The organism is Paraburkholderia sp. GAS334, assembly GCF_050436625.1.
In the GTDB taxonomy this organism is placed as follows: domain Bacteria; phylum Pseudomonadota; class Gammaproteobacteria; order Burkholderiales; family Burkholderiaceae; genus Paraburkholderia.
On the sequence record NZ_JBNDMO010000014.1, the window covers coordinates 115343 to 173013 of the forward strand.

Genomic DNA, 57671 nt, shown 5'->3' on the forward strand with positions numbered 1-57671 from the left:
AAGCAGCACCGCATTCAGCGCAATCAGCCCATACGCCTCGACGCCAAGATGGCGCACATACACCGGCACCATGACCATACCGAGCGCGACGGTGACAGTTTGCCCTGCGTAGTTGGCGAGTAAGCTGCGTTTTAGCATCGTCGTGGGTATGGAGGCTGAAAGTTTCGGGCCGCGCTGGCATAAATAAATCGACGGACCGCCGTGAAGCTGCTGCAAAGCAGCATTCCAATCAATTGCTAGGCGTTTTTCGTGCTGCTGCAGCTCACTACCCAACTTGTCGTCGTACCTGACGCCACCTTTCCGGCACGCCCTGTTCCGCGCGCCGCCTGCCAGTCGCACAGGGCCACTCAGGCATTCGTCATACGGAACAGGTCTGCCGATTTTCGACGTACAGCGGTCCTGCGGGTGCACTGCGGCACGACGTGTTGCAATGCATCCATCAGGATCACTGTAGTCGGCACTAAACATGAGCAATGTACGGAGCCGAACACACACCCCGCCCAGAAAGCGCTGCGTTCGCGGTATCCTTGCCGTCGAGACCGGCGAAACGGGATAGGGAACGGCCACTTTCACCTGACCGCTCCCGTCGAAAGTGGGCTGACGGGCGTCCGCACCACGGGAGCGCCCGCCCTCCAATTCGCCGAATAGAACCGCGCGCTGACTACTGTTCGGCGAATCGCGAGACAACGCATTGCGTCAGACTCCAGATGCAGGCCTGTCCCCGCTTCCGAACCGTGACTTCTTGCGAAAACCATGTACCTGTTGATCACCTTTGCCATCCTCGAAGTCATCGCTGTCGTCGTCGTCGCGTCGCTGTGCATCGCTGCGCGCCGCGCCGATGAAAGGACGGAGCGCGCTCTGACCCCTGACGAAATCAGCGCAAGGCGAGATGCCGCCGATGTACCGCGACTTGCAACACTGGCCTCCGCGCGCGGGCGCGCGATCGGCCGGTGGTTCAACGCACTGGTGCGCGACAGCCGGCACGACGGCAGCAGAAGCTGATTCCATCCGCGCCCGTCACCCGACTGTCATCTGCCTCTCTCGCGCCCTTCCTTTTCACTCGCATCCTCTCGACGAATTCATCTCTCGTCGCACAGTCCGCGCAACCGCTTCACCGACGGTCTTCATCACGTCAGTTGAGCGCACCGGCGGGCCGACCCTGTCCACTTCGCGACGAACCCCCTTTGGGAAAGCCAAACACTTTCTCCAGCTGAAGTTTCTGCACGACGAAGTACAGAACGAGCGGAACGCCAAGACCGCAGATCACACCGGCAAACAGTTGCACGTAAAGATTGTCGACGTGCAGATGCATCAGCACGATGCGTGCCCCTGAGCCCGCGAGAATGTGGACGAGATAGATCGGCATCGAGGCCTGGCCTAGCGTCGTGAGTACGACCGATTCGCCAAAGCGATCCATCCATAATGCGAACTCGAATACCAGCAGAATGCCCAGCGCGGTGGCTGGCAACGCCCAGACGCTGTTGTATTCGCCGTGCGGACGGGCAAGATAAATGGCGACGCCGAGCGCGACTGCTGTCGCCAGCATCCCGGGCACCGTTGCCAAAGGCGACACCATTGCACGCACATGGCCTGCCAGCAGGACGCCCGCCGCAAAGAAGAGAAAGAACTTCAGTGACAACGCGAGAATCCCGATATCGAAGATGCTTCCGATTGCGTAAGCGACGAGGGCCGCACAAACAAGCCTGATGCGATGGGTCGTCGTCAGAACGATCAGGATGTGACACAGAAATAGTGCGTAGAGAAACCAGAACTGGCTGAAGGGATCCCAGAACATCCTCACAAGATCCGATGGATAGAACGGGTGATTTGTTTCGCCCGATGCGAACAGCAGCACCAGTCCCTGCGCAAGCGACCACAGGAAATACGGATACACGATCGTCTGCAGCTTCGACGCCAGATACCCTGCCGCGCCGCGGCGCAAGCTGCGCTCCACGTGCAGGCCGGAGAGCACAAAGAAGAGCGGCATGTGGAACGTGTAGATCGCGTAATCGGACTGAAGAATCCAGTGATGCGACGGCACCAGGCCCGCACTCACCAGTCCGCGCAGTACATGCCCATACACGACCAGGACGATCCCGGCCGCTCTCGCATAGTCCTCGTAACCTTCTCTCAAGCTGACCTCTCCGGTATCGACGGGCGACGCGTGGCACGCCCGGGTCCGTCTTTACGCCGCCATGTGGTTATGATTCGAATACGCCGACAGGTAGCTATAGCTGCGTCGTTCGCTGCGGCGCAGCGGAACCGCGTTGAAGACTACGCCCACGACCCAGGCGCCTGCGCGCTCCAGCTTCGTGATCGTCTCGGTGATTTCTTCCTCCGTCTGCATGCCGGAGCGCAGGATCAGCACGGTTTTCCCTGCGCCATTCGCGATGATCGCCGCGTCGCTGACAGCGAGCAGTGGCGGCGTATCGATGATCACCAGATCGAAGCGATGGTTGAGGTGTTCGAGCAACTGCCTGAAACGCGGCATCATCAGCAGTTCGGACGGATTGGCGGGATACGCCCCGCACGAAATGAACGACAGCCCCGGTATGCCAACGTCGCGAATCGCATGCTCAAGATCGACCTTGCCCATCAGCAGTTCGGCGAGTCCACCTGAATTCGGCTGGTTAAAGAGCGGCGCAAGGCGCCCGCATCGCATGTCTGCGTCGATCAGCAACACCCGTTTGGTGGTTTCAGCCTCAAGCACGGCAAGATTGGCTGCGACAAAACTCTTGCCCGAACCCGGCGTGGGTCCGGTCAGCACAACCGTCTTGTCCGATGCCTCGCCGACGTTGAACTGGAGCGCCGTGCGAACGCCGCGCAACGCTTCGACCGATGAGTCGTGCGGCCCGCGTCGTGCAAGCAGGTAGTGCGCTTCAGGCGGCAATATCGAGTTCGCGCCGGCGTGGGTTGGATTGGCGCCTGCAAGCAGCATGCCCTCGCCGATATTGCCGGCAAAATTGCGGCGCGGAACCTGCCGGTCCAGCTGCGCCTGATGCGCGCTGTACAACACCGATCCGAGTACCGGCACGCTCATTTCGCGCTCGATGAAATGCGGATCGCTAACGCCCGTCAGCAACCGGCTGCGCGTAAAGACAAGCAGCGCGCCCAGCATGAGCCCCACACCGACGCTCGCGCCCATCACGAGGGGCACATTCGGCGACACAGGATCCGCGGGACGGATCGCGCTATCCACGATCTGCACATTGCCCGTCGTGCCCGCGCGGCGAACCGTCAATTCCTCGGCCTTGTTCACCATCGCCACATAGATCGATTCCGCCACTTTCGCGTTACGCGTGAGATCGACGTTCTTGCGTTCGGACACGGGCATGTTATTGAACCGCGCATCGAACTTGCTCTTTGCTTCGTTCAGCTGGGCCAGCTGCTGGTCGATGTTCGCAACCGGCGGACTGGTCGGCGTGAAATGCTGGAGCAGTTGCGTGCGCTGCAACTGCAACGCGGCAATCTGCCTCTGGAAGTCGATACCGCCCTGCAAATACGACTGCGCTTCGACAGTCGGCTGCAGCGAACCCGCTTCCGACTGGTAGCTGGTCAGCTTTGCCTCCGTCTGGCGAAGTTCTTCGCGCAGACGCGGCAGTTCCTGATTGATGAAGTCGAGCGTCTTGCTATCGTTCATCCGATGGTTCGTGATCGTCGCTGCCACATAACCTTCCGCGATCCCGTTAGCGACATTGGCCGCGAGCATGGGATTGCTGCTGTCGAACGAGATCTGCACGACGCCCGTTTCCTTACCCTTTTCGAGCACCTTCACGTCGTGCGAAAACCGCTTGAGCGCATTGACCTTGTTCCAGGGCGTAACCTCGAATTCGGTGCCCGGCCGCGCGACCAGCCGCGACACCAGCATCGATACATTACCCTCGGACGCCATTACACCGGTCTTGCCCGTCAGCAGCGTCTCTCCATCAGGATCGATCACCTCGTAGCGGTTGCCTTCCAGCGCACGCAGACGTAGCGCTACGTTTTCCAGATCGGGCGGCACGTTCAACGTATCGACATGAATCTGCTCGCCGCCCCACGCATAGGTTTTCAGCCCGAACCAGGCCCGCGACGGACTACCCGCCTTCGCGAACTTGCTTGAGATCAGACCAAGCAGCGGGATCGAGCGAGGCTTGACCGTCAGGTCGTAACCATACTTGTGCAGTACCGGCTCAAGCACCGTGCGACTTTGCATCATTGCCACTTCGGCGGCCGTGGGTGGCGCCGCCTTCTGCATCAGAACCTGTCCCTGCGGAGCAATGCCCAGCGCGTTTGGATCGGGCGCGTCTACACGCACGAGCGCATCCGCCGTATAGACGGGCGTCACGAGGAACACGTATGCCGCTGTGAGCGCCACGACCACCAGGGTCGTGGCGACGATGGTCCATACGTGATCCGACAACATGCGGATCACGTCCCGCGCGTGAAGCGCGCCGTCGTTCGTGGGGCTTAGAAATCTTGCGTCGAGGTTCGGCGTAGTCACGTTGGTGTCCCTATGAAGATGGACCGTAAAAAGTAACTGAGTGCGCGTCTTGTGTATTAGTGACCGACGGAATAGGCGAGGTACAGGCTCGTCACCGTAGGCAGCAACTGTTCGAGCAGACGGTTCAGACGCGCGATTTCCTTCGTGCCCACATAGACCACATCGAGCGGCTGCAGGTCGAACTGGGTCGAAAGCAGAATCGCGTCGACCTGCGTCATGTCGAGCCGGTAAATCAGCGGGCGGGTCGGGTCGTCAGGCGATCGTCGAATGACCAGCACCTGTCGCGGGTCCGCGCTACGCGAATCGAGACTGCTTGCCCCTGATATCGCATCGGCAAGCGTCAGCCTTCCCCTGTCCATGAAAAGCGACTGGGGTTTCCCGATCTCGCCCAGCACAAAAACGCGGCTTGCGTTGTGATCCGGAACGTAGACGATGTCCTCGCTGCGCAGATCGACGTTCTGCGTGATATCACCCCGATCGAGCGCACGCTGCACATCGAGCACATACGATTTGCCGCCACGTGTCAGTTGAACGCGCTGCAGATCGGCGTCGGCGAGCGTGCCGCCCGAGCGCGTAATTGCATCCACCACCGTGAGCCTCATATCGGTGACGGGCAGTGCGCCAGGATTCTTCACCTGCCCGGCCATGTGAACCTGCTGGCTGCGGAACTGCTGGACGCGTACTTCGAGTTGCGGCTTGACGGCATAGGAACTCAGGCCCTGCATCAGCAGACGGCCGATGCCGGCGGTCGTCATGCCTGCCACACGGACACGTCCCAGCACGGGAAAGTAGATCGTGCCGTCAGCGGCGACCTGCAGGCCGTTCGGATCGACCTGTGAGCCCGCACCGCCGGCGAGGGTCTGCGGATTCGCATCCGCGCCCCCGGGTAGCGGCGCTGGCCCGGCGGCGTTGACGGTCAACTCCGGATGTCCCCACACGGTAATGCCCAGAATGTCGCCGGGCCCGACCTTGTAGTCCTCGTATCCCTTCGCCGATTGCTGGGGCAACGGTCGGTTGGTCGCATCGCTCACTCGAACCTGGCTAGCAACAACCTTCGCATTGATCATGTGGACCGGGTATGCCGTTGCCTGCGAATTGTCGACCGGCTCCTCCTGCATTCTCGCCGGATCCAGATAGGGCCCTGGCGCGATCGCGCAGCCGGCAAAACCCGAAAACAGCAGCAAAGCGACTAACCTGCTTTTGATTGTCATGATGTCTCTTCCGGTATCGTTGCCCGCGATGAAACAGGGAGTGCGGTCGAGATCGACGATGTCGACGACCTGCTTCGGGCGGGGTGAAACCTGAGGGCGCGTTAGTCAAATGGGCGTGCCGGCCTGCTGGCCGCCCGTCTCACCGACGCTCTGGTTCAGCACTCGAGCGCGCGCGTATGTCGAATCATTCCGCTCTCCCTCGAGTACGCGGACGAGGATCCCAGGTAGCGCCCTGTGCTGCTTTTTTCTACGGCGCTGGCACCAAGAAGCCGTTCGAATTCCCGCTTGACGATCCCATAGCATTCGCATGCGCGTGCTTCGAGACCTTCGCGGTCCAGGATCGTGATGTGGCCACGACGCTGGCCAATGAGACCTGCTTCCTGCAGCTTGCCCGCAGCCTCCGTCACGCCTTCGCGGCGAACGCCGAGCATCGTCGCGATCAGTTGCTGCGTGACAGCCAGTTCTTCGGACTTCAAACGATCCTGGGTGAGGAGCAACCAGCTGCACACCTGCTTGACGACGTGATGATGCCGGTTGCACAACGCGCTTTGCGCGATCTGCGTCAGGAGCGTCTGGATGTAAAGCAGCATGAGTTGATGGACGAACCGGCTGCGCTCGAACTCGTGCTTGAAGAGCTGCGCGTTCATGGCGTACGCGTAGCCGCCGCTGCGCACCTCGATGCGGTTAGGCATCGTCGCGCCGCCCATCAGGATGGGTACGCCGATCACGCCTTCGTTGCCCACTGCCGCGACCTCGGCAGTCGCGCCGTCGGCCATCAGGTAGATCATCGAGATGATGGCGGTGGTTGGAAAATAGACGTTCTTGATGGATTCGCCCGAATCGGACAACAACTGCCCGGGCCTAAGCCGCTGGAGTTTGAGATTCGGTGCGAGCGCTGCCAGTTCCGGAACGGGGAAGGCAGCTAGCAAATGATTTTCGAGTTGATCGTTTGTCGCGTCGAGCATGATTGTTTCCGCCAGGGTCACCTCGGATACCGGACGGGTAAGCGAGGGGCATCGAAGCTGCAGGCCAGTTTTCAGAACACCTGCCGCGCTGCAGCAGGCCCGATTCTTTCTAGTTCCTGGGACGTGGCTTAAGACGTCCTTCATGCGATGCCCCTCTTAAGCGACTTCTGTGCCATGGACCTCAAACGTTTGATTTACATGACCTTTTTCTTCATATGGTTAACCCTGCAATGATTCAAGTGCGCAGAATGTCTCAGTTATGAACGGTTTATCGAGGAGGAAAAGATTTTGCCGCCGCGGCACACAAAATGCTGCATCGCACGCTTAGCCTTGCTGAATATAGCCCTTAGGTGATTTCCCTACGAACGAGTCAGGTTCGACTCCGGTTGGAGCACGCGCCCGAGGCCATCGGCGACCCCGCTCAACGGGCCGAAACTGTCTCATTTCTGATAAACGGCCGGTGCCGGCACTGATCGTTCGCGCGCGCGTCCATACACGCTTTCATTCCTTAAGCGACGCGTTTCGATATCGATGAACGTCGCGCCGCGACGTCTCATTGCTTAATCGCGATGGTCTCGATGCGCTCGATTGCGACTGTCAATCGGGCAACGCTTAAGCGCGTCTCCGAACAGAGCCGCTTAAAACGCGCACGTACGGTGAACCCATTTCCATTGCCCAATCGAAATGGAGTCGATCAATGCCCACCACACTCGTGCCGTATTCGAAGCACCCATCCTCCAGCGCCGATTCGACACTCGCCATTCAGCCCGTCATCCTTGCAGGCGGCGCCGGAACACGACTATGGCCTCTATCGCGTGAGCAATACCCGAAACAGCTCATCGAACTGCTCGGCGAGGAATCATTGCTGGCCGCTACGGCACGTCGACTCGACGGCCTCGAAAAAGCGTGGCCTTTGACGGACGACCTGCTGCTTGTTTGCGGAGACAACCATCGATACATGAGCGCCGAACAGTTGCGGCAGTGCGGCAAGCCCGCCCGCATCGTGCTCGAACCGTGCGCGCGCAACACTGCGCCCGCGCTGACAGCGGCCGCGCTTGTGACAGTCGCGGACCGCAACGATGCGGTCCTCGTCGTGATGCCGGCAGATCATGCCGTGCCGGATAGCGATGCCTTTCAGGCGGCTGTGCTGCGCGCCGCACGCTATGCGGCGAACGGCGCCGTGGTCACGATCGGCATCGTGCCGCGACGTGCGGAACCGGGATATGGATACATCCGTGTCGGCATGCCGATCGGTCTGGACGGCGGCTTCACGATCGACCGGTTCGTCGAAAAGCCGCATCGCGAACTCGCCGAACAATACGTGCAGTCCGGCGAATACTGGTGGAACAGCGGGATCTTCGTGGTGCGTGCATCCGTGTGGCTATCCGTCGTCAACACGCTCCGACCGGAAATCCACGCAGCCTGCGTCGCCGCGCATCACGACGGCACCACAGCTGACATGTTCATTCGCCTCGACCCGCACGCGTTCGCACTGTGCCCGGACGACTCCATCGACTACTCCGTGATGGAACGCCTCGGCGAATGCGGCAATGTGCCGGGCGTCGTCGTGCCGATGGACGCGTCATGGTCGGACGTCGGCTCGTGGGACGCCATCTGGGAAATCATGCCGAAGGACGCGGGCGGCAACGTTGCGCGCGGCAGAGTCATGTTCGAGGACACGACGAACACCTTCGCACATTCGCAGGGCAGGCTCATTGCGTGCGTCGGACTACGCGACGTGGTGGTGGTCGAGACGCCGGACGCCATCCTCGTCGCGGACCGGCAGAACGCGCAGCAGATCAAGGCGATCGTATCGCGCATTCGCGCGGAACGCGGGCCGGAAGCGGACAACCATCGCAAGGTGCATCGCCCCTGGGGCTACTACGACTCGATCGATTCCGGGGAGCGCTTTCAGGTGAAGCGGATCGTCGTTAAACCGGGCGAGAGCCTGTCGCTACAGATGCATCATCACCGGGCAGAACACTGGGTCGTCGTACGCGGTACTGCACAGGTAACACGCGGAGAAGAGGCCTTCCTGCTGAGCGAGAACCAGTCGACCTACATTCCAATCGGAACCGTGCACCGGCTTAAAAATCCGGGGAAGACGCCGCTCGAAATCATCGAGGTGCAATCGGGTGCCTATCTCGGCGAAGACGATATTGTCCGCTTCGACGACAACTACGGCCGCATGGTTTAGGAGAACATGGTGCACGACCCGCTTCGCGCCTTCGTCAGCGTCCGCTGCTCCGTCTTAGAACGGGACCGGCAAACTCTGTCTCATCGCGCGCGGGTGGCCCGACTGCAGGTGAGCGGCCACCCACCCGCCCCGCGGCGGACGGTAAGTCGACTGCAGACGTGTCGTTCGACCCGGGGCGGTCACGCAACCCGTAATACGCAATCAGCCGGTACAGCGTCGCCCGTGAAATACCGAGTTCGCGGGCTGCGAGATTGGGGCGATCGCAATGCCGCATAAGCGCCATCTCGATCGCATCGCGCTCCGCGGCCTCTCGCACCTGCATGAGTGTGCTGTCCTTCGGAAGCATGTAGAAATCCAGCTCGAGATCGGCCGTGCTCAATACCCGTCCTTCCGCGAGCACGATTGCCCTCCGTATGCGGTTCGAAAGCTCCCGCACATTGCCGGGCCAGGAATGCATGTACATCGCCTTGATCGCGCCGTCGGAAAAGCCGCGTATCTGACGAAAACCTTCCGTTCTGTAACGGTCGAGGATGTAATGCGCGAGCAGTTCGATATCCGTGCCGCGATCCCGGAGCGGCGGTTCCACGATACGAAGAACGCAGAGCCGGTGGTAGAGATCGGAGCGGAACCGGCCCTCGTCCACCGCCCGTTCGAGCGAGACGTTGGTGGCGGAAATGATGCGGACATCGACATCGATAAACTCGTTCGAACCCAGACGCTGGATTTTTTTCTCTTCGAGAAAGCGCAACAGGATGGTCTGACTCTCGAGCGGCAGATCACCGACTTCGTCGAGAAAGAGCGTTCCCCCATGCGCCGCCTCGATGCGCCCTATCCTGCGCTCATCTGCGCCGGTGAATGCACCGCGTTCGTAGCCGAAGAGTCCGGACTGTTCGAGGTTGTGTGGCAGCGCACCGCAGTTGATCGCGACAAACGGACCGTGACGTCGTATCGAACGCCTGTGAATGGCGGCCGCGGTCAGTTCCTTGCCTGTGCCGGATTCGCCGGAGATCAGCACCGGTGCTTCGCTGTTCGCCACCTTGCTGATCGAGCGGAACAGATCCTTCATCGCCGGGCACTCGCCCACGATTTCGTCCAGCGCCGCAGAAGCTGCGGGCGCATCGTGCAGCGCAACCATACCGTGTTCGTGGCCGACGGCTTCGACGACACGGTCCAGCACGCACGGCACGGTAAGAAAGCGGGAAAAATAGTTACGGATGACGGTGCGCAAGCCGTCGTTATCGATCTGATGGCCGGCAAGCATCCCAACCCAGCCAATATCTTTCGAGTTGAAGCACGGCCTGAACGTAGCGATTTCACGCGCCGTGAAGCCGCTGGCGAAATCGAAGATTCCCACGGTCAGTGCATTCTTCAGAAGATGACGCCGCACCGCGTGTGCGGTCTCAAGCGTCACGACCTCCCAGTCGTGACCCTCAAGCAATTTGCACAACTGATGCTCAGGCCTGTGCGAAATATAGACAAGCGATCTGCCAGTTTTTCCGTCCATACGAGCGCCTCATATGGTTAACGTCAAGCCCTTTAACACGGCAATATTTTGAGCACGTATCAAGTGCGGACTGTGACAAAGTTACCGATGTCGTCCGCCTGGAACGACGGCGCCTGAGCGCCGAAGCAGGTGAAACCGGCCACGACCGACGTCGCTGCCCGGGGAAGCGCGAACCCCGGTCGGGTGGCTCACGGTGATGCTGACTGAATTGTCGCATCATGATGTGCAAAAAAATAAGCATTTCTATGTAAGAAATCGTTTGTGTGCTTCCGCACATACGCCATTAAAAATGCATGAAAAAAACGAAAAAGTGAATGCCCGCCTGCTTGCCGCGACGCCGCATCATCCAGCGTCATTCGTTCCATGTTGCATTCGCCTGAACATTAGTTGGCACAGCAAAGGGATTTCGATGACGCCCAATGATCAGACAAAAACCGAGTACGGGGCGCCCCCAGAAACAGCATCAACCCGCAACAGATATGCGTCCTTTGGCAGACCGCGCCCGTCGGCAGCACGGCCCGGCAAACCGCGCGACGGCCGCGATAGCGGCGCGTTCAGAGACCGCCGGCAGACGCCGGCGCGCATACCGACAGTCAGACGCCGCAACGCGCTGATTTATGTTGTGTGCGCGGTGGCCATGATGCTGGGCGTCGTCGTCAAGTCCGCGTTCGACCGTCTGTCGATGCCCGACCTCAACATGGCCAGCTTGACCACAACAATGGAGGCCCCGTTTAAGCTTGCCTTCAACGAACCGCACATTGCGCCGCCAGTCGCGGTACCCAGAAAAACCTCGGCGCTTAAACAACCCATCCCGCCCACTCCGGCCATCCGCAAGGATGGTGCCAGTGCTGACGCAGTCCGCAAGACACCCGTACGCAAGGATTCGCTTGTTACCGATACGGTTCATCATACGAATTCATGCCACACCAGCAGCAAGCGGCACGGATGCCAGAATGCTGGCGCCAGCGACGCAAAGCGTCGCCCACAAGCGAAGCCCGCTGCGTCGCGTGCGGCGCCGGCGCACGCTCCCCGACAGGCCACGCGCGAACCCGCAACAGTTGCGAGCCGTTCAACCTACCCAGAGGAAGAGTACGTACCTCCCGCCGTTCCGCACAAACCTGCGCCAGAGGCCAACGAAGTGGAGATCGTTCACAGCCACCATTGAAACAACCCTATGTCACCGCAAGCGCGTGTGCACTCGCGCCAGATGCACCGCGTTCGCAATGTGAAACCGGTATGGGCGCGAAACGTGCTGCGACGTACCGGACTGTATCCAACACGCCTTGACACGCTGGAACCACGCACCTGAACACGACCTATGATGAGACTTTTGCTCTATCTGACCAATTTTGGTGATCCTTACGTCACCGCGCCGCTTGCCGTGATCGTCGTGGTCTGGCTTGGCACGACGCGTTCATGGCGCCTCCTGCTGACCTGGGTTGCATGCTTTAGCGCAGGCGTATTTGTTGTAGCCGCATGCCGCTTCGCACACCGCGGCTGGGGCATGCAGTTGTCCGCATTACACATCACGATGGTGAGCGGACACACCATGCTGGCGAGCGCGGTGTATCCCACCATTTTCGTTATCTGCGGAAGTCACGCAACGCGCCGCACGACAGCACGTGCGTTTCTCTTTGGCCTTGCGGTCGCACTGGCGATCGGCGTGTCACGCAGACTGATCGGCTTTCATTCGACCGCCGAAGTCGCGACAGGCTGGCTGATCGGGTCACTGATCGCTGGCATGACGTGCTGGCCATTGATGGCGACGCGAAGCAGCGAGCCGCATACCACGCTCAGGCGTTACGATCCGACTCCGTTTGCGGCTATCGCGCTCGCCCTGATCGTGGTGTGTCACGGCAAGATTGCGCCCGTATCGATCTGGATCGATCGCACGGCGCCTGAGTTATCGGAATGGACGAAAGCCCAGGCGGATGAAATGCACTAGACGATGCCACGCGTCGCGCGTGGCATCACACTGACTTCCTCGCGCGGCGCAAGCCCGCCCGCAGACCGGCATCGAAATGCCGCGCACTGTCTCCTGCGTTCACGCCGGTCGAGGTCGTCACACCTTGCCCTTGCGTCGCCCCGGCTGGCGCCTCGTTCATTGCAGTGGTGAAGAACGCCTCATGCAGAAAGGAGTGACACACCGCGATGACATGGTCACGCGCCACCCGGTCGAGCACTTCGTGATCCATGTTGCGAAACACAAGCGCACGTACGCGGGCGAGCTTCCTCAAACGATGCCCGCTGACGCCGAAATGCAGATGCAGCTCGTCGAGACTGTGATCCCGTGGACTGAACAGCATGCGGATATGGACACCGCTTGCGTCCAGCCGCCGGATTGCCTGACGCACGTGATAGCTTTGTGTCGCCGTATCGAAAGCTTCATTGGTCCATGCCGCGATCAGGGCCCGCGCATGCGCGCGCGCGTGACGCCACATGGTGCGCAGCACCGGCGCAAGCCGGACCTGCCCGCGCATGACCTGCGCCCACTTTCCGGCCCGCACCATCGAGCGCAGATGCGCACGCGGCGAGCCCGACTGCAGGTTCGCGGCAGCCCGCATCGAGCAGCCGTCGGGAAATAGAAAGCCGACAGGATTGACGAGGATGAGCGCGCGGATTGTTGGGTTCGATTGCGCCGCACGCAGTGCCGCATAGCCGCCCGCGCAGATACCGAATACCGCAACGTCACGATAGCCGTGCCCGGCGAGCCAGTCGGCCGCTCGCGACAGGTCCGCCGCGATGCCGTCCAGCGGCAGCGATCCTATCGAACGCGGAACAGCCGCGCCCTGGCTGTCGCCGATTCCGTCCGCGTCCATCCGTAGCGACGCGTATCCAAGCAGCGCAAGCTGCCGCGCGAGCTCCACGCTGAAGCGGCCGTCACCGACATGATGCGTGCCCGCCGTGTTGGCGATCAGCAGCACCGGCGTGGTGTTGCGCGGCATCCCTTTCGAGGCGGGTTCACACAGCACGCCGAACAGGCGGCCGTCATCGAACTGAACAGGGCATTCAATCGCGCTGGAGGTCACGATGGACGGGCTGGCGTCGCCGTCCAGCGTCCCCGCATGAGGAAGAAGCGCCGTATCGGCGGCGAGCCAGTCCGTAGCGCTCTTCAGCACCGTTTTCGGCAACTCCGTCTGCCATCCGGGCTGAAAGGTCTCCAGAAAGTCTTCAAAGGGCGCGGCGTCAACCCGTGCGCCGCACGCTTCGAAATGCGCCGCCAGCGCATCGCAGCCGTCACGCTGGCCGCTGTGAACCAGCAGGACACGGGATGCCGGTGCGTGCCGGCTCTGACGCAGATCGAGCTTCCCCAGCGTTTCCATGGCCTCCGCACTGTAACGGTGGCCCAGCAGATCGAAAGCGTCCGCTGGCGTATGAAGATCAGCCGCGGTTATCTGGGCTTTCTGCAGCCACGTCTGATGCAGGATGCTCATTTCACGCATGAACCCACGCATCGACACGACCGGTGCGATCATGGCGACCGATTCGATCTCGCTTCGCTCCGCCGCCAGCGCCGCGACGAGGGCCCCGAACCGGAATCCCGCGAGCGAAACCCGTTCGACACCGGTCACGCTTTTGACGTACGCCACCGCCTGAAGCACCTCGCCTGCCCAGTCGTCGGGACGCAACAGGCCATCGAGGTCTGCCGAGTCGCCGGTGCCGAGGTAATCGAAACGCAATGTCGTTACGCCCCGTTCCGACAGCTTTTCCGCGAGTTGACGGATCGTCTGATGCAACCACATTGCCTCATGCCCCAGCGGATTACACAGCACGACCGCTCTGTCTCCGTGGCCAGGATGTAACCAGCCGAAATGCCCACCAAAAACGACAGGTTTCATTGCTCAACGCCCTTTTGTTGGTTAGCGCTCTTCGGGTCAGCCTTGCTTCTCGGCCCAAGACCTCGCTATGGGCCGTGTATCCACTATTAAGTAAGCGATATAGGCAAGGCGACCGTCGGTTCGCTTTCACACACTTGGTCAGGGGGGCGATGAGTGGGATAAGGCGCGCCAACGCGGCGTGCAGGGGATTCGACCGGCCGCGCTATTTTTCTTGTATTGCGCGGCCAGGCGTTTTAAGTCCGCAGATCGGGATGGTTCCGCGCGATTTCGATCACCCAGTCGGTGAACGCGCGAACCCGCGAACTCAGATTACGCCGATGCGGGTAAACAAGCGAAAGCGGCGTCGACGGGCTCTTATATGAGGTCAGGATTTCACGCAGCTCGCCACGTTCGAGCAGATCCGCGACCATGAAGCGCGAAGGCTGGATGATGCCGAAACCGCGCACGCCTGCGGAGACATAGACGGTGCCGTCATTCACCGAGAGCGGTCCGTCGAGCGAAATCTTGACGATCTCTCCGTCCACCTCGAACTCGAACGGAAACGTCTTTCCCGAGCGCGCGGACACATAATTCACGGCCCGATGTGCGCGCAGATCCTCGAGCGTGGCAGGCGTGCCATATTCTTCCAGATACGCAGGCGACGCACATGTCGTAATACGCGCGTTGCCGATACGCCGCGCGACGAGGCTCGACTCTTCCAGCGCGCCCATGCGTATCACACAGTCCACGCCATCCTGAACGATGTCGATATTCCGGTCAGCAAGACCAAGCCGCACGTCGATCTGCGGATAACGGCGATAGAAATCGTCAAGCAGAGGGAGCAGCAGCGTTCTGGCAAGCGTGCCCGACGTATCGACGCGGATCGTGCCTGACGGATTCTGTATCTTGTTCGACAGCGACGAATCGGCGTCGGCGAGTTCGGCGAGAATGCGCACGCATCGCTCGTAATAGAGCGCGCCGTCGTCGGTTACGCTGACCGAGCGCGTCGTGCGATTCAGGAGCCGCACGCCGACGTGCTCCTCGAGCCCCTGGATCAGGTTGCTGACCGATCCGCGTGGCAGGTCAAGCAGCTCTGCCGCTTTGGAGAAACTGTTAGTCTCGACCACCCGGGTAAAGACTTCGATTGCCTGGAGACGATCCATACCGGCGCTCCTCGAAATTAGCGGTTAAAAGGGAGAAAGGTGAAACATACGTGAACGGCGGGCACAGGCGCCCGCTACATCTTCAATCGGTAGCCGGTCTTGAAGATCCACGCCACGATCACCAGAAACACCGCTAGAAAAACGCCCGTCATCGCAAGACTGACGCCAACGCTCACGTCGGCGAGCCCGTAAAAACTCCAGCGGAATCCGCTCACCAGATAGACGATCGGATTGAACAGCGTGACCACTTTCCACACGGGCGGCAGCATGCTGACGGAGTAAAAACTGCCGCCAAGAAACGTCAGCGGCGTGATGATCAACAGCGGCACCAGTTGCAGCTTTTCGAAACTGTTGGCCCAGATGCCAATGATAAAACCTAGCAGACTGAACGTCACCGCGGTCAGCACCAGAAACAGGATCATCCAGAACGGGTGCTGAACCTGAATCGGCACGAAGAGGCCTGCGGTCGCGAGAATGATCAGACCAAGCGCAATCGACTTGGTCGCGGCCGCGCCCACATAGCTCACCACGATCTCAAGATAGGACACCGGCGCGGACAGCAGCTCGAAGATCGTGCCCGTGAACCTCGGAAAGTAGATGCCGAACGACGCGTTGGAAATGCTCTGCGACAGGAGCGACAGCATGATGAGTCCAGGCACAATGAACGCGCCATAACTGATGCCGTCGACTTCCTTGATCCGCGAGCCGATCGCCGCGCCGAACACAACAAAATAAAGCGAAGTCGAAATCACCGGCGCAATGATGCTCTGCATGAGCGTGCGCCACGTACGGGCCATCTCGAAGCGATAGATCGCGCGGATTGCGTTGATGTTCATTGCTCACCTCGCACGAGGCTCACGAAGATATCCTCAAGGGAACTCTGCGTCGTCTGAAGATCCCTGAAGCGGATGCCTGCATCGTTAAGGTCTTTGAGCAGCGCAAGAATGCTGCCGCGTTCGCCCTGCGTATCGTAGGTGTAAGTCAATTCGTTTCCGTCGCTGGCCAGCTCAAGATTCCATCCGGTGAGCGTCGCCGGAATGCTGTCGAGCGGGCTTTCCAGCTGCAGCCCCAACTGCTTCTTGCCCAGCTTGTGCATCAACTCGGTCTTGTCCTCAACCAGCATGATCTCGCCAGCGTTGATCACGCCAATGCGGTCAGCCATCTCTTCGGCTTCGTCGATGTAGTGCGTGGTCAGAATGATCGTGACGCCACTTTCGCGTAGCGAACGGACCAGCTTCCACATGTCGCGTCGCAGTTCGACGTCGACGCCTGCGGTCGGCTCATCGAGAAACAGCACCTGCGGTTCATGCGATAGCGCCTTGGCGATCAGCACACGCCGTTTCATCCCGCCGGAAAGCGTGATGATCTTGCTGTTCCGCTTGTCCCATAGCGAGAGGTCGCGAAGCACCTTTTCGATGTGGGCGGGATTCGCTGGCTTGCCGAACAGGCCGCGGCTGAACGACACCGTCGCCCACACGGTTTCGAACGAATCAGTGGTCAGTTCCTGCGGCACGAGACCGATCATCGAGCGCGCGGCGCGGTAATCAGTCGCGATGTCGTGGCCGTCGACGACGACAGTGCCTTCGCTCGCCCTGACGATGCCGCAGATGATGCTGATGAGTGTCGTCTTGCCCGCGCCGTTCGGCCCCAGCAATGCAAAGATCTCGCCCTTGCGTATCGCAAGGTTGATGTTCTTTAGCGCGTGAAGCCCCGTGGCGTAGGTTTTCGAAAGACTGGATATGGACAGGATAGGTTGCATGACCGCGACGATAGCAGAAGCCGGGCTTTCGCTGTTTTTCCCCAACATGCGAACCGCTCAGCCATCGCTCAGCCACCATTATCGCAGGCGCCCATCCGGTAGACCGAGATGCCTTCCATCGGATCGGGCGCTTCGCGCCACGGCGCGCACTGCAGCGCCCGCGCTGTGTCTTCATGGCCGGCCGCCCAGCGACGCGCGATGCCGTCCGATGAAAAATCGATGTCCTTGTTCAGGTCGTCGCCATCGAAACGCGGCGCGTCGAGTTCCAGAACCTGCATCGTCGTGCCGCAGCCCCAGTTGAGCAGTTCCTTCACCTCCGGCTTGTCGCGCGCCGCCTCGGGCAGGTGCTCCCCGAGTTCGCGGATCACGTGGCGCAGCCTGTGAATCTGTTTCTGCCGCTCAAGATGGCTTTCCGCGCGGCTCGAATACTGGATGTCGCGCTGGCGGCTCATCACCTGCCAGATCGATTGCGGCTCGGGGCCATTCCCGGGCCACAACTGCACTGCGAATATCACCGAACTGCGGCGTGGCCGGTCATCGAGCACCGCCTCGAGCGGCGTATTCGAATAGATACCGCCATCCCAGTACGTCTCGCCGTCGATCCGTACCGAGGGAAAACCCGGCGGAAAGGCAGCGGATGCCATCACGTGGTTCACGTCCATGGGCGCATCGCGGTTCGTGAAATAGCGCATGCGTCCCGTGCGTACGTTGACGGTGCCGACCGTCAGGCGCGTCTGCTTGCTGTTCAGATGCTCAAAATTCACCAGCGCGGAAAGCGTCTCGCGCAGCGGCTCGGTCGAATAGAACGCCGCCTGATCGAGCCCGACTGGCGCATGCACGCCCATCCACGCATCCGGGCGCGGCGTGAAGAATGATGCAATGCCTTGTGTCACGGTCGCGAGGTCGCGCGACCATTGGTCGAGTGCCGGCAGCCAGCCCGCAGTCGCGCTGCCATGATGCGCGACGCCGTCCCAGAAGCTTTTGAGCCGTGCGAGCCTGTCCTGTGGCGGATTACCGGCGATGATCGCGCCGTTGATCGCACCGATCGACGTGCCGATCACCCAGTCCGGCTCGACGTTCGCATCGTGAAGCGCCTGATACACGCCCGCCTGATAGGCACCCAGCGCCCCGCCGCCCTGCAGCACGAGAACGACCTGCCCGGCGATACCGGACGCTTCGGACGCTTCGGACGCTCCGGGCTTTGCGTCGGGCGGCGAATCGACTTGCACAGTGGTTGCCTTTCTGGCCATCGTTCTTCTCCTTCGGCAGACAGACCGCACCGGTCCGGCCCGGAAGAACACCCGGTCGGACCCGATCTGCGGATGCAAACGAGCGTAGATGACCGCCGCTCCGGGCGCGCCCGTCAACGGTCACCGCACGGCTAAACGTCTGCTCAGCGCTTACCTGAGCGCTCGCCTCTAGAGAATACTCTCCGTCGCGTTCACAAATGTTACACAGGTCACTGGTTATCCTTCGACGTCGTCAAACACCCCCCACAGGATTTTCGTACCGTTCGAGGCTTCCATGAATGCCTGGTCAACGCATTGCCGTGCGTCGCGCGGCAAACGTTTGCTCTCTGCCATCGCGATGCTGCTATTGACGTCGCTGTGCGTATCCATCAGCGCATGCAGCGACGACGAAAAGCCTGCAACGAGCGTGCACCCCGACGCCCCGTCGATCACAGCGACGGATACGCCGCCCGCCGCAACACTCACGATCCAGACACCCGCGCAGGCCGGCGCTCCCGCATCGGAGAGTCTCGTCACACTTGCGACACCCGTGATTCACACCGCCGATTGAAGTCCCCAGCGCCGCGCGTCGGTGCAATGATGTTGGCACCCAGGCGCGGCACGTTCCCTCTTCCATACATCGACACCCACATGACATCGAAGAACCGCCGTGACTTTCTGCGTTCCGCCGCCCAGGTAGCCGGCTCCGCGACTGCCCTGAGCATGCTGCCGGCCGGCATCCGCAACGCGCTTGCGATTCCCGCGAACAACGCGACGGGCAGCATCCGCGACGTCGAACATATCGTCGTGCTGATGCAGGAGAACCGTTCCTTCGACCACTACTTCGGCACGCTCAGAGGCGTGCGAGGCTTTGGCGACACGCGCGCCATCGCGCTGCCGAACGGCAAGCCGGTCTGGTATCAGCCGCTCGCCGGCGATGCTGGCTACGTCTTGCCGTTCCGCCCCACCGCGCCGAACCTCGGCCTGCAGTTCCTGCAGGATCTCGCGCACGACTGGACCACCACGCACCTCGCGTGGAATGGCGGCCGTTACGACCAGTGGGTGCCGACCAAAGGCGCGACGACGATGGCCTACCTGACGCGCGACGACATCCCGTTCCACTACCAGCTCGCCGACGCGTTCACCATCTGCGACGCGTACCACTGCTCGCTGATGGGCCCAACCGACCCGAACCGCTATTACATGTGGAGCGGCTGGGTCGGCAATGACGGCGCCGGCGGCGGCCCGGTGATCGATAACTCCGAACTCGGCTACGGCTGGTCGACGTATCCGGAAGTGCTGCAAAAAGCGGGTATTTCGTGGAAGGTCTATCAGGATGCCGGCACCGGTCTCGACGCGAAAGGCTCCTGGGGCTGGACGCAAAATCCGTACATCGGCAATTACGGCGATAACTCGCTGCTCTATTTCAACCAGTACCGCAACGCGCAGCCGGGCAATCCGCTGTACGACAACGCCCGCACCGGCACGAACGTCGCCGCTGGCGGCACGTACTTCGACATCCTGAAGCGCGACGTGCAGAACAACGCGTTGCCGCAGGTCTCGTGGATCGTCGCCCCCGAAGCGTATTCGGAACACCCGAACTGGCCGTCGAATTACGGCGCGTGGTACGTCGATCAGGTGCTGCAGATCCTCACGTCGAATCCCGAGGTGTGGAGCAAGACCGTGCTGCTCATCAACTACGATGAGAACGACGGCTTCTTCGATCACATGTCGCCGCCATTCGCCGCGGCATCGGGCGCGAACGGTCTCTCGACCGTCGATACCAGCAACGAAAACTACGCCGGCGACCCAAAGAATCCGGCGGGCCCTTACGGGCTCGGACCGCGCGTGCCGATGCTGGTTGTGTCGCCGTGGTCGAAGGGCGGCTGGGTATGCTCGGAGGTGTTCGATCACACCTCCGTGATCCGCTTCATCGAGAAGCGCTTCGGCCAGCATCACGATCTCGGCGAGTCGAACATCACGCCGTGGCGTCGTGCCGTGTGCGGCGACCTCACATCCGCGTTCAACTTCGCGAATCCCAACGAAGCGTTGCCTTCGCTACCGCCGACCACGGGCTACGTGCCGCCGGACCAGCTGCGCCATGACGACTATGTGCCGTTGCCGCCCGCCGTACAGGCCGTACCGAAGCAGGAGCCAGGCGTGCGGCCGGCGCGCGCGCTGCCGTATGAACTGTTCGTGCGGATTCGCGCGGAAGGCGGGCATGACAAGGTGACGATCCGCTTCGTCAACACGGGCCAGGGCGGCGCAGTGTTCCTCGTGTACACCGCGAACAGCACCGATGCGCCGCGCAGCTATACGGTCGAAGCGCGCAAACGTCTCGAAGGCCAGTTGCCGCTGAATGCCGATGGCACCTACGACTTCACCGTGCACGGGCCGAACGGCTTCCTGCGACGCTTTGCGGGCAAACCGGCGTCGACCCGCTGGTGGGGCGAGGAAAAGGCCCGGCCGGAAGTGGCCGAAGGCTATGACGTCGCGAACGGCAACCTGCAGCTGCGACTGGAGAATCCTGGCACCGCGCGCTGCCAGTTCACGATCACGAACGCCTACGATCCAGGCGCTACGATCAAACACGTCGTGCGCGGCGGCGATACGGATCAGGTCTACCTCGATCTGCGCAAGGCGTATGGATGGTACGACCTGTCGGTGTCGGTCGATGCGGACGCAACCTTTGCACGGCGGTTCGCCGGGCACGTCGAAACCGGCCGCAGCAGCATGAGCGACCCGGCACTCGGCGGCTGAAACTGAAGCGGGGAACGCGCGCCAGCAAATGCTGACGATGAACTACCGGTGAGCAGGCGGGCCGCTGGCCGCCTGCTCCCGGATCAGTTCGATCAGCGCGCGCAGTCCGGCCGGCACATGACGACGGCCTGGATAGTAGAGACACAGGCCGTCGAACACAGGCATCCAGTCTTTGAGCACGCGCCGGAGGCTGCCGGCTGCCAGTTCCGGCGCGACCCGCCATTCGTTCATGTACGCGAGGCCGAAGCCCTCGCGTACCGCGGCAAGCATCAGGCCTGGGTCGTCGAGCGTGATATCGCCCTTCACGTCGACGCTAAACGCTTCGCCGTGACGCTGGAACTCCCAGTGATAGATCACGCCGCTCGGCATACGGATGCGGATGCAACGATGTGCGCTGAGATCAGCTGGCGTGCGTGGAGCGGGATAACGCCGAAGGTAATCCGGGCTGCCCACCACAGCGAAGCGCTGCGTGTCGCCGAACGGCACCGCGATCATGTCCTGCGGAACAGTTTCGGCGAGGCGGATGCCTGCATCGAATCCTTCAACGACGATATCCACCAGACGCCCCTCCGTGACGAGATCCAGTTTCATCTCCGGATAGCGCTTCAGAAAGGTCATCAGGAGCGGCATCACCCGCTCCGCAGCGCCCGCTGACGTATTGATGCGCAGCGTGCCGGAAGGCGTGTCGCGAAAGCTGCCGGCCTGCTCGATCGCCGCGCGGATCGTCGAAAGCGCGGGGGCGACACTGTCGACGAACTGCGCGCCGGCTTCGGAGAGCGACACGCTGCGCGTGGTGCGATTGAAGAACCGCACGCCGATGCGCGCTTCCAGCGCCGCCACGGCGTGGCTCAGCGCGGACGTCGATACGCCCAGTTCGGTGGCCGCCGCGCGGAAGCTTCGATGACGCGCCACCGCCAGCACCGCTTCCAGTTCGCCCAGTCCGGATGTCTTCATTATCCTGGATCGTTCAACATAACATCCTGAATTATATGGCTAGTCAGATCAATGAGCCGCCGCTATCTTCGGTTCACTGAAGCAGATCTTGCGGAGCACGAATGCAGCACATTGATCAGATTTACATTGACGGCGTGTTCGTCACGCCACATGGCACCGAGTGGTTCGACCTCTACAACCCTTCGACTGAGCAGGTGATTGGCCGTGTGCGCCTGGCCGACGAACACGATGCGCGCGACGCTATCGCCGCCGCAACCCGGGCTTTTCCAGCGTTTTCGCGCACCAGCAAGGCGGAGCGCATCGCCCTGCTGCATCGGATGGCGGACGCCGTCGAGGCACGTCAACCGGCGCTGCTGGATGCAATCGTCGAGGAATACGGTGCACCGGTTTCGCGTGCGGGCTGGATGGCTGCGCATGCTTCGAGTGTGCTGCGCGAGGCTGCAAAGGTGCTGCACGACTACGCGTTCGTGCGCCAGATGGGTACCGCGCAGGTCGTGATGCAACCGCTCGGCGTCGCCGGTCTGATTACGCCGTGGAACAGCGATGCGGGATTCATCTGCGGAAAACTCGCCGCTGCGATTGCTGCCGGGTGCACCGCCGTGATCAAGCCGAGCGAGATGAGCGCGATCCAGACGCGCATCGTCACCCAGGCGCTTCACGAAGCCGGTTTGCCCGCAGGCGTGTTCAACATCGTCACGGGCAGAGGCGAAACCGTGGGTGCGGAGATCAGCACGCATCCGGGCGTCGCGAAGATTTCGTTCACTGGATCGACCGCTGTTGGCAAAACGATCCTGCGCGCGGGCGCCGGAACGTTGAAGCGCGTGACCCTTGAACTGGGCGGCAAATCGCCGATGCTGATCCTCGATGACGCGGACTTCGCCACAGCGGTACCGCTCGCGATCCAGGCCGGCTTTATGAACAGCGGCCAGGCCTGCATTGCCGGCACGCGCATTCTTGTACCGGAAGCGCGGCTCGACGAATTCGAGCGGCGCGTGAAAATCGAAGTCGGGCGCACGAAAGCGGGCGATCCGCGCGATCCGGAGATCGCCATCGGTCCGATGGTCAGCCAGAAGCAATGGGATCGCGTGCAACGCTATATCCGCATCGGCATCGACGAAGGCGCGCGGCTTATTGCCGGCGGCGAGGGTCGCCCAGAAGGAATCGAAGCCGGCTGGTTCGTGCGGCCGACGGTTTTTAGTGGCGTGCACAACGACATGACCGTCGCGCGCGAGGAAATCTTCGGACCGGTGCTGTCGATCATCACGTATCGCGATACCGAAGAGGCCATCGCAATCGCGAACGATACAGCGTATGGGTTGCAGGCTTACGTCGTATCCGCCGATGCGCAACGCGCCCATGCCGTCGCGGCGCGCCTCGATGCAGGCCGCGTGCTGGTCAATACGCTGGCGCACGAGCCCGCTGCGCCGTTCGGCGGCTTCAAGCAGTCGGGTATCGGCCGCGAATACGGTACGTTCGGGCTCGAAGCGTTTCTGGAGCCGAAGGCGATACTGGGCGTGAGTTGATCGTGCCGGGGGCGCGCCTTGCTGTCAACTGTCAGCCCAGCGCGCCGAACCGTTCATGCACATAGGCCAGAAACTGTTCGAGCCGGTGTTCGATAGATGGCCCGAAGCTCACATATTTGACGCGCCGGTCATGCTCCGCGCTCTCCTCGACCAGCCAGCCGTCATCAATTAACGCCTGCACATAACGCACCGCCGTGCGCCGGCTAACGCCGGGCATGAAGTCGTAGAGCACCGTCTTGGCGAAATGGCGCTGGTCGTCCATCCACATCCCGCAGAACAGGTCGCTGTAGTTCAGGTCGTTCAGCCCGATATCGCCGAAATGCACGGCCCACTGCGAGTCCATATCAAGAATCGCGCTCGCGACGGCTTTTCCTTTGCTGCGGGAGATTTTTCGAATCATCGTTTCACCAGTTGGAAGACGCTCGCACAGTTTATGGGCAAAGCATGCACAAAGTCGAGCACCCCAGGCTCGTGGTCGGGCCTCCTCTCCTGTACCGAACATTTTATTTTTTTGCGCCATTTTATCATGTAGTATTGCATGCACTTTGTCATGCAAATGGAGTGGCGATGGAACTGAAACTGTTCAAGACCTTCTGGGGTTTCGATGGCGGCCCGCGCGATGCGGCGCCTCTCGTGCGCGCGGCCGGATTCGATGGTATCGAAGCGCCAGTGCCGGCGGGCGCAGCAGCGCGCGAGGATTTTGCCGCCGCGATTCGGGACGAGCAGCTCGATTTCATCGCTGAAATCACAACTGCCGGCAGTTATGTGCCGGAGCGTTCGGCAACGCCTGCCGATCACCTGCGCGACTTCGAAGAGAAGATTATCTGGGGCAAGCCGCTCAAGCCGCGCTTCTTCAATGTAATGGCCGGCTGCGATGCGTGGCCTGCCGCGACCCAGATCGATTTCTTCGCGCGCGCCGTGGATATCGCCGCGAAACACGAGGTGATCTGCAGCTTCGAGACACATCGCGGGCGCTCGTTCTTCAACCCGTGGATCACGCGTGACGTGGCGCGCGCCGTGCCCGACCTGAAGCTGACGTGCGATTTCAGTCACTGGGTTTGCGTGTGCGAGCGGCTGCTTGAAAGCGAATGGGACACGGTGCTCGAACTGGCACCCCATGCGCATCATGTGCACGGACGGGTCGGCTATCCGCAAGGTCCTCAGGTGCCGCATCCGGCCGCGCCGGAATACGCCGATTGCCTTTTGTCGCATCAGCGCATGTGGGAAGAACTGTGGACCGCGCAGATCGCCGGTGGCTACACGACCACGACGATGACGCCTGAGTTCGGCCCCGATGGCTATCTGCATACGTTGCCGTTCACGAATGCGCCGGTCGCGGACCTGTGGGGAATCAACACGTGGATGGGCCAGACGGAGCGCAAACATCTCGCGGCGTTTCTCGCGCAGCGCTCGGATGCGCCGCTAGCGCGGGTCGCGTGACAGCGACCGCGATCCGTCCAACGCTCAACTTTCACCCGGACATTTCGTCATGAACCTCACTCATACCGGCTTCGACCGGCTGCCGGTCGTCGATGTCAGCGGTCTCTATAGCGACGACCTCGAAGCACGTCTCGCGACGGCACGCACCCTCGATCGCGCTGCGCGTGACGCGGGTTTTTTCTATGTCACGGGTCATCAGGTCACGCGCGAGCAGCAGACAGCGCTTGTCGATCAGGCGAAGCGATTCTTCGCCGCGCCGGACGACTGGAAGATGCGCTACTACATCGGCAATTCGCGCGCGCATCGCGGCTACGTGCCCGAAGGCGAAGAGGTGTTCGCAGGTGGTAAGCGTGATCGCAAGGAGGCGTTCGATACAGGCGCCGACCTTCCGCTCGACGATCCGCTTGTTGCTAGCGGTACGCCGCTGCTCGGACCGAACGTCTGGCCCGATCAGCCGGGCTTCGATCACGCCGTCACCGGGTATTACCGGGCAACCATGGCGCTCGGCCGCGTGCTGTTTCGTGGCTTTTCGCTCGCGCTCGGTTTGCCGGAAACGCATTTCGAGCAATATCTGAACACGCCACCGAGCCAGTTGCGTCTGATCCACTATCCCCACGACGCCACAGCCGCCGACGCGCCCGGCATCGGCGCGCACACCGACTATGAGTGCTTCACGATCCTCATGCCAACCGCGCCAGGGCTCGAAGTGATGAACGGCAATGGCGAATGGATCGACGCGCCGCCAGTCGACAACGCGTTCGTCGTCAACATCGGCGACATGCTCGAAGTGTGGACTGGCGGCACCTACGTCGCGACCTCGCACCGCGTGCGCAAGGTCAGCGAAGAGCGCTACTCGTTTCCGCTCTTCTTTGCCTGCGACTACTCGACCGTGGTTGCGCCGCTGCCGGAGTTTGCAACACCGGAAGCACGCGAAAAGTACCCGCCCGTGGCCGCCGGCAACCATCTTTTCGCGCAGACCGCACAGAGCTTCACGTATCTGAAGCAGCGGATCGCGCGCGGTGATCTCGTCCTGCCCGACGGCTCGAAGGCGCTCGCGAGTTTTGGACAGCAGGCCCGTTACGCCGCCATCGAAGCAACGTGAAGCTGCGCTTTGATCCGACCTACGTGCGCATGGCCGCGGACGGCAAGCTCTACTCACCCACAGGATAGGACGCAGCGCGGCCGTGCGGAGAGTCCGCACCGCGCCTGCAAAGCCACAAAGGCAGCAACGTCCTTCACGTCAGATCGTAAACACCGTCCGTGCAGCAGCATCACTCGTCCATGCGCGTTCGACATCGGTCAACGGCACCGCTTCGGCTTCGATCGAAAAGCCGCCACTCACGACTGCCTTCAACAATCCGCCAATCGCTCCGGCCAGCCCCGCGTTTGACACGCTGCCAAGCCCGCTTCCCATCATCTCCAGGCCGGAGCTACGCAGCGCCGAGGCCGGAAGGGTGATCGTGTTTCCGGTGATCGACCCGATCTGCACGAAGCGGATACGCGGTTCAGCCTCGTCGCTGCCGTGCCCGCCCACAGCACCCAGCAGACTTTCCGCCGACGGTCCCCACAGGTAATCCAGAATCACATTCACGCGGTGGCTGCGAATCGTGTCACGGAACGTTTCCGTCAACTGGGCGGCGGGCGCATCGAGCGGAATCAGCACGTCGGCGCCGAGTGCGGCGAGGCCTTCGATGCTCTTCGCGTTGCGCCCGGTCACGATCACCTTGTTTGCGCCGAGGTGTCGCGCGATCTGGATCGCGAGGCGGCCCGCCACGCCGGTCGCGCCGTTGATCAATACGTTCTCGCCGCGCTGGAAGTGCGCGCGCTCCGTCAACGCAGCCCATGACGACATGCCCGGGTTGCCGATTCCCGCCGCCGTCACATCGTCGAGATCGTCAGGCACCGGTACGCAGTATTCCGTCTTCACAACCGTCGTTTGCGCCATCGCGCCGAATGGCCCGCGCGGAAACGCGAAGTACACACGGCGACCATCCGCGAGCAGACCCACGCCATCGACGCCAGGCACGAGCGGCAGCGTCGTCGCGCTGCTGTAATGCCGGCCGGCCGCCTGGCTTTTCACGAGCTGGCTGAGCGCAGCCGCGCGCACCTGCACGAGCGTCTCGCCCGCTCCGGCAACGGGCGCCTCGAAATCGCCGTAGCGCGGCGGCGCATTGAAATCGTGGACAACAGCAGCTTTCATCGCGGGCTCCCTGATTCGAATGACGACCATGCCGGCCGTCCACCTTGCATGGATCGAGTTTGCATTCTACGTAGGTTGACCGACACGCTTCAGCTACGCGGCCATCCCAGGCTCGATCCAGGAATCCGGATCTGCTGGCCGACCGCCGGGTGCGTGACATGCAGTTCGCGTGCGGCCAGCGCGCGTGATGCCGCCGGGCCGCGCAGCGGCTTCGAAGCATCGGAGGGCAGTCAGCGGACGAACGGTCGTCATGTAAGAAAAATTGATGTTAATCCGTTTGTATTCGTCGCTTTTCAGCGGCGGAGCAACACCGTAATCTAGCGCAGACGCGTTCATTGTGGCTTCCCGAGCGCTTCGACGCCTCGGTGCAGCCTCATTTTTTATATGATAGAAATTCTAACGGGAACATCATGAAGCTGATTGGAATGCTGGATTCGCCCTACGTCCGCCGAGTCGCGATCGGCATGAAGCTGCTCGGCCTCGACTTCGAACATCAGTCGCTGTCCGTCTTCCGCGGCTTCGATGAATTCCTGAAGATCAATCCGACCGTCAAGGCGCCGACGCTCGTGCTCGACGATGGCCAGATACTAATCGAGTCGACGCTGATTCTCGACTACGTGGAGACACTCGCCGCGCCGGAAAAGTCGCTGATTCCGCGCGATCCGGCGAAACGCGTGCGCGCAACCCGACTGAACGGCTTCGCACTCGCAGCGTGCGACAAGACTGCGCAGATCGTCTATGAACGTAACCTGCGCCCCGCGGAGAAACAGTACGAGCCGTGGGTCGAGCGGGTACGCACGCAGTTGCTTGGCGCGTATACGGTACTCGAAGCCGATCTGGCGGCCGCGCCGCTGCCGCAGCAGGCCGACGCGCTGGATCAGGCCGGCATGACAGTCGCGGTTGCCTGGCGGTTCACACAGATGATGCTGCCGGAGATCGTCGTTGCGGGTGCGTATCCGCAGTTGCGGTCGTATTCGGCTTTCGCCGAACAACTGCCGGTGTTTCTCGATACGCCCCCGGACTAACCCCGAAAATCACGAGAATCCCGCTGGTTGAAGACGACCCGCAGATCGGCCACGGCCAGCAGCCATGCAGGTTCCCGTCACAACGGGAACCTGCTTCCAGACATCGCTCACTTCGCGGGCTGGATTTTCGGCGAGACCCACTGGTTTTTCAGCAGTTCAGGCGTCGGCCAGTAGTAGCGCATCGCCACCATGAATCGCCCTTGCGGCGCGGGCAGCCAGTTGGCTTCCTTGTCCTGTCCGGGCGATTCATGCTGGATGTAGATCGTGCATCCACCGTCCGGATCGGTCTTGAGATCGGGTAGCATCGGCGAATTGATCAGGTAGCGGTTGATCGGATTCTTGACCAGCAACTGGTCCGGCACGCCGTACATCGTCATGGACCAGAACGCATTGACCGGCGGCAACTGGCCCTTCGCGAAATGCAGCGTGTAGTGCTTGCTGCCGTCGAGCGGCTGACCGTCGACGTCTTTCTCCAGAATCGGATACAGCGCTTCGTCGCGCGAGTTGGCGCCGATGCCGACCTGCGTGCCCGTTGCGCGCGCCACGTAGTCGTTCTTCAGATACTTGCGCGAGCCGAACAGCGTGTCGCTCTTGCCGCCCATGGACGCGCGGCGCGCATCGATTGCCTTCTGCCCGTCTTCCATGCCGGCCTTCAGCGCGGCCTGCATGTCGGCGGGAAGCGCGGACGCGTCGAATGGCTTGCCCGGGACGATTCCGATCTCCTCGAAGCGATGCCGTAACGCCGTTTCGGTCGGATTCACCGGCGCGAACTGCAGCAGGAACGCAAGCTGGTTGAAGAATTCAAGCGACGAGCGTTCCGCGCCCGGCGGCAGCGGCTTGATCCACCCGATGGCAGGCGCCGGCGGCGGTGCAGGCTCACCCTCGAAGGCGGACAGCGGCTCGACCTTGTAGCCAGCCTGGATCTTCTTCACGTTGTCGAGATCGGCGGGATTGAACAGCTGCGTTCGCCCCACTACGTTCACCATGTCAGTTTCCGACCGGATAACCTTCGTGATGCCCTTTGGCGTCCTGCCCTTCCAGTGCGGCCCCGCGATCAGGTAATGACCGCCCTGATTTCCCGTTGTACGGCTGCCGATGTAATCGAAGTTGAAGGTGTACATATCCATCAACTGGAATACGAAATACCGGTTCTTTTCCATCGGCGGGATCGTGATCACCACGGGCTCCGCGCGCAGATCCAGACCAGCGAACGAGTAAGGCGTATCGGAATTGGGTGTGACGAAGGCAGTGTCTTCCGGCGTGAAGACGCGGGCGATATTCAGGATCGTATTGAACGGTCCCTTGTACTGCGGACCGGCTTTATCGACGGAGAATGCGTACATTGTCTTGTACATATCCACCATCGGTGTGCCGAAAATATAGGCTTCCTTCGCAATTGCCTCTGCCTGTACCGGGTTCACTGCGGTGCTTTCTGCCGATGACTTCGCCGCGCCGCCATTCGTTGCGGCCGTTGCCCCGGCCATGGATGCTATCGCAACGGGCAACAACATCGAGAGACATAAGATCTTCTGTTTGAGCATAGTGAACCCTCTATGAGCCTGGACGTGGCCGCGATACGGCATTCGCGGGTCAACGGCATTCTAGCGCGCGACTCCGTATCTGCAATTATTGAGATCACTTTATAGCCATTCGGCATAGACATCGCGCAGGAATGGCGCGTTGCTTTGCTGTTTGATGCGACTGGATCTGACAACCACTCTTTACATCGCATCAGCATTGCCAGCACTGGTCGGTGGCATCGGGATCGTCAGAAGCTCGTGCGCAATCCTACGCGCGCGAGTGTCTGCGATCGATTGCTCGCCGCGCCATCCGGCTGCAACAGACCGTTAATCCACGCCCGTGTCACTGACGCGTCGCCGCCCGCGCGCTGATAGATCGCTTCCACATAGCCAGTGGTGCGCTTCGAGAAGGAATACTGCAACGCCGTCGTGACCTGCTGCGCCTTGTTGTTAAGCAGGACGTCGTTGCCCTTCATGTAGGCATAGTCGAAACCAAGGGTCCAGACACTGGAGAGGGTCCACGTCGCACCACCCTTGTAGACATCGATATTGGCGCCGCTAAAGGTGTTCTTCGTGTCCGTGTACAACAGCATCGCCAGCACGCTGCCAAAGTTGTAATGCGCGCCAAAGCCGAAATTGCGGATGCCGTCGTGACCATTGCCCAGTTGCGGATACTTGACCTCGACATACGCGGCGCCGACTCCCAACGGACCATTCGCATAGTTCGCGCCGAAGCTCATCGTCGAGTCTGCGGAGAACGAGCCGGGCACACCGCCGAAGCCGTAAAGCGCGCCGAAGGTGAAACCGGAGATCTCCGGGCTACGATACTTGACCGAGTTTGCCACGCGGGTCGCGCCCGCCATCCGGTCGAAATCGAACGAACCGGTCGGATTGGCCGGCACGCCGAGCGCGGAAAACGGCCCCTGTCGAAAGTCGTAGATGCCGCCGAACAGGAACGCGCCGTCGTAGAGTCCGAGCGTCAGCGTCTCGAACATGAAGTCGTACTGGTTGCCGAACGTGAGCGAGCCGAAGCGGTCGTTGGCGAGTCCGACCAGGGCGGTGCGGTTGAAAATCTGTCCCGCGCCTGGAATCGTCGCGCCGCTGCCCAGATCAAACTGTGACGTGAGTTCGAAAATCGCCTTGTTGCCGCCGCCCAGGTCCTCGCTGCCTTTGAAGGTCAGCAAGTCCGGCGACAGCACACCGCTATCGAATAGCGTCGCGGTGCCGCCATGCTGGTTGTTCACCCAGGTGACGCCCGCATCGATCACGCCTTGCAGCGTCACGCTGCCTTGCGCGCTGGCGATGCCCGGCATCATCAATGCAAATGTGCAGCCTGCTATCGAAAGACGATCTGACTTCGTTTTCTTCACCCCTGTCTCCTTCAGTCGTTGTTGAATATCTGTCGTTGCTCGATGCGGATGGCGACCGCCGTGAGCGCCGCGCCCTGACATGGGCCGTCGACGCACAGGCCGTCTTCGAAACGGAACATCGCGCTGTGATGCGCGCACATCAGCAGTTCGGCGTCGTAGGCCCAGAACGTGTTGGGCTCGTAGTTCAGCGGAATCGAAAAGTGCGGGCACATGTTGCGATAGGCCCATGCGTCGTCACCACGGCGCAGCACGACGATGCCTGGCGCGCCGGCTTGCCCGGCGTCTATTTCAAGCGCGCCTCCGTCGGGAATGTCGTCGAGCGTGCACAGGAAGCCCGCTCGATGTTCGGGATTCGCCACGTTCATCGCTCTCCTCCTCACGCACGCCGCTTGCTCAGCACGAAATCGCGCCGGACTTCGAAGAAAGGACTCGGCAAGTCCCACTCCTTCGCGGCGGCCGGGTTGTGATTCGGCACGTAGTCGATCACCAGCGAAGGCTTCGCGCCGAACACCGCGTCGGACTCTACATACGGATCACCCGCGGAATACAGCGCGGTTGTGAGCGTGTCGTAACCCGGCGCCTCGATCAGAAAGTGGACGTGGCCCGGACGCATCGGATGACGTCCTGTCGCGAGCAGCATCTGCCCGACCGGGCCATCGGTCGGAATCGGATAGCTGGTCGGTTTGATGGTTCTGAACGCATACTCGCCGTTCGGCCCTGAGCGGAATTTGCCGCGCAGATTGCTCTCGGGCTGGTCGGGGTCCTGCCCTTCATACATGCCGTTGTTCGCCGTTTCCCACACCTCGATCAGTGCGCCGGCAACCGGTGCACCGCGCCCGTCGACGAGGCGACCGTGAATCAGCGCCGGCTCACCTTCGGTGCGCGCGATGTTGGCGCCGAAGGCTTCATCCTTTGCGCCCTCTCGATAGAACGGGCCGAGCAGGCTGCTTTCGGTGGTATCGCCTTCGCGTTCGTGATTGATCGCATCGACCATGATCGACAGGCCGAGCGTGTCCGACAGCAGGATGAACTCCTGACGGATGCCGCTGCACTGCCTGCCGGTGGCGGTCAGGAATTCGATGCCGCGGCGCCATTCTTCGCCGGTCAGTTCAACCTCGGCGGCAAACGCGTGCAGATGCCTGACCAGCGCGATCATGATCTGCTGCAGACGCGGATCGGTGCAGCCGGCAAACGTCTTGAGCACGTTCTGCGTCAGCGGATGGATGGTTGCGTCGTTCATTGTCGACCTCACGCGCGATGGGGAGCCGGGCGCGGCTCGACGGAATCGGTCGGAGCGCCGCCAGGCGAAGGTTGTTGTGACTGACCGGCATCGAGAAATACGACGCGGCGGCCCACGGGAAACAGTTGCAGACCATAGCGCCGGGATACGAAGCCCCACAGGCCTTGCGGGAAAAACATCGTCACGACGATCGCGAGCGCGCCGAGACCGATCAGATACCAGGTGCCGAAGTCAGACAGGAACTGGTTCAGCACGAAGAAAATCAGGGCGCCGACGATCGGTCCTTCCAGGGTACCGAGGCCGCCGATCATCACAATAAAAATGCCGAACGCCGTCCAGTTCACCGAGAATGCGGCGTCGGGCGAGATGCGCAGGTTGCCCACGAAGTACAGGCCGCCCGCCAGCGCTGTGCCGCACGCGGACACCAGATAGACGATCAACCGTGCGCGCTTCACGTCAACACCCTGACTGCTCGCCGCCACCGCGTTGTCGCGCATCGCTGTTAGCGCGAGACCGGCTTTGGAACGCAGGAACAGATACAGCAGCCCGATCGCCGCCGCGACGATGGCGAGCGCGAGCCACAGCGTCAGCGATTCGCGCAGCGCACGCGGCACATCCTGGAGCGCGGTGAGGCTGGTCCCGGAACCTCCACCGAGCCCGGAGACATTAGCCACCGTCAGCCGGAACACTTCCGCAATCACCCATGTGCCGATCGCGAAATAGCCGCCTTCCAGACGGAACGCCACCAGCGATACGGGAATCGCCACGATCGTCGCAATCACAGCGGCGAGCGGCACAGCAACGAACGGTGAGATCCCGCACCAGTTCGCGAGAATCAGCATCCCGTAGCCGCCGATACCGAAGAACGCCTGCTGCCCGATCGACACCATCCCGCCATAGCCCGCCAGCAGGTTCCACATCAGCGCGAACACCAGATAGGAAGCGAGCTGCACGAAATCGCGCATCGCATCGCGCCCGGCCCACCATGGCGCGCTGGCCACCGCCAGCGCGACGATCAGCAGCACGATCACCGCCACCCGGCTCGCGCGCGTTGCGCGCCGCACTTCGAAGCCCACTGCGGGCGTATTCAAATGCATCGTCATGTCGAACCTCTATGCGGTTTTGGGCAGCAAGCCCTGCGGCCGGGCCACCAGCACGCCGAGAAACACCACGTGTCCGAGCCAGATGCCCCAGCCGGGATCGAAATAAAAGCCCACCTGCTGCGCAATGCCGAGCGCCATGCCGCCGACGAAGGTGCCCCAGAACGAACCCATCCCGCCAATGATCACTGCCTCGAACGCGTACAGCAGCAAGGCCGGGCCATCGGTCGGAGAAACGGCGGTGCGCATCGAATAGAGTGCGGCGGCGACCGCGATCAGCACGAATGCGATGCCCATCGCCAACGCATAGGTGCGGCGGTACGAGACGCCCATCAGCTGCACGATCTCGCGGTCGTCCGAGGTGGCGCGAAATGCGCGGCCGAGCGGCGTGCGGCCGAACAGCCACTGCATCGCGAAAGCAAGCGCGACGGTCGCAACCAGCGTGACGAGCGGCAGATAGCCGAGCGTGATGCCGCCCGCGAGTGTGATGCTCTGCGACTCGAAGCTGCCTGTGGCGACTGAGCGTGGATCCGCGGAGAACACCTGCTGCAGCACGTTCTGGATCACGATCGACAGTCCGAACGTGACGATCAGCGAAGGCAGCGGATCGCGGCTGCTGACCCGGTTGAGGATCGCGTACTGCAGCGCATAACCCGACCCGAACGCGATCACGAGCAGCAACACCAGCGCGACGGCAAGCGGCAGATGCGCGAAGCCCGTCAACGCGAACAGTACGAACACCAGCAGCACGATGAAGTCGCCGTGCGCGGTGTTGGTCAGCCGCATCACGCCGAACACCAGCGACTGGCCCATTGCGAAGAGTCCATACAGCGCGCCAAGCAGCACGCCCTGCACGACGATATTGATGAACGTATTCATGCGACCGCTCCAAAGTACGCTTGCGTAATCGCCTCATCCGACACCTCGGCCGATACGCCCGCCAGCGAAACGCGCCCTTCCTGGAAGCAATAAAAACGCGACGACACGCGACGCGCCAGCTGCACGTCCTGCTCGACGACGATCGCACTCATGCCATCCGCGACAATCGCGGGCAACGCGGCGTAGATCTCGCGCACGATCACCGGCGCGAGCCCGAGCGAGAGCTCGTCGCACATCAGCAGGTCGGGGTTGCTCATCAGCGCCCGGCCGATTGCTACCATCTGCTGCTGGCCGCCTGACAACGCAGTCGCTGCGTGGTGACGGCGCTCCTGCAACACCGGAAACAATGCATAGACGCTTTGCAGATTCCAGCGTCCCGGCCGCTTGCTGTATGCGCCCAGCAACAGGTTCTCTTCGACGGTCAAGCTCGCGAACAGGCGCCGCCCTTCTGGCACCAGTGCGATGCCCTTGCCGGTGATGTGCGCCGGAGCCGCGCCGCCAACCGGCTCGCCGCGATACAGGATCTGCCCGGCAGCACGCGGGCGCAGCAGACCCGCCACTGATTTCAGAAAGGTCGACTTGCCCGCGCCGTTCGAGCCGATCAGCGCGATCACCTCGCCCGGCGCCACGGTCACGTCGATGCCGAACAGCGCCTGGAAGTCGCCGTAAAACGCGCTCAGCGCGCGGGTCTCGAGTAGTGTCGACATGCTCATGCCTCCAGTCCGAGGTATACGCGCCGCACTTCGGGGTCGTCCATCACGGCAGCGGGCAGGCCCTCGGCCAGGCGCTTGCCGAAGTTGATGACGAGCAGCCGGTCGGCTACCGCGAGCAGCGCATGCACGACATGCTCGATCCAGACGATCGTCACGCCACCCTCCTTGACACGGCGAATCTCGTCGACGAGTTCGTGCGTTTCAGGTTCGGTGAGGCCGCCTGCGATCTCATCGAGCAGCAGCAGCTGCGGCTGTGTCGCGAGCGCGCGGGCCAGTTCGAGGCGCTTGCGGTCCAGCAGCCCCAGCGTGCCGGCCAACTGGTTGGCGCGGGCCTTGAGGCCGGTGCGTTCGAGTACGTCGATGCAGACGTCGTACGCGGAGTGCTCGGCCAGTTCGCCGCCGAAGGTCGCGCCAACCAGCAGGTTTTCGAACACCGTCATGCCGCCGAACGGCCGCGGCACCTGATACGAGCGGCCAATTCCGGCGGCGCAGCGGCGATGCGGCGGCAGGTGGTTCACATCCGCGCCGTCGAATTCGACGCTTCCCTGATCGGGGCGCACGTCACCGCTAACGAGGTTAAACAGGGTGGTCTTTCCAGCGCCATTCGGACCGAGGATGCCGTAAGTCTCACCGCGCTCGACCGCGAAGCTGATGTCGTCGGTCACCTGCAGCGCGCCATAGCGCTTCGACACGCCGGTCAGTCTGAGGACAGGGTTCATCGCCGCTCTCCGCTTTCAGTTCACGCGATCAGCTTGAGCGGGCCGGACAGCGGCACGCTCGGCGCGAGCTGGTTGTTGACGATCGCGAGATCGAAGCGATGCTTCTGCCCCGATCCCTGCCCACTGCGCCATTGCCCGCCCACCAACGGCGTCTTCGCGACATTCTTCACCGGACCGCTGCCCCACGCGACATGGCCCACCAGCGTATCGAGCTTTGTCGACGCCACCGCATCGCGGATCGCCTCATTCGAATCGACGTCTTTCGCGCGCTTCAGTGAATCAACGGCGATTTCGAACAGCGCATGCGCGAAGCCGATTGGCTGGGTCCATTGCTTCGACGTAACGCGCTCGTAGTCGTCGGCGAGCTGCCGCGCGCTTTGACCCGTCAACGAAGATTTGAACGGATGCGACGGCGACCACCACACTTCGGTGGAGAGTCCCTCGCCGAGATCGCCGAGTGCTTCGATCGAAGTCGGAAACAGCAGCGCCTTGCCGATCGAAATGACTTTGGGTTTCAGACCTTGCTGACGCGCCTGAACGAGAAAATTCTTCGCATCGGGCGGGATCACAACGCCGGTGACGATCTGCGAATTCGCCTGCTTGAATGCCGCAATCTGCGCGGAGAAGTCCTGCGTCATGCTCTGAAAGCGGCCCGGGTCTTTCAGTGTGAAGCCCTTTTGCGCGAGCACCGGCGGAAAACCGAGCTTCGCGTCGCCCCACGCGTTGCCGTCGCCGTCGTTAGGAAACAGGCCGCCGACACTGTGATTGGTCTGCACCGATTGCCACATGCCGGTGTAGACAGCGATCACGTCCTCCAGTCCCCAGAAAAAGTGATAAGTGAAGCGGAAGCCCTTCTTCGGATCGCCCTTTCTGCCGAAGAACCACGGCTGCCAGGGCACTACCGTCGACACGCACGGCATCTCGTTCAGTTCGCACGCGTCGCTGACCGGGTTGGCGGTTTCCGGTGTGCCGGATACCAGCATGATGTCGACCTTGTCCTTCAGGATCAGGTCGTTGGCGACTTCGCCAGCGCGATTCGGATTCGACTGGCTGTCCTTGACGACGATCGACACCGGATATGTTTTGCCGCCGATCACGATGCCGTTTTTCAGCACCGTCTGCATCTGCTGGATCGTGAAGCGGTCCGCTTCGCCGAACGGTGCGAGCGGCCCGGTTTGCGGCGACACGTAGCCGATTTTCAACGTGCGAGGGCCGGCAGCGAATACGAGCGGCGAGAACGCGGAGGTCGTCGCGGCGAGCGCGCCGCCCGCGGCGAGGGTGACGAAGCGGCGGCGCTTCGCATCGAAGGAATGTGCGTCCATGTTTGTCTCCTGAATATTTTTGTATGAGTGGGTCGAGCGCTAGTCCGGTCGTCGCCCGTGAAAGGCAGCTTCGAGCAGTGCGCGCAGCGGTATCCGCTCGACGGGCCGCGGATTCCAGTACGGGTTCTGCAAGGCGAGATCGAGCGCGACGTCGAGATCGGTTAGGGTGAGGCCGATGTCTTTTAGCGCGGTCGGTGCGCCGTGATCGCGTGCGAGATCGAACACGCCTTGCGCGGCATCGCTGGTACGCAACGCGCGGGCGATACGTTGCATCGCGTAAGGCGCTGCATCGCGGTTGTAGGCGAGTACATGCGGCAACACGATCGTGTGCGTCTCGGCGTGCGGCAGATTGAACGTGCCGCCGAGCGTGTGACACAGCTTGTGATGCAACGCCATGCCGACGCTGCCAAGCACCGCGCCACACAGCCATGCGCCGTACAGGCAGTCGCCGCGTGCAGCGAGATCGCCAGGTTCGCGCATCACGCGCGGCAAACCCACGCCGAGCGCCCGAATGCCCTCTTCCGCCATCAGACTGATAATCGGATTCGCGTCCTGCGCGTAGAGTCCTTCGGCTGCATGAGCGATCGCGTTGATCCCGCTCGTCAGCGACAACGCGGGCGGCAGCGAGCTCGTCAATATCGGGTCGTAGATCACCGTCTTCGGCAACACGCGCAGATCGCGGCCGGTCTTCTTGACGCCGCTCTCCGTGAGCCCGTAAATCGGCGTCATCTCGGAGCCTGCGTACGTGGTCGGTATCGCGATGATCGGCAGTGAGGTTTCGAGCGCGATCGCCTTGCCGAGGCCGGTCGTCGAACCGCCGCCTATCGCGATCGCGCAATCGGCCCCGACCTGTGCGGCAAAGTCACGTGCCGCGCGGGCGGTTTCGACCGGCACGTGCATCACGGCTTCGGCGTAGACGCCAGCGGCCCGCGAACCCAGGCGTGCAGCGAGCGCTTCGGCCTGCGTACGCTGTTGCGGCGTGGACAGCACGATCGCCCGCGTAGCGCCGAGCAAACCAATCTCGCGATCGAGCTGGTCGAGACTGCCCGCGCCGAAGATCACGCGTGACGGCAGGCCGTTATAGATGAAGGGTTCCATGGCGGTTCAGCGCGGGTAGTAAGGCGGAATCTGCGCATCCACGTTGACCCAGACCGACTTGGGCTGCGTGTACTCGCGCATCGCTTCGAAACCCATCTCGCGGCCATAGCCGCTCGCGCCGACGCCACCGAATGGCGATGCGGGGTTCACGCGCTTGTAGCAGTTGATCCACACCATGCCAGCGCGAATCTCGCGAGCCACGTGATGCGCGCGTTGCAGATCACGTGTCCAGAGACCCGCGCCGAGACCGTACTCGGTGCCGTTCGCGATCGCGAGCGCTTCTTCGTCGGTGCGGAATTTCGTGACGGTCATGAACGGGCCGAACACCTCTTCCTGCGATACGCGATGCTCCGGCCTCGCTTCGACGATAGTCGGCTCGACATAGCAGCCATTTGCCAGCGCGGCCGCATCCGGCGCCTTGCCGCCTGCGAGCACGCGACCGCCCTGTTCACGGGCGACATCGACAAACGACAGCACGCGGTCGCGATGCTGGCGCGACGTGAGCGGACCCATTTCGGTTTGCGGATCGAGCGGATCGCCAATCCTGATCGTGTGGCTCAACGCGACGAACTTCTCGAGCACTTCATCGGCGATCGATTCGTGCACGATCATCCGCGAGCCGGCGATACACGCCTGCCCCTGGTTATGGAAGATCGCGAACGCCGACCCTTGCACGACGGCATCGATATCGGCGTCGCCGAACACGATATTCGCGCCCTTGCCGCCGAGTTCGAGCTGCACCTTCTTCAGATTGCGGCTCGACGCCTGCACGATCTTGCGGCCTACCGCCGTCGAACCGGTGAAGGCGATCTTGCTGATCTCCGGATGCTCAGCGATGTACTGGCCAGCCACGTGACCCAGACCAGGCAGAATATTGACGACACCTTCCGGGAATCCCACTTCGGCCATCAGCTCGGCAATCGCGAGGCTCGATAGCGGCGTGAGTTCAGCGGGCTTCATGATCACGCAGTTGCCCGCCGCGAGCGCCGGCGCCATCTTCCAGCTCGTGAACATCAGCGGGAAATTCCACGGCACCACCTGCCCGACGATGCCGACCGGCTCGCGCGTCAGGTAGTTCAGGAAGCCCTGCTCGACCGGAATCACCGAGCCTTCGAACTTGTCGGCCATCCCGCCGAAGTAGCGGAAGGTGGCCGCGGTGCGCGGCACATCGAGATTGCGCGTATCGCGGATCGGGTGGCCGGTGTCGAGCGATTCGAGACGCGCCAGCCTGTCGGCGTTCGCTTCGATTGCGTCAGCGAGCTTGAGCAGCAAGCGTCCCCGCTCCATCGCGGCGAGATTGCTCCACTTTGGAAACGCCGCTTTCGCCGCAGCAACGGCGCGATCGACGTCGGCGGGTCCGGCCATCGCGACTTCGGCGATCACCGAGTTGTCGTGCGGATTCAGGGAGGCGAGCGTTTCGCCGTTTGCAGCCGGCACGAAGCGGCCGCCGATGAAGAGTTGCGTTTGCATGTCAGTCCTGCTCGAGTAAAACCTGGACGTGACATCCCCCGCGACGCCAGCGGTCTGGCGCCGTTCGATCGACGATCGGAGGGAATGCCGGAGAGTTAGATCTGGATCGGATACGGCGGCAGTTCACCGCTCTCGTAGCGCTTCGGCAGATCCGGTGTCGCGTTTTCCCAAACGAGCAGCATCGAACGCTTCTGCGAATAGCCCTTGTGACGGATGTCGGCCGGCATCGCGGCGATATCGCCCGCGTTCATCGTGATGCGGGCACGCGGCTCGCCGCTATCCTTGTCGGCGACGTCCCAGATGATCTGGTCGGACAGTTGCAGGAACCACTCGACGCGATCGTTGCCATGGAACACCGGCAGCACGAATTCCTCGGTGGTCGGACAAAACAGGCTTTGCTGGCAAACGGAGGTGACCGACGGATTCCACGTCACGTCCGAGCGCGACAGGTACTTGAAGAGACTGAACGCATGCAGCGTTTTCTCGAAACCGGGCTCCGCGTGGATCTCCGGTTCATCCTGGACGACGTCGGCGAACTGGCGGTTGACCGGCAGGTCGTCGCGCAACGGCGAATCGCCTTCGAGGCCCGGCATGCGCTTTGTAGCGATACGCGTGCGTTCGATCGCCGCGATGTTGTCGCCATGCTTCGTGCCGAACGCCGAGCCGGTTTCTTCGGGCGCAGCAAACGGATCGAAGCCTTCGTTGACCCAGTCCTTCAGGATTGCCTTGAAGGTCGCCATGATGAGCGGCGTGTCGAACTGCTGCATATGGTCGACGCCCGCTTCCTTGAGGTTCGCGTTGTACGCACCGGCGTACATGTCGACCTTGCCGTAGTGATTGCGCGTGCCGATCACTTCGTCGAAGTTGACCCAGCCGTAGAAGAAGCCCCACGCAACATCTCGCATCATGGCGCGCAGGAAATCGTCGGCATGCATCTGATGCGAGCGGGTCTGACCTTGGGCGGGCCATCGGACGGTGGCGAAATAGGCGTCGCGGCTGAACTCGAAGTCGCCGAGGCGGAATACACGATAGCCGGTGACCGGATCGGCCTCGCTCGCGGTAACGTTTTGCAGGGTGCTGGCTTTGTCCATGATGGGCTCCAGTAGAGGATCGATCGTGTCGAGGGATTCAGTGGATGCAGATGTCGGCCCACTTCTCGACCGAATAGCGTCCGAGGATCGTCTGCACGAGCAGCACGCCCTTCGTCACCGCTTCGAAGCGATAGGCGGCGCCCGCGGGCAGCAGCGCCTGGTGGCCGCGGCGCAGCCTCACATAACCCATCGACTGGCCCGATGGCTTGCCTTCCAGCCGTACGCTGCCTTCGGTCTGCGCGTCGACCAGCGGGCCGTCCGACGGCTTGATGAAATACACGTCGATCTCGCCGTCGAGCACGACTGCGAATTCATCGTGCGACGCAGCAAACCACGGCGACGAGCCTTCCGCGCGCAGCGTCTCGATGACGTACTTGAGATTCTTGCCTACGACGACTTTCTCGTAGGGCTCCGCGCGGCTCGCCACGTCGAACACGTTCGACATCGCGTAATGCTCCGGTTTGCCCTTGATGATTTCGATGGAGCCTTTCCGATAGTTGTCCAGGCTGCCGAACCAGGTCTGTTGCATGTCTGCCTCCAGTTAATCTACGAATGCGTTGCTTGCATCGAAGATTAAGTGGCGGCAGGCGCAACAGCAATGCGTTGAGGGTCGGGAAACGCGAACGCTGGGTGCTTCGAAAACCCGCCAGGGAAACTACCTGGTGGAGAACCCGAACGAGCGTCTGGCGGGCCTCAGTCTTCGGCCAGTTCCTCACCGACAGTCCTCGTCTCGTCATCCGCTGGCGCAATGCCGAGCGCCTTGTCCCACTGCGGTTCGCGCAGATAGCGCGTGCGCAGGAAGTCGACGAATGCCTTGACTTTCGTGGTCGAGCGGTGCGATGCGGGATAGACCGCCGACAGCCACAATGGCGGCGCCGCGTATTCCGGCAGCACGCGTTCGAGGCGGTGTTCGAGCAGATCGGCGGCGGCGACCATCGTCGGCAGATAGACGACGCCCGCACCGGCCCGCGCGAACTCCAGCAGCAGGTGGACGCTATTCGTCTTCAGGACCGGGTTCAGTGCGATTTCGAAGCACTCATTGCCGCGCATCAGCGGCCACTTGTCGCCCCACGGGTAGTACGAATAGCGGGCGAAATCGTGCCGCAGCAGGTCGAGCGGCGTCTCGATCACGGGCTCTTCCTTCAAGTAACCGGGCGCCGCACACAGCACGCCGCGCACCGGAAACAGGCGCCGCTCGACGAGCAGATTCGAAGCCGGCGGATAGATCTGCAGCGCCAGATCGAAACCTTCCTGAACCGGGTCGATGACGCGGTCATTGACGGTCACGACGAACTCGACGCGGGGGTAGGCGGCACGGAATTCGATCAGCGTCTGTGAAAAATGCCCTAGCGCAAAGCCCGGAAGGACATGGACGTTAAGGGTGCCGGCCAATGCCTGTGAATCGCCGCGCGAGCGTCCGGACAGGTCGTGGACTTTATTGACCAGTTCGGCGCACTCGCGGTAATACGTCTCACCGAGCTCCGACAGGCGCACGGCCCGCGTCGAACGGTGAAAGAGCGGCACGCCGAAATGTTCCTCGAGTTGTTTGACGCGCGAAGTCACCACCGATTTCGCGACGCCAAGCTGCCGCGCGGCGCCGGCAAAGCTTTGTGCTTCAGCGGCCCGCACGAATGCTTCCATCGACATTAAGAGGTCCATCCTGTCTCCTGTAGCCGCTGTGTCCGCGGCCTGTTGTGCCGCTTCAAGTTTAATCTGTTCCGCAAACGTGGCTGCGTCACGAGCGCAGGCATGGTCGTCTATATGATCCTCCTTTCGATGTTGCCCATCGCGCTCGCGGCCATCAACTGGCGCCCGAGCGGCCGGCCTGCCGTTGTCGAATGAGTCCGGGAAGCGACGACTACGGATAAGTGCAACAATCAAAAACCGTCTGCGCCTTTTGAAACGGACCCCGTGACATGGAGGCGAACATGCTTGAGATCGCAAGGGAACGGATCGTTGAAACGGTGCACAACATCCTCGGCGCCAGGCTGGTCCCCTCTGTAGTGCCTGCGCTCGTGAGCGCCGCGCTCGTCGTCGGTTCGGCGCACGCCCAGCCGCCGTTGTTCGACACTTTCGCGGTCCCAACCGGCAGCGCACCACATGACGTCGCACCGGCGCCCGACGGCACTGTGTGGTACACCGCGCAGGCGCAAGGCATGGTCGGGCGGCTGGACCCGCAGAGCAGCAAGATCGACAGGATTCCGCTTGGGGACGGGTCGGCGCCGCACGGCGTGATCGTCGGTCCCGATCACGCGGCATGGATCACAGACGGCGGCCTGAACGCGATTGTGCGCGTCGATCCGAAGACGCTTGCCGTCACGCGTTTTCCGCTGCCGAAGGAGCGGCCGGACGCCAATCTGAACACCGCGGTCTTCGACAAGCAAGGGCATCTGTGGTTTACCGGCCAAAGCGGCATCTATGGCGAGCTCGATCCGAAGCGCGCCAGCATGCGCGTCTTCGATGCGCCGCGCGGGCGCGGACCCTACGGCATCTGCGTGACCCCAGACGGCAGCCTGTATTTCGCGTCACTGGCGGGAAGCTATCTCGGCCACATTGATCCCGTGAGCGGCGCAGCACAGGTCATCGAACCGCCCACCCCGAATCAGGGCGCGCGCCGCGTATGGTCCGATTCGAAGGGGCGCGTCTGGGTCAGCGAGTGGAATGCAGGAAAAGTCGGCGTATTCGATCCGGCGACGCGTCGATGGCGCGAATGGCGGCTGCCCGGCGACGATCCGCATGCTTACGCGATATTCGTAGACGAAGAGGACGTCGTCTGGCTCACTGAGTGGAGCGCCAATGCACTCGTGCGCTTCGACCCGCGCAGCGAGCGGTTCGACGTGTTTGCACTGCCGCGCCCACACGCAAACGTGCGTCAGATGATGGGCCGTCCAGGGCAAGTCTGGTTGTCCGGATCCGGCATCGATCACCTGCTGCGTTACCGGTCCCGCGCAGCGAATGCGAACGGGGATTGACGAGCGAAGGCGCGTCTTGGGCCCGCTTCACCCGAGCTCGAACGAGGTCACGCCGAACACACGGTCGATCGGAATCGTGGGGGGCTTCTGCGTGTACATCCGTGCGGTTTCAAAGACGCTTGCCATGCCATGTCTCTTCGCTAGCGCAACGGCTGCGGAGTTGGGCTCCGGCACATCGAGGGTGACGATTTCGCCCGGTACGCGCGCGACCAGCGCATCAAACAGATCGCTGGCAATCCGGTCGGTATCGGCGAAGAGCGGTCCGATCTTGCATCCTGCCCTGCAATGACGCAGCACGCCGTACCCGGCGACACGACCGTCGCGGACCGCCACCAGCGCCACGGCGCCCGGTTGTCCGATCCAGCCGGCGAGGAAGCGTGCGCGCGCAGCCGGAAAGCACTGGCGGTCGTAGTCGACCAGTTGCTCGAACGGCAGATCCGACGCGTCCGAAACGGTTGAGCAGGCCGCACCTTGCGCGACACCCTGAAAGCGGATGTTGCGATAGGCAAGCTGAAAACCGGACTTCCTGTAGTTCGCCTGCTGGGCGGCGACGCCGTCAAGACCCGCGTTGTGGTTTCGCAGATAGTCCATGCCGCGCTGCCAGATGCGCAGGCCGAAGCCTCTGCCGCGAAACGCCGGTTTCACGATATACAAACCGATAAAGCCGAAACTGTCGTCGTAGGCGACGGCGGACAGGCACGCGACCGGCTCGCCCCGCCACTCACCGATGAAAAAACCGTCCGGGTCGGCTGCCCAAAAGCACTGCGCGTCATGCAGACCGGGGTTCCATCCCTCCGATGCAGCCCACTCAACCGACAAATCAACCTCGCCGGCCAGCATGTTCCGCACGATAAAGTCGCTGCGCTCATCCATGTTTTGCCCCTCTTCTGTACGTCCCAAGGACTACGGCTTGCGCGATAACGTGCCCCTTCATCGCCTTTCCCCAAACGACCCGAACGGCCCGCGCAGGAACCGGTCAAACGATCATGTGGTTTTTCGTGGAGGGGAAAGTGAAACATCCTGCAAAGCATATCGTGCTGATTGCGGTAACTGTTTGCAGCACTGCCTGCCTGGCCGCGCAGCCCGACTACGCGTACGAGACAACCGTACGTCTGCCCGATGGTAAAACGGCGCGGTGTGCCGTGAATGAGCCTGCGGACGCCGCGGGCGTCCCACGCACCACGCTTGCCCTCAGCGATCAGCGCAAGGCTGAGGTGCTAGCCACGCAGCGCCTGCGCCTGTTGAGCGGCCCCAAATCAGAATACCCGTCACCCTATACGGCGCCCGTCGTGAGGTGCGAGCTTGTCGACTGAGCATCGATCGAACCCCATCCGTACCTGCGCGTCCGTTTTCGATAATTCAACGCGCCGACCTTCTACCCGACTTCACCCGCTTCGCTTCGAAGATCGTCTGCGATGAAATCGACGAACGCGCGAATCCGGTTGGACATCTGGTGCCGCGGCGAATAGACAGCAAAGATATCGGCGTTCGGCGTTTCATGCTCGGGCAGCACAAGGACTAGTGAACCATCGGCGAGATACTGTTTGATGTCCCACTCGGCCCGCATCAGGATGCCATGTCCTTCGCGCGCCCACTTCACCGCAATTTCACCATCATTCGTCGTCAGCGAGCCTTTGATACGCACGGCCTCCGTTTTGCGCGACGCGCCCCTGCCCGACGTCAGACGCCACACGCCATAGGCTTCGTCGCCCTGACGGATGCCGATGCAGTTGTGCCGCATCAGGTCATGCGCGGTCATCGGCATTCCGCGTGCCGCAATGTACGAAGGCGCGGCACACAGCAACCGGCGATTAGCCGCCAGACGCCGCGCCACAATCCGTGTATCGGGTGGTTCGCCGAACCGGATACAGACGTCGAACGTGTCGTCCGTCAGCGGCGGAGGCGTGACCGATAGCTGAAGCTGAACCGATACCTGCGGATACCTCGCGACAAAGCGCGAGATTGCAGGCGCGACATGGCTGCGCCCGAAGCCGAGCGTCGCGTTCACCCTCAGCAATCCCTTCGGACTCTTCTTCGCCGTGCCCAGCAACTCGGCCAGCTCGTCAATCTCGTCGAGGATCCGGCGCGCGTGCTCGAGGTACAGCTCACCCTCCGGCGTAAGCATCATCCGACGCGTCGTGCGGTTGATCAGCGCCACGCCCGCCCGGCTCTCCATCTGCGTCAGGTGCTTGCTGACGGCCGCTGCCGTCAGCCCCAGTTCGCGTGCCGCCGCGCTCAGGCTGCCGGACGCGGCAAGGGTGGAGAAAAAGCTCAGATCGGACGGCTGGACGGTGTCGCGCATGACTTTCACTTGTGAATTCAAGTTAAAGATGCCTTGAGTTTAGCACCGGTTTTTGCGTCCAGATGTCAGTAAAGTTCAGTCAGACGTACAACACGTGAAAGGACGGAGACATGAACATCTATCGCATCGCAACCATCCCCGGCGACGGCATCGGCAAGGAAGTCGTACCTGCCGGCGCGCAGGTCCTCGAAGCACTTGCAAAGACCACGAAGTCGTTCGCATTCGAATTCGAAAACTTCGACTGGGGCGGTGACTACTACCGCAAGCATGGCGTCATGATGCCGTCGGACGGGCTCGACGCAATCCGTAACAAGGACGCGATCCTGTTCGGCTCGGCGGGCGACCCGGACATTCCTGATCACATTACGTTGTGGGGCCTTCGCCTCAAGATCTGCCAGGGCTTTGACCAGTACGCGAACGTCCGTCCCACCCGCATCCTGCCGGGCATCGATGCGCCGCTCAAGAGCTGCAGGCCGGAAGACCTGAACTGGGTCATCGTCCGGGAAAATTCAGAAGGTGAATATTCCGGCGTGGGCGGCCGTGTTCACCAGGGCCATCCGATCGAAGCCGCGACGGACGTGTCGATTCTGACGCGCGCCGGCGTCGAGCGGATCATGCGTTTCGCGTTCCGCCTCGCGCAATCCCGTCCGCGCAAGTTGCTGACGGTCATTACGAAGAGCAACGCACAGCGTCACGCGATGGTGATGTGGGACGAAATTGCGCTCGAAGTCTCGAAGGAATTTCCGGACGTCAAATGGGACAAGGAACTGGTGGATGCGTCGACCGCCCGCATGATCAACCGCCCCGCGACGCTCGACACGATCGTCGCCACTAACCTGCACGCCGACATCCTCAGTGACCTCGCCGCCGCACTCGCCGGCAGCCTGGGTATCGCGCCAACGGGCAACATCGATCCGGAGCACCGCTTTCCGTCGATGTTCGAGCCGATCCACGGTTCCGCGTTCGACATCATGGGCAAGGGTCTCGCCAATCCGGTCGGCACCTTCTGGTCGGTCGTCATGCTGCTCGAACACCTGGGCGAGTTCGACGCCGCGAAGCGCGTCATGCAGGCAGTCGAAGCTGTCACTGCGGACAAGTCGCTGCATACGGGCGATCTCGGCGGCACGGCAACGACCGCGCAGGTGACGGCAGCCGTTTGCGCGTTCATCGAGAGCGCTGCAGTGCCCGCAGCCAACGCGGCTTAAGCGCTATCAGCGGCACCGCTCGCGCCTGGATTGCACGGGCTGCCATCCGGCGGCCGTGGCGCGGCGCGGCAAATATGAGGCAGGAGACAAGATGTTCATTTCCAGAAAGGAACCGCACTCCGTTTCTGAATAGAGCACTGCTCAAGCCTCCAAGGAGGAGACAATGATTTCCGAACTCGAAAGCCGGGTTTCCCGCAAGCTCATGCTGCGGATCATCCCGTTTGTGATGCTGCTGTATTTCGTGAGTTTTCTCGACCGCGTCAACGTGGGCTTCGCCGCGCTGTCGATGAACAAGGCCATCGGCCTTTCGCCGACAGCATTCGGCCTCGGTGGCGGACTGTTCTTCATCGGCTACTTTCTGTTCGAAGTGCCGTCGAACCTGATCCTTCATAAGGTCGGTGCGCGCCGCTGGATTGCTCGCGTGATGGTGTCGTGGGGGATCGTTTCACTGGCGTCCGCGTTTGTCGTCGGCCCGAACAGCTTCTACGCGCTGCGCTTCATCCTGGGCGTCGCCGAAGCGGGCTTCTTTCCTGGCATCATCCTGTACCTGAGCCTGTGGTTCCCATCGCGCCAGCGCGCGGTGGCCGCTGCGTGGTTCATGGCTGCCGCGCCGATCTCTACCGCGATAGGCTCGCCGCTGTCCGGCGCGATCATGAAGCTTCCTGCGATCGCTGGTCTGGCCGACTGGCAAATGCTTTACATCCTCGAAGCGGTGCCCGCAATCATTCTCGGCTTTGTGGTGCTGAAGTACATGACGGACGCGCCGTCGAAAGCGCACTGGCTTCAGCCGGAAGAGCGTGAATGGCTGATCGCGAAGCTCAAGCTCGAAGCGGATGCCAGACAGTCGCGGGCGGGTCACACTGCGGGTGCACTCAGCGCATTGTGCGACCCGCGCGTGCTTGCGCTGGCGCTGATCTACTTCGGCACGTCAGCCGGGCTGTACACGCTCGGTCTGTGGGCACCGCTGATCATTCACCAGTATGGGTTCGGCTCGTTCGAAACAGGCCTTCTTGCAGGCATACCGAGCATCCTCGCCGTGATCGCGATGATCCTGTGGGCGAAGCATTCGGACCGCACAGAAGAGCGCACGTGGCACGTTGTCATTCCGTGTGTGGTTGCCTGTCTGGGGTTCGTCTTTGCCGGTAACGCCACCACGGCGTTGATGATTGTCCTGGCGCTCGTGATCGTGAACATTGGGATCAGCGCGGCCAAGGCACCATTGTGGGCAATGCCGAGCATGTTCCTGTCAGGTGCCGGTGCGGCCGCGGGGATCGCGATGATCAATTCGATCGGCAATCTGGGCGGCTTCGTCGGTCCGTTCGCGATCGGCTGGCTCAAGAACGTGACGGGTGGATACTCGGCAGGGTTGTACGTGGTCGGCGCAACGTTGGCCGTGTCGGCGGTGGTTACATTGATGCTGAGCCGGCAGTCAAAGCGGGCGCCGGTTGCGGTCGGGGAGCGACACGGCCACTGAGCAGGGAGGTTCGTGGCTCGACGACACTGGGTGCGTGCACAGCAAGAGTGGCCACCGCAAGCGGTTACCGCGATAAACCTGCGTTAATACACTGCATTATTACGGCGAGCAGCACGATGTCTGGCATGCTCAAAGCGTCTTTGCGAGGCGGTCGCGATCCAGAGCCGCCCACAAGTTTGGCCGGCAACGGCTTAGCGATGGAAATGACTGAACTCCGCTAGAACCGGCTTTATCCGGTAGAAAGGATTGTAGCCTCCCTTCATGCAACACTCGGGCGGACGAAACGTCAGGCAGTAGAACAGCGCCAGCGCAAGCAACGGTATCGTATGCCGGGCCGACACTGTGCTGATTGCCGGTACCAGCGTATCCGTAAAGTAATCGCGCGTAACCTCGAGACTCGTGCGCCAACGCCGCGGCATGAAGCGGAGCAGTCGCGGTGGTTTGATAGAGCCCGTGCTGTCGGCGAACGACAGGAACAGATACGAAATGGCAACCGACGATAGCCAGCGAGCCCAGTCCGCGCCTAGCGCGTACATCGGCAGCGATGCCAGGAACAGGAACCATAGCTGTGAAAGATGTTGGCGCAGCCGTTCGGTCGCCAGGTTGTCCGCCTCGCCGCGTGCGCGGCGCAGTGACGTGACGAGCACGAGCACGGCGCCGACACCCACCGCTGCGAATCCCCAGATCCAGAATAGCGACGACATCACGATGTCCACGACGACGATCAGATTCTTGACGAATGACCACCCGATCGCGGCGATGCCGCCGGTCGGCGTATCCGGCGCAGAGGGCGAAATTAGCATCCGGTCGGCTCCGCTCAACGAAGTCCAGAGCTGCTGGGCAACAGCCTCATTGCCACGGAATACGGCGCAGACCACCATCATCCCAAGCGATATGACTACCGCCGCGCCGGGCAACCAGCCGAACACGCGCCGTTGCGGCTGGAGAGCCGCGATCTGACGCGCGAGCAGCCAACTGGCCGGAAAGGATATGAACAAATATACCTCCTGGAACAGCGGAAACACGACAATCTGCGTCAGCAGCAATACGAAGAAAATCCACGAAAAAAGGCTTCGTTTTGCGTCGGTCGTCGCGTTCACAATCATCTGGTACAAGATGCAACTGATACCCAGCGCAACATGAAACACGATTTCCTTGCGATAGAAAATCTCGTTGCCAGCCGCCATCTGCACGGGGCCGTTCGGCAGCAACATTGCGAGAATGACTGCCCACGGCGTGCTTCGTGAAGAATGGCACAACACCCACCAGAACAACAGGCAAAACGCCGCGAACACGACGAACACCAGCAGGTTGACGACGGGTAGCGCGGGCACCGACCGTGAAAGTTCGATCAGCGCTCCGCTCAGGCCGCGCCGAACAAAACCGGCATCGTAATTGATCAGCCACTCCGAGTAGGCCCACGCGTTCCACGCCAGTTGCCGCGGACTGAGCAGCGTAACCTGCGCGACCAGCCCGATCGCAGCGAGGATCAGCAAGAACGGGACGTAGTGCAGCAAACGCGCAGCGAAACTGCCGCTGTCCTTCTCCCGCTTGACCTTCAAACCCACGATCACCTCGGCCCAGGAAATGCGCGCGAAGATCTCATCATCGCCCAAGTGTTGACCCGCGCCCGATGCTCAACGGGTGCTCCTATCTGAGTACTCTGGGCAGCTGGATTATTCGGCAAGTGAGGACAAGGCCGACTTGGGCGGCAGCTGGTTGCGCCAGCTCTTTTTTTGCAAGTCGCCGTCGCGGCTGATGGGATGCGGACCTTATGTCCAAAATACATGATCCTGAGACTACCCCTGCACGCATAAGACGCATCGTGCGGTTCCGAACATTTCTCCCGGACGGTCGTGAGATTGCGCAGTCGAGCGCTGCCCGGCCGCCTGTCCCTCTCAATGGGTTGGTGGTTTTGAACAATTTTGAACAGCTGGCCCGGTTGCAGGCGCTGGCAAAGGGTCCCGCGCTCCCAGGCGGGTCGGGTTCACTCTGATCGAACATTGGCACGACGAGCATCTCCATCGGCAACGTGACGCGGGCCCGCCATCGCGGCAAACACCTCGCCCTTATTCCTGAAGTGAGCGGGCGGGCCCATCCATGCGAGCTGACCGCTTACATCGGCGGAGCGACTCCATCCTTTTCGACCACCACGCGCTGAGCGACAAAAGCATTCTGCGATGCGGCCGTCGCAACCACGAACACCTTCTTGCCCGGAGTCAGGTCGCTGCGTGCGGCCGGCGTGAAAGTCACGATGGGTACGTTGGGCGGGACGATCACCTCATCGCCGCCGCCTTTGTACGACAGCTTCAGGTTCCGGCCGTTGGTACCCTGAACAACCGTGTCGACGTTCGCGTTCGTCATCGTGCTGTTCGGACCGAGGTCCCACGCGTAGTGACCTTCACCCGTGCCGCGCGCGGATTCCGGGAAGACGACGACTTCGGTAGCCGTCAACTTTCCGTCAGTGCCGGTCGTTGTGGCCGTGCCGACGAACGAGCCCGGCTTGATGTCCGAAAGCTGCATGGCCTTGACCGCCGAAACGGCAATGGTCGGTTTAAGCTCGATCGAGACAGTGTCGCCGCTACGACGATGCACCTTCAGGACGTCGCCGTCGAGCGAGACGATATCGCCACGAATGCGCGACGGTTTGACTGCCGGCGTCTGAGCGAGCGCGGCACCGGCAAAAGCCAGCGCGGACAGGGTGACGCCAAGTTTCAAGCGGATAGACATAGATGCTCCGTAAAGGACCGTTGAGTTGAGAATGGACTAACGCACATCAGGAACCGCCGAACCAGTTGTAGCCCTGGTTCTCCCAGTAACCGCCGGGATATTCGTTCGTCACACTGATCGCGACGATATGCTTCGGATTCTTGTAGCCGAGCTTGGTCGGCATACGCAGCTTCATCGGAAAGCCGTACTTCGGCGGCAGCACCTGCCCGTCGTATGTAAGTGTGAGCAGGGTCTGTGCATGCAACGCAGTCGGCATGTCGATGCTGGTCCAGTAGTTGTCCGCACAGTGCAGCGACACGTACTTCGCCGTGATGTCCGCGCCCGCGCGCTTCAGGAAATCGGAGAAACGCACGCCGCCCCATCGGCCGATGGCACTCCATCCTTCGATGCAGATATGACGCGTGATCTGGCTTTCCTGTGGTAACGCGCGCAGTTCGTCGAGCGTCCAGACGCGCTTACCATTCGCGAGGCCACCCACCTGGAGCCGGTACGCAGCGGCGTCGACTTCGGGCACATCGTCGATGCCGTAGAACGCATTGAACGGAAACGGCCGTGTGATCATCGACGCCGGATAAGTCGGGGCCATCTCGTTCGGATTGAACAGCAGTGCCTGCACGTCGTCGTTGAAGAGCGACATTCTGCGCAGCATGGTGTTCACCGATTTGTCATTGGATAAATCGCAGCCTGACAGCATCGCAATGCCGCCGAGCGTGAGAACTCGCTTGCCGAGCAGCCGACGTGCCGGATTTTTCAGTTCGCTGCGCGCATCCTTGATGATGGATTCAGCTTGATATGAAAGAAACGTATCGGGTTTCTGAGCCCTTTTTCGAAAAGTCATGGTTACCGTCCACGAATCATCAGAAGCAGCGAGCGCGGCACCAGTGCGACCATGACGACGTGCACGACGAAGAACGCAACCAGCACGCTCATTGCAACGAAATGCACGACGCGCGCATTGTCGTATCCGCCCATCAGCGTGCGCAGCAGCGGGAACTGCACCGACTTCCATACCGCCAGTCCCGACATGATCACGAGCGCGATATCGACGATGACGACGAGATAGGCGAATTTCTGTACCGCGTTGTAGCGTGTGAGGTCCTCATGCCTGAGCGTGCCACGCAGCGCAGCGACGAGATCGGTTGCAAGTGACCTGAAGCTGATCGGCAGCAGTTTTCGGCGCAGACGTCCCGAAGCGATATTCAGCCCGACGTAGATGAGGAAATTCGCGATCAGCATCCACATGATCGCGAAATGCCATTGCAGGGCCCCGCCGAGCCAGCCACCCAATGTGATAGCCGAAGGAAACTGTAAGGCTGGAAAGATCGGCGAGGCGTCGTAGATCTGCCAGCCGCTTGTCACCATCAGTACGACAGCGAACGCGTTAATCCAGTGTGCGATGCGGACCCAGGCGGGTTGAATCGTTGTGTGACTCATAGCGATCTCGTGATTGGCGGGTTGGGCCTGGTAAATCGAACGCCTGGCCGGCAGCGACCAGGCAGTGTTACCGAGGGTGAACATCGCCAGTGCGCAACTATTCCATTGCGCGAGAAATAATTTTCCTGACGAACGACCCAACGTTTCGAATGCGTGTGCGTTGCGAGCGTGAAAATTTCACAAGATTCCCGGCAGCGCTTTCGCCGATGAAGGGTTCGTATTAGGCTAGAGAATGGGTCAAACCGGTCGGCTGATGGCGAACATTGACGAAGTTACTTTCGCCAGTGGTCAGTGCCCCTTCACTGGCGCCCTGACGACCGCAAAGGAACGAGGTCCGATATGCAATTGTCCGCAGTAGCAATCGTCAAGCCCGAAACGACCAACTTCATTCTCGGGCAAACACACTTCATCAAATCCGTCGAGGATATTCACGAGGCGTTAGTCGGCACCGTTCCGGGCATCAAGTTCGGCCTGGCCTTTTGCGAGGCTTCGGGAAAGCGCCTGGTGCGCCGGTCCGGCACCGATGCGGACCTGATCGACATGGCGTGCCGGAACGCCATGAGCATTGCCGCGGGCCACAGCTTCTTCATCTTCCTCGGCGATGGTTACTATCCTGTCAACGTTCTCAACGCTATCAAAGCGGTGCCCGAGGTTTGCCGGATTTTCTGCGCAACGGCGAATCCCACTCAGGTTCTGGTCGCCGAGACGGAACAGGGCCATGGCATCCTCGGCGTCATTGACGGATTCTCGCCGCTCGCCGTCGAAAGCGAAGAAGACGTGCAATGGCGTAAGGATCTGTTGCGCGCGATCGGTTACAAAGCGTAGGCGCAGGCACGTTCCCGAACAACATGCGCCTCGCGCGCCTTTTGTCACCCCTACCCGCTCCCCAGGAAAACCCTCAAGCGCGGGTCGGTGTGATCGCGGTACGCGGCCGCAGCGTCGCCATGATCAGGTACATGCCGCCACCAACCACCACGCCGAAGAACCAGCCATAGGTATTCCACCAAAGCGGCAGCACGTTGGTGAAGTTAGGCAGGAAGGTTGAAAACACGCTGCCGAGCGCCGCTGCGGTCAGCGCGTTGACGTTCCAGCCGCCTTCGTAGCGGTACTCGCCGTGCTCCTCGTAGAGCGCCGCGACGTTGATGTTGCCCTTGGCCACCAGATAGTAGTCCACCAGAATGATCCCCAACAGCGGGCCCATCGTCGCGCCGATGGCGTTGACGAAGTGCGCGGCGTTGCCTTCCCACGGCGCGAACGGGTAGAGCACCAGCGCGATGGCCGCGGCGATGTAGCCGCCCTTCTTGAAGCTGATCAGCTTGGGGAACACGTTGGAGATGTCGAACGAGGCCGAGACAAAATTGGCCACCACGTTGATGCCCAGCGTGGCGACTGCGAAGGTCAGCGCCGCGACGAGTGCCAGCACCCAGCTGTCGAACTTGGCGGAGATCTGTTCGGGGTGGAGCAGCACTTCGCCGTACACCTTGAAGGCAGCGATGGTAGTGACGCCGGCGACCAGCGAGAACGCGATCAGGTTGACCGGCAGGCCCCACAGATTTCCTTTCTTCACTGCGTCGCGGTTTTTCGCGTAGCGCGAGAAGTCGCAAAAGTTCAGGTATAGCGCCGCGAAATAGGTGATCCAGGTCGCGCCCACTGCCATCAGTGCCCAGAACGAGCCTGGCTCGCCGCTGACGCCGGCGTCCCTGGTCTTATCGAGCAGCACGTTCATCGGAATGCCATGAGTGAACGAGAAGCCGCCGGCCTTGACGCACAGGCCGATCGCCAGGATCAGCATCGCGACCCACACCGCCGGACCGGCCCAGTCCTGGAATCTGCGCACCGTCTCCATGCCCTTCTGGATGATGAGCAGCTGCAGCGCCCAGATTATCACGTAGCAGATCACCTCCAGTCCCGAGTGGCCGAGGAAGTGCGTGCTCTTGTAGAACGCCATCAGGCTGTCGCTGCGGATCAGCAACGCGACCACCGCGCCCGAAGCCGCTGCCGTCTGCGCGCCGTACCAGAAGCAGGCCACCACGGCGCGCACCAGCGCCGCCAGGTTGGCGCCCCACACGCCGAAGGAGGCGCGCGCCAGCACCGGGTAAGGCACGCCGGTTTTCTCGCCGGCGTAGCCGATCAGGTTCATCAGCGCGAAGATCACCAGCGAGCCGAGCCCGATCGCGAGCACAAAGTTGATAAAGCTGCCGCACAGCAGGAACAGGCTGGCGGCGAGGTAGTAGCCCCAAAGGCTGTGCACGTCCGAGGTCCAGACGTTGAAGATGCTGAAGGCACCCCAGTTGCGCCGCCTGGCGGGCGCGAGATCTTCGTTGTAGAGGCCGGGGGAAGGATCGCGGATTTCCATTTGTCATCTCCTTTGCGCTCGTGGAACTAAGGAAACACCGCCGGAGACTCCCTGGAGATGCCCCCGCGTCTGAAGCTGGTTGGTATGTAAAAGAACTGTATGTGCTTTGCCACATCGTTTCGAATGGGTTAACCCTGATCGAGATGCGTTCTGGCGCATGCCAACCGCTCATTCCCACGCCTCCGCCAACACAGGCGCGGCAGGTTGCGTTACCCCTGGTCGCCGTCGCGTTCATCCTCTTGCCGCGATTCTGCGGAAGTTGCATCAACCGGCGATAGCATCCTGGCTTTCCAGAAGATAACCCCACTTTACATATAAATTTATTCAACTCCTTTATGTCAGCCTCTGGTGAGATTTTTTTCCAGATAAAAAAGTGCACAATTTCGCCACGTGGATATTTCCCGCTGTCCCGTCAGCATAGGGAAAATCGAGCTATGAATGCGTGCCGCGCCGCACCAATGATCCACCCTGACCCCGCCTCGCTGTAGCTGAAAGCGATATCGTGCCTTGTGAAACATTACATAATTTGCAGGGAATTACGCCATTGATGTTTCAGATCGATTACGCCTATAGCGCGAATGGAATGTAGATCATAAATAAGATTTACTTTTCGATTTTCCGTCATACCGCCATTGTTGCGCCATACACCCGGTCTACAGCCCTGATGCAGGCGTTTGTGAAGCACGCGTCACGACAGAACCTGGCTACTCCCCTGGATAAACATCTCCCCACGAGCGATGGGGAAATCATTGGTTGACTTTCGCTAACCAGCATCACGTCAAGATGCGGCTCCGTCACACCACCGGTGTCGACCAGCGTCGATCAACAAATCTGACGAACACATTCCAGTACTCAGGTCGATCCCCTGATCGACCGTCGGGACTTTAAAACGAAAGGAGACAGTTCGATGCAAAGCCGATTGATGACCCTATTGCTGCTTTCTGCAGCTTTGGCCGGTTGTGGAGGTGGCGATAACAGCAGCAGCAGCGTCGCCCCAACACCGCCGAAGCTCCTGACCAACATTGCTGTGCCCAATGCCTCGAGCCCACCATTCAGTTTCGACATCGGCTACGTCGAGGCCGGCAAGTACTTTCTTTCCGACCGGAATAGCAAGGCCGTCGATGTCGTGGACACCAAATCGAACACATTGATCGCGCAGATTCCCGGCCCCTTCACCGGCGCTGGCGCGACGACAGACGAGTCCGGGCCCGATGGAATTGTGGGTATCACCGGCACGCATACGATCTACGTCGGCGACGTCGACTCGATCAAGGTGATCGATACGGATGCGCAAAAGACGGTCAACACGATAGTCATCAGCAATTCCGGGTCGCGGGTCGATGAAGGCTGCTACGATCCTGACGATCATCTCGTGATGTACGCGAGTCCCGGAGACTCGCCGCCGTTCGTCACGTTCATTTCGACACTGACGCAAACGGCGGTGGCAAAGCTTGCTTTCAATGGTTCGTCGGGACTGGAAGCATGCGTATATGATCCCGCCTCGAAGAGTTTTTTGATCAACAATGACGGGACCGCCGCCAATCCCGCTGGGGAGCTCGATGTCATCACCGCGAGCTCGGCGGCGGCTGGGAATCCTGCTGTCGGCAAATCGTTTCCGCTAGGAAAGTGCGGACCGACCGGAATCGTGCTGGGCCCGAACAACGACGTGCTCATTGGATGCGATCCGCCTGCCGGGAATCCGCTCATCTCGCTGATCATGGATCGCGCAAGTGGCGCAATCCACGCCACCCTGCCGTTTGGCGGAGTGGACCAGGTCAATTACGATCCGACTTCCAACCGCTACTTCCTGCCTGCCCGGCACTTCGTGACGGGAGGCACCGCTGCCGCTTCGGGATTTAATCCGCAGATGGGCGTCGTCGATGGAACGTCGCGGCAGCTGCTTCTTGCGATTCCTGTGGGCACAGGCGCGCATTCGGTTGCCATCGACAGCACGCTCGGGCAGGTCTACGTGCCCTTTCAGGGCGGCGCGGCGGGATTCCCCACCGGTGGGATTTCGGTATTCTCAACCCACTAGCCGTTCCGTTGAGCGATCGATCAACGAAGAGACATCAGCGCGCAGACCACTCGCACCGGAATGCGCAACCCGTCGGGTTGCGCATTCCGGAACGTCAGGGGTGACTGTCTTTTATCGTCGCTGGAACGGCCGCTCGCAAACCGCGTTTAGATGACTCGAACTGGGCCGGCTCCTGTCCCACGCGGCGGACGCATCTTGACCCTGAACTGCCCTTCGACCCGACGCAACCTCTACAGCCGCTTCCAAGGTCAAACGGTCATTCGCAGGTGTCACGTCGGTCGGAAAGCGTACGGGCAGCTATGTATTTGCCACCAGCAGTTCCTCCGCATTGTTTGGCGGGCGCAGACCATCTGTTCTGCCAACGAAGTAGAGCTGGGTAAGGTCCGCCGCCGAGATGTGCCGCGCTTCTC

General features: G+C 61.6%; 52 protein-coding genes (2 of these 52 running past the window's edge). 16 read left to right on the forward strand and 36 right to left on the reverse strand.

What is annotated here, in order from left to right; genetic code table 11:
• Positions 1 to 138 carry the beginning of a lipopolysaccharide biosynthesis protein gene (locus tag P3T21_RS24045; RefSeq protein ID WP_429258453.1) on the reverse strand. 1350 nt of this gene lie to the left of the window's left edge, so the window shows 138 of its 1488 coding nt (coding positions 1–138); it begins with the start codon at positions 136 to 138; the stop codon falls past the left edge of the window.
• A gap of 615 nt (positions 139 to 753) precedes the next feature.
• Here P3T21_RS24045 and P3T21_RS24050 point away from each other — a divergent pair.
• Entirely contained in the window at positions 754 to 1002 is a 249-nt protein-coding gene (locus P3T21_RS24050; RefSeq protein WP_429258454.1) for a hypothetical protein, read from the forward strand.
• 130 nt (positions 1003 to 1132) lie between these two features.
• Here P3T21_RS24050 and P3T21_RS24055 read toward each other — a convergent pair whose 3' ends face one another.
• The 4 genes from P3T21_RS24055 to P3T21_RS24070 form a co-directional block, all read right to left on the reverse strand.
• Positions 1133 to 2134 (reverse strand): acyltransferase family protein, encoded by a 1002-nt coding sequence (locus P3T21_RS24055; protein WP_429258455.1) that lies wholly within the window; start codon positions 2132 to 2134, stop codon positions 1133 to 1135.
• Positions 2135 to 2185: 51 nt separating this feature from the next.
• Positions 2186 to 4483, reverse strand: a complete 2298-nt coding sequence (locus P3T21_RS24060; RefSeq protein ID WP_429258456.1) for a polysaccharide biosynthesis tyrosine autokinase — start codon at positions 4481 to 4483, stop codon at positions 2186 to 2188.
• Between the two features lie 56 nt (positions 4484 to 4539).
• On the reverse strand, positions 4540 to 5694 hold the full coding sequence (locus P3T21_RS24065) for a polysaccharide biosynthesis/export family protein (protein WP_429258457.1): 1155 nt from the start codon (positions 5692 to 5694) through the stop codon (positions 4540 to 4542).
• Between the two features lie 155 nt (positions 5695 to 5849).
• A complete protein-coding gene (locus P3T21_RS24070) occupies positions 5850 to 6659 on the reverse strand; it encodes a Crp/Fnr family transcriptional regulator (protein ID WP_429258458.1) in 810 nt (269 codons plus the stop codon).
• Between the two features lie 697 nt (positions 6660 to 7356).
• Here P3T21_RS24070 and P3T21_RS24075 point away from each other — a divergent pair.
• A complete protein-coding gene (locus tag P3T21_RS24075) occupies positions 7357 to 8856 on the forward strand; it encodes a mannose-1-phosphate guanylyltransferase/mannose-6-phosphate isomerase (protein WP_429258459.1) in 1500 nt (499 codons plus the stop codon).
• Positions 8857 to 8890: 34 nt separating this feature from the next.
• Here P3T21_RS24075 and P3T21_RS24080 read toward each other — a convergent pair whose 3' ends face one another.
• The gene (locus P3T21_RS24080; protein WP_429258460.1) at positions 8891 to 10360 is read right to left on the reverse strand and encodes a sigma 54-interacting transcriptional regulator; all 1470 of its coding nucleotides are present in this window, start codon (positions 10358 to 10360) and stop codon (positions 8891 to 8893) included.
• Positions 10361 to 10556: 196 nt separating this feature from the next.
• Here P3T21_RS24080 and P3T21_RS24085 point away from each other — a divergent pair, with 196 nt between their 5' ends.
• A complete protein-coding gene (locus tag P3T21_RS24085; protein WP_429258461.1) occupies positions 10557 to 11525 on the forward strand; it encodes a hypothetical protein in 969 nt (322 codons plus the stop codon).
• A gap of 153 nt (positions 11526 to 11678) precedes the next feature.
• The gene (locus tag P3T21_RS24090) at positions 11679 to 12305 is read left to right on the forward strand and encodes a phosphatase PAP2 family protein (RefSeq protein ID WP_429258462.1); all 627 of its coding nucleotides are present in this window, start codon (positions 11679 to 11681) and stop codon (positions 12303 to 12305) included.
• Positions 12306 to 12330: 25 nt separating this feature from the next.
• Here the strand turns inward: P3T21_RS24090 and P3T21_RS24095 are convergent, their stop codons facing one another.
• From P3T21_RS24095 to P3T21_RS24115, 5 genes are all read right to left on the reverse strand, one after another.
• A complete protein-coding gene (locus P3T21_RS24095; RefSeq protein ID WP_429258463.1) occupies positions 12331 to 14199 on the reverse strand; it encodes a serine aminopeptidase domain-containing protein in 1869 nt (622 codons plus the stop codon).
• Between the two features lie 233 nt (positions 14200 to 14432).
• Positions 14433 to 15341, reverse strand: a complete 909-nt coding sequence (locus P3T21_RS24100; protein WP_429258464.1) for a LysR substrate-binding domain-containing protein — start codon at positions 15339 to 15341, stop codon at positions 14433 to 14435.
• A 74-nt stretch (positions 15342 to 15415) separates the two neighbouring features.
• Positions 15416 to 16177, reverse strand: coding sequence for an ABC transporter permease (locus P3T21_RS24105; RefSeq protein WP_429258465.1), 762 nt, complete (start codon positions 16175 to 16177; stop codon positions 15416 to 15418).
• The gene (locus P3T21_RS24110; protein ID WP_429258510.1) at positions 16174 to 17100 is read right to left on the reverse strand and encodes an ABC transporter ATP-binding protein; all 927 of its coding nucleotides are present in this window, start codon (positions 17098 to 17100) and stop codon (positions 16174 to 16176) included. The genes P3T21_RS24105 and P3T21_RS24110 overlap by 4 nt, the downstream gene beginning before the upstream one ends.
• A gap of 68 nt (positions 17101 to 17168) precedes the next feature.
• The gene (locus P3T21_RS24115; protein WP_429258466.1) at positions 17169 to 18350 is read right to left on the reverse strand and encodes a patatin-like phospholipase family protein; all 1182 of its coding nucleotides are present in this window, start codon (positions 18348 to 18350) and stop codon (positions 17169 to 17171) included.
• A gap of 274 nt (positions 18351 to 18624) precedes the next feature.
• On the opposite strand from P3T21_RS24115, the gene P3T21_RS24120 reads away from it, so the two are divergent.
• Entirely contained in the window at positions 18625 to 18900 is a 276-nt protein-coding gene (locus tag P3T21_RS24120; protein WP_429258467.1) for a hypothetical protein, read from the forward strand.
• Positions 18901 to 18980: 80 nt separating this feature from the next.
• On the forward strand, positions 18981 to 21089 hold the full coding sequence (locus P3T21_RS24125; RefSeq protein ID WP_429258468.1) for a phosphocholine-specific phospholipase C: 2109 nt from the start codon (positions 18981 to 18983) through the stop codon (positions 21087 to 21089).
• Positions 21090 to 21131: 42 nt separating this feature from the next.
• Here P3T21_RS24125 and P3T21_RS24130 read toward each other — a convergent pair whose 3' ends face one another.
• The gene (locus P3T21_RS24130) at positions 21132 to 22043 is read right to left on the reverse strand and encodes a LysR family transcriptional regulator (protein WP_429258469.1); all 912 of its coding nucleotides are present in this window, start codon (positions 22041 to 22043) and stop codon (positions 21132 to 21134) included.
• Between the two features lie 101 nt (positions 22044 to 22144).
• On the opposite strand from P3T21_RS24130, the gene P3T21_RS24135 reads away from it, so the two are divergent.
• Positions 22145 to 23566: an aldehyde dehydrogenase family protein gene (locus tag P3T21_RS24135; protein ID WP_429258470.1), complete on the forward strand. Its 1422-nt coding sequence runs from the start codon at positions 22145 to 22147 to the stop codon at positions 23564 to 23566.
• A gap of 31 nt (positions 23567 to 23597) precedes the next feature.
• Here P3T21_RS24135 and P3T21_RS24140 read toward each other — a convergent pair whose 3' ends face one another.
• Complete coding sequence (locus P3T21_RS24140; protein WP_429258471.1) at positions 23598 to 24086, reverse strand: MarR family transcriptional regulator; 489 nt, start codon at positions 24084 to 24086, stop codon at positions 23598 to 23600.
• 47 nt (positions 24087 to 24133) lie between these two features.
• Between P3T21_RS24140 and P3T21_RS24145 the strand changes: the two genes are divergently transcribed.
• Positions 24134 to 25006 carry a sugar phosphate isomerase/epimerase family protein gene (locus P3T21_RS24145; protein ID WP_429258472.1) on the forward strand — a complete coding sequence of 291 codons (873 nt, stop codon included), beginning with the start codon at positions 24134 to 24136 and terminating at the stop codon, positions 25004 to 25006.
• Between the two features lie 49 nt (positions 25007 to 25055).
• Complete coding sequence (locus P3T21_RS24150; RefSeq protein ID WP_429258473.1) at positions 25056 to 26108, forward strand: isopenicillin N synthase family dioxygenase; 1053 nt, start codon at positions 25056 to 25058, stop codon at positions 26106 to 26108.
• A 138-nt stretch (positions 26109 to 26246) separates the two neighbouring features.
• Here P3T21_RS24150 and P3T21_RS24155 read toward each other — a convergent pair whose 3' ends face one another.
• On the reverse strand, positions 26247 to 27206 hold the full coding sequence (locus tag P3T21_RS24155) for a quinone oxidoreductase family protein (RefSeq protein ID WP_429258474.1): 960 nt from the start codon (positions 27204 to 27206) through the stop codon (positions 26247 to 26249).
• 410 nt (positions 27207 to 27616) lie between these two features.
• Between P3T21_RS24155 and P3T21_RS24160 the strand changes: the two genes are divergently transcribed.
• On the forward strand, positions 27617 to 28231 hold the full coding sequence (locus P3T21_RS24160) for a glutathione S-transferase (protein ID WP_429258475.1): 615 nt from the start codon (positions 27617 to 27619) through the stop codon (positions 28229 to 28231).
• Positions 28232 to 28338: 107 nt separating this feature from the next.
• Here the strand turns inward: P3T21_RS24160 and P3T21_RS24165 are convergent, their stop codons facing one another.
• From P3T21_RS24165 to P3T21_RS24230, 14 genes are all read right to left on the reverse strand, one after another.
• Positions 28339 to 29715: a DUF1254 domain-containing protein gene (locus tag P3T21_RS24165; protein ID WP_429258476.1), complete on the reverse strand. Its 1377-nt coding sequence runs from the start codon at positions 29713 to 29715 to the stop codon at positions 28339 to 28341.
• A gap of 284 nt (positions 29716 to 29999) precedes the next feature.
• Positions 30000 to 31067: a porin gene (locus tag P3T21_RS24170; RefSeq protein ID WP_429258511.1), complete on the reverse strand. Its 1068-nt coding sequence runs from the start codon at positions 31065 to 31067 to the stop codon at positions 30000 to 30002.
• A 65-nt stretch (positions 31068 to 31132) separates the two neighbouring features.
• On the reverse strand, positions 31133 to 31486 hold the full coding sequence (locus P3T21_RS24175) for a Rieske (2Fe-2S) protein (protein WP_429258477.1): 354 nt from the start codon (positions 31484 to 31486) through the stop codon (positions 31133 to 31135).
• A gap of 11 nt (positions 31487 to 31497) precedes the next feature.
• Positions 31498 to 32361, reverse strand: a complete 864-nt coding sequence (locus P3T21_RS24180) for an intradiol ring-cleavage dioxygenase (protein WP_429258478.1) — start codon at positions 32359 to 32361, stop codon at positions 31498 to 31500.
• Between the two features lie 8 nt (positions 32362 to 32369).
• Positions 32370 to 33464 (reverse strand): branched-chain amino acid ABC transporter permease, encoded by a 1095-nt coding sequence (locus P3T21_RS24185; RefSeq protein WP_429258479.1) that lies wholly within the window; start codon positions 33462 to 33464, stop codon positions 32370 to 32372.
• Between the two features lie 9 nt (positions 33465 to 33473).
• Entirely contained in the window at positions 33474 to 34340 is an 867-nt protein-coding gene (locus P3T21_RS24190) for a branched-chain amino acid ABC transporter permease (RefSeq protein ID WP_429258480.1), read from the reverse strand.
• A complete protein-coding gene (locus P3T21_RS24195) occupies positions 34337 to 35047 on the reverse strand; it encodes an ABC transporter ATP-binding protein (protein ID WP_429258481.1) in 711 nt (236 codons plus the stop codon). The genes P3T21_RS24190 and P3T21_RS24195 overlap by 4 nt, the downstream gene beginning before the upstream one ends.
• 2 nt (positions 35048 to 35049) lie before the next feature.
• Entirely contained in the window at positions 35050 to 35772 is a 723-nt protein-coding gene (locus P3T21_RS24200; RefSeq protein ID WP_429258482.1) for an ABC transporter ATP-binding protein, read from the reverse strand.
• Positions 35773 to 35792: 20 nt separating this feature from the next.
• On the reverse strand, positions 35793 to 37094 hold the full coding sequence (locus tag P3T21_RS24205) for an ABC transporter substrate-binding protein (RefSeq protein WP_429258483.1): 1302 nt from the start codon (positions 37092 to 37094) through the stop codon (positions 35793 to 35795).
• 39 nt (positions 37095 to 37133) lie between these two features.
• A complete protein-coding gene (locus P3T21_RS24210; protein WP_429258484.1) occupies positions 37134 to 38192 on the reverse strand; it encodes a maleylacetate reductase in 1059 nt (352 codons plus the stop codon).
• A 6-nt stretch (positions 38193 to 38198) separates the two neighbouring features.
• Entirely contained in the window at positions 38199 to 39662 is a 1464-nt protein-coding gene (locus tag P3T21_RS24215; RefSeq protein ID WP_429258485.1) for an aldehyde dehydrogenase family protein, read from the reverse strand.
• A gap of 95 nt (positions 39663 to 39757) precedes the next feature.
• The gene (locus P3T21_RS24220) at positions 39758 to 40753 is read right to left on the reverse strand and encodes a hydroxyquinol 1,2-dioxygenase (protein ID WP_429258486.1); all 996 of its coding nucleotides are present in this window, start codon (positions 40751 to 40753) and stop codon (positions 39758 to 39760) included.
• A 37-nt stretch (positions 40754 to 40790) separates the two neighbouring features.
• A complete protein-coding gene (locus P3T21_RS24225) occupies positions 40791 to 41282 on the reverse strand; it encodes a hydroxyquinol 1,2-dioxygenase (protein ID WP_429258487.1) in 492 nt (163 codons plus the stop codon).
• Positions 41283 to 41446: 164 nt separating this feature from the next.
• Positions 41447 to 42412 (reverse strand): LysR family transcriptional regulator, encoded by a 966-nt coding sequence (locus tag P3T21_RS24230; protein ID WP_429258488.1) that lies wholly within the window; start codon positions 42410 to 42412, stop codon positions 41447 to 41449.
• A 269-nt stretch (positions 42413 to 42681) separates the two neighbouring features.
• On the opposite strand from P3T21_RS24230, the gene P3T21_RS24235 reads away from it, so the two are divergent.
• Complete coding sequence (locus tag P3T21_RS24235; RefSeq protein WP_429258489.1) at positions 42682 to 43725, forward strand: virginiamycin B lyase family protein; 1044 nt, start codon at positions 42682 to 42684, stop codon at positions 43723 to 43725.
• Positions 43726 to 43752: 27 nt separating this feature from the next.
• Here the strand turns inward: P3T21_RS24235 and P3T21_RS24240 are convergent, their stop codons facing one another.
• The gene (locus P3T21_RS24240; protein WP_429258490.1) at positions 43753 to 44598 is read right to left on the reverse strand and encodes a GNAT family N-acetyltransferase; all 846 of its coding nucleotides are present in this window, start codon (positions 44596 to 44598) and stop codon (positions 43753 to 43755) included.
• Positions 44599 to 44711: 113 nt separating this feature from the next.
• Between P3T21_RS24240 and P3T21_RS24245 the strand changes: the two genes are divergently transcribed.
• On the forward strand, positions 44712 to 45038 hold the full coding sequence (locus P3T21_RS24245; RefSeq protein ID WP_429258491.1) for a hypothetical protein: 327 nt from the start codon (positions 44712 to 44714) through the stop codon (positions 45036 to 45038).
• A 62-nt stretch (positions 45039 to 45100) separates the two neighbouring features.
• Here P3T21_RS24245 and P3T21_RS24250 read toward each other — a convergent pair whose 3' ends face one another.
• Entirely contained in the window at positions 45101 to 46027 is a 927-nt protein-coding gene (locus P3T21_RS24250; protein WP_429258492.1) for a LysR substrate-binding domain-containing protein, read from the reverse strand.
• Positions 46028 to 46137: 110 nt separating this feature from the next.
• Here P3T21_RS24250 and P3T21_RS24255 point away from each other — a divergent pair, with 110 nt between their 5' ends.
• Both P3T21_RS24255 and P3T21_RS24260 read left to right on the forward strand, forming a co-directional pair.
• Entirely contained in the window at positions 46138 to 47232 is a 1095-nt protein-coding gene (locus P3T21_RS24255) for a tartrate dehydrogenase (protein WP_429258493.1), read from the forward strand.
• Positions 47233 to 47395: 163 nt separating this feature from the next.
• Positions 47396 to 48706: an MFS transporter gene (locus P3T21_RS24260; protein ID WP_429258494.1), complete on the forward strand. Its 1311-nt coding sequence runs from the start codon at positions 47396 to 47398 to the stop codon at positions 48704 to 48706.
• Between the two features lie 191 nt (positions 48707 to 48897).
• On the opposite strand, the gene P3T21_RS24265 is transcribed toward P3T21_RS24260, so the two are convergent.
• The 4 genes from P3T21_RS24265 to P3T21_RS24280 form a co-directional block, all read right to left on the reverse strand.
• Positions 48898 to 50322 (reverse strand): hypothetical protein, encoded by a 1425-nt coding sequence (locus tag P3T21_RS24265; RefSeq protein ID WP_429258495.1) that lies wholly within the window; start codon positions 50320 to 50322, stop codon positions 48898 to 48900.
• 499 nt (positions 50323 to 50821) lie between these two features.
• On the reverse strand, positions 50822 to 51436 hold the full coding sequence (locus tag P3T21_RS24270) for a hypothetical protein (RefSeq protein WP_429258496.1): 615 nt from the start codon (positions 51434 to 51436) through the stop codon (positions 50822 to 50824).
• Between the two features lie 46 nt (positions 51437 to 51482).
• Positions 51483 to 52274 (reverse strand): molybdopterin-dependent oxidoreductase, encoded by a 792-nt coding sequence (locus tag P3T21_RS24275; RefSeq protein WP_429258497.1) that lies wholly within the window; start codon positions 52272 to 52274, stop codon positions 51483 to 51485.
• Positions 52275 to 52276: 2 nt separating this feature from the next.
• Positions 52277 to 52870 carry a cytochrome b/b6 domain-containing protein gene (locus tag P3T21_RS24280; RefSeq protein WP_429258498.1) on the reverse strand — a complete coding sequence of 198 codons (594 nt, stop codon included), beginning with the start codon at positions 52868 to 52870 and terminating at the stop codon, positions 52277 to 52279.
• A gap of 339 nt (positions 52871 to 53209) precedes the next feature.
• On the opposite strand from P3T21_RS24280, the gene P3T21_RS24285 reads away from it, so the two are divergent.
• Positions 53210 to 53695 (forward strand): adenosine-specific kinase, encoded by a 486-nt coding sequence (locus P3T21_RS24285; protein WP_429258499.1) that lies wholly within the window; start codon positions 53210 to 53212, stop codon positions 53693 to 53695.
• A 73-nt stretch (positions 53696 to 53768) separates the two neighbouring features.
• Here P3T21_RS24285 and P3T21_RS24290 read toward each other — a convergent pair whose 3' ends face one another.
• A complete protein-coding gene (locus P3T21_RS24290; protein WP_429258500.1) occupies positions 53769 to 55226 on the reverse strand; it encodes an NCS1 family nucleobase:cation symporter-1 in 1458 nt (485 codons plus the stop codon).
• Between the two features lie 907 nt (positions 55227 to 56133).
• Here P3T21_RS24290 and P3T21_RS24295 point away from each other — a divergent pair.
• Positions 56134 to 57261 carry a hypothetical protein gene (locus P3T21_RS24295; RefSeq protein WP_429258501.1) on the forward strand — a complete coding sequence of 376 codons (1128 nt, stop codon included), beginning with the start codon at positions 56134 to 56136 and terminating at the stop codon, positions 57259 to 57261.
• Positions 57262 to 57558: 297 nt separating this feature from the next.
• On the opposite strand, the gene P3T21_RS24300 is transcribed toward P3T21_RS24295, so the two are convergent.
• Positions 57559 to 57671 carry the final stretch of a class I SAM-dependent methyltransferase gene (locus P3T21_RS24300; RefSeq protein WP_429258502.1) on the reverse strand. 748 nt of this gene lie beyond the right edge of the window, so only the last 113 of its 861 coding nucleotides appear in the window; its start codon lies beyond the right edge, outside the window — the gene reads right to left on this strand; its stop codon occupies positions 57559 to 57561.

Bases quoted from the DNA above. Each gene is read 5' to 3' on its own strand.
- P3T21_RS24050 (WP_429258454.1), top strand. From the start codon at position 754: ATGTACCTGTTGATCACCTTTGCCATCCTCGAAGTCATCGCTGTCGTC.
- P3T21_RS24065 (WP_429258457.1), bottom strand. From the start codon at position 5,694: ATGACAATCAAAAGCAGGTTAGTCGCTTTGCTGCTGTTTTCGGGTTTT.
- P3T21_RS24070 (WP_429258458.1), bottom strand. From the start codon at position 6,659: ATGCTCGACGCGACAAACGATCAACTCGAAAATCATTTGCTAGCTGCC.
- P3T21_RS24075 (WP_429258459.1), top strand. From the start codon at position 7,357: ATGCCCACCACACTCGTGCCGTATTCGAAGCACCCATCCTCCAGCGCC.
- P3T21_RS24080 (WP_429258460.1), bottom strand. From the start codon at position 10,360: ATGGACGGAAAAACTGGCAGATCGCTTGTCTATATTTCGCACAGGCCT.
- P3T21_RS24085 (WP_429258461.1), top strand. From the start codon at position 10,557: ATGCTGACTGAATTGTCGCATCATGATGTGCAAAAAAATAAGCATTTC.
- P3T21_RS24090 (WP_429258462.1), top strand. From the start codon at position 11,679: ATGATGAGACTTTTGCTCTATCTGACCAATTTTGGTGATCCTTACGTC.
- P3T21_RS24095 (WP_429258463.1), bottom strand. From the start codon at position 14,199: ATGAAACCTGTCGTTTTTGGTGGGCATTTCGGCTGGTTACATCCTGGC.
- P3T21_RS24100 (WP_429258464.1), bottom strand. From the start codon at position 15,341: ATGGATCGTCTCCAGGCAATCGAAGTCTTTACCCGGGTGGTCGAGACT.
- P3T21_RS24105 (WP_429258465.1), bottom strand. From the start codon at position 16,177: ATGAACATCAACGCAATCCGCGCGATCTATCGCTTCGAGATGGCCCGT.
- P3T21_RS24110 (WP_429258510.1), bottom strand. From the start codon at position 17,100: ATGCAACCTATCCTGTCCATATCCAGTCTTTCGAAAACCTACGCCACG.
- P3T21_RS24115 (WP_429258466.1), bottom strand. From the start codon at position 18,350: ATGGCCAGAAAGGCAACCACTGTGCAAGTCGATTCGCCGCCCGACGCA.
- P3T21_RS24120 (WP_429258467.1), top strand. From the start codon at position 18,625: ATGAATGCCTGGTCAACGCATTGCCGTGCGTCGCGCGGCAAACGTTTG.
- P3T21_RS24125 (WP_429258468.1), top strand. From the start codon at position 18,981: ATGACATCGAAGAACCGCCGTGACTTTCTGCGTTCCGCCGCCCAGGTA.
- P3T21_RS24130 (WP_429258469.1), bottom strand. From the start codon at position 22,043: ATGAAGACATCCGGACTGGGCGAACTGGAAGCGGTGCTGGCGGTGGCG.
- P3T21_RS24135 (WP_429258470.1), top strand. From the start codon at position 22,145: ATGCAGCACATTGATCAGATTTACATTGACGGCGTGTTCGTCACGCCA.
- P3T21_RS24140 (WP_429258471.1), bottom strand. From the start codon at position 24,086: ATGGCGCAAAAAAATAAAATGTTCGGTACAGGAGAGGAGGCCCGACCA.
- P3T21_RS24145 (WP_429258472.1), top strand. From the start codon at position 24,134: ATGGAACTGAAACTGTTCAAGACCTTCTGGGGTTTCGATGGCGGCCCG.
- P3T21_RS24150 (WP_429258473.1), top strand. From the start codon at position 25,056: ATGAACCTCACTCATACCGGCTTCGACCGGCTGCCGGTCGTCGATGTC.
- P3T21_RS24155 (WP_429258474.1), bottom strand. From the start codon at position 27,206: ATGAAAGCTGCTGTTGTCCACGATTTCAATGCGCCGCCGCGCTACGGC.
- P3T21_RS24160 (WP_429258475.1), top strand. From the start codon at position 27,617: ATGAAGCTGATTGGAATGCTGGATTCGCCCTACGTCCGCCGAGTCGCG.
- P3T21_RS24165 (WP_429258476.1), bottom strand. From the start codon at position 29,715: ATGGCCGGGGCAACGGCCGCAACGAATGGCGGCGCGGCGAAGTCATCG.
- P3T21_RS24170 (WP_429258511.1), bottom strand. From the start codon at position 31,067: ATGATGCCGGGCATCGCCAGCGCGCAAGGCAGCGTGACGCTGCAAGGC.
- P3T21_RS24175 (WP_429258477.1), bottom strand. From the start codon at position 31,486: ATGAACGTGGCGAATCCCGAACATCGAGCGGGCTTCCTGTGCACGCTC.
- P3T21_RS24180 (WP_429258478.1), bottom strand. From the start codon at position 32,361: ATGAACGACGCAACCATCCATCCGCTGACGCAGAACGTGCTCAAGACG.
- P3T21_RS24185 (WP_429258479.1), bottom strand. From the start codon at position 33,464: ATGACGATGCATTTGAATACGCCCGCAGTGGGCTTCGAAGTGCGGCGC.
- P3T21_RS24190 (WP_429258480.1), bottom strand. From the start codon at position 34,340: ATGAATACGTTCATCAATATCGTCGTGCAGGGCGTGCTGCTTGGCGCG.
- P3T21_RS24195 (WP_429258481.1), bottom strand. From the start codon at position 35,047: ATGTCGACACTACTCGAGACCCGCGCGCTGAGCGCGTTTTACGGCGAC.
- P3T21_RS24200 (WP_429258482.1), bottom strand. From the start codon at position 35,772: ATGAACCCTGTCCTCAGACTGACCGGCGTGTCGAAGCGCTATGGCGCG.
- P3T21_RS24205 (WP_429258483.1), bottom strand. From the start codon at position 37,094: ATGGACGCACATTCCTTCGATGCGAAGCGCCGCCGCTTCGTCACCCTC.
- P3T21_RS24210 (WP_429258484.1), bottom strand. From the start codon at position 38,192: ATGGAACCCTTCATCTATAACGGCCTGCCGTCACGCGTGATCTTCGGC.
- P3T21_RS24215 (WP_429258485.1), bottom strand. From the start codon at position 39,662: ATGCAAACGCAACTCTTCATCGGCGGCCGCTTCGTGCCGGCTGCAAAC.
- P3T21_RS24220 (WP_429258486.1), bottom strand. From the start codon at position 40,753: ATGGACAAAGCCAGCACCCTGCAAAACGTTACCGCGAGCGAGGCCGAT.
- P3T21_RS24225 (WP_429258487.1), bottom strand. From the start codon at position 41,282: ATGCAACAGACCTGGTTCGGCAGCCTGGACAACTATCGGAAAGGCTCC.
- P3T21_RS24230 (WP_429258488.1), bottom strand. From the start codon at position 42,412: ATGGACCTCTTAATGTCGATGGAAGCATTCGTGCGGGCCGCTGAAGCA.
- P3T21_RS24235 (WP_429258489.1), top strand. From the start codon at position 42,682: ATGCTTGAGATCGCAAGGGAACGGATCGTTGAAACGGTGCACAACATC.
- P3T21_RS24240 (WP_429258490.1), bottom strand. From the start codon at position 44,598: ATGGATGAGCGCAGCGACTTTATCGTGCGGAACATGCTGGCCGGCGAG.
- P3T21_RS24245 (WP_429258491.1), top strand. From the start codon at position 44,712: ATGTGGTTTTTCGTGGAGGGGAAAGTGAAACATCCTGCAAAGCATATC.
- P3T21_RS24250 (WP_429258492.1), bottom strand. From the start codon at position 46,027: ATGCGCGACACCGTCCAGCCGTCCGATCTGAGCTTTTTCTCCACCCTT.
- P3T21_RS24255 (WP_429258493.1), top strand. From the start codon at position 46,138: ATGAACATCTATCGCATCGCAACCATCCCCGGCGACGGCATCGGCAAG.
- P3T21_RS24260 (WP_429258494.1), top strand. From the start codon at position 47,396: ATGATTTCCGAACTCGAAAGCCGGGTTTCCCGCAAGCTCATGCTGCGG.
- P3T21_RS24270 (WP_429258496.1), bottom strand. From the start codon at position 51,436: ATGTCTATCCGCTTGAAACTTGGCGTCACCCTGTCCGCGCTGGCTTTT.
- P3T21_RS24275 (WP_429258497.1), bottom strand. From the start codon at position 52,274: ATGACTTTTCGAAAAAGGGCTCAGAAACCCGATACGTTTCTTTCATAT.
- P3T21_RS24280 (WP_429258498.1), bottom strand. From the start codon at position 52,870: ATGAGTCACACAACGATTCAACCCGCCTGGGTCCGCATCGCACACTGG.
- P3T21_RS24285 (WP_429258499.1), top strand. From the start codon at position 53,210: ATGCAATTGTCCGCAGTAGCAATCGTCAAGCCCGAAACGACCAACTTC.
- P3T21_RS24290 (WP_429258500.1), bottom strand. From the start codon at position 55,226: ATGGAAATCCGCGATCCTTCCCCCGGCCTCTACAACGAAGATCTCGCG.
- P3T21_RS24295 (WP_429258501.1), top strand. From the start codon at position 56,134: ATGCAAAGCCGATTGATGACCCTATTGCTGCTTTCTGCAGCTTTGGCC.